Genomic DNA, 57671 nt, shown 5'->3' with positions numbered 1-57671 from the left:
TTCCATGTGGTCGATCACGTGGCAATGGAACATCCACACCCCCGGGTTATCCGCCACCAGCGCCACTTGCGCACGCTCGTTCTTGCCCAGCAGATAAGTGTCGGTGAAGTACGGCGTGATCTTGTGCCGGTTCGACGCAATCACCTTGAAGCTCATGCCGTGCAAGTGGATCGGGTGCTGATACTGGGTCATGTTCTTCAGTTCGAAGATGTAGCTCTGGCCCAGCTTCAGGCTGGCAATCGGCCGATCGGCGCAGGTCTTGTCCGTGATGTCCCAGGCCTTGCCGTTGATCTGCCACAGGCTCGGCGGCTTGCCGTTGTCGACATTCACCGACACCGAACCGACCCATTCGAAATTGAAGTTGAGTTTCTCGGCATTCGCCAGATCCGGTTCGGCCACCGGGTTGGCGGGCAAGGCTTTCGGCCACGCGGTCGGCGCATCGTTATTGGCCACCGAGCGCAAGGTCCCCAGACGCACCGGGCCGTTGCGCAGCGATAATTCTTCACCGGCCGGCGGCGCCTTGATCGCCAGGCAGATACGCATGCCCGGCCCCAGCCAGTATTCCTTGCCCAACGGCCGCGGCTCGATCGGGTTGCCGTCCAGCGCATAAATCTGCGCTTCGACGCCGGGGATGTTGATGCGATACGTCAGGGTGTTGTCGAGGTTGAGCAAACGCACCCGGGTGATCTGCCCTGCCGGCAACTCGATCACCGGCGACGGCACGCCATTGATGGTCGACAAGCGTCCCGCCGTACCACCACGCGCCGCTTCCCGGGGGATGCTGAACTCGACGAAATTGCCTTGCTCGTCGATGTGCCAGTTCTTCAGGCTCAAGGTCTTTTCGTACTTGAAACCGGTCGGCTCGCGCTCTTCGACGATCAACGGCCCGACCAGCCCGCGCCCCAGCTCTTCGCTGCTGCTGACATGCGGGTGATACCAGTAGCTGCCGGCATCCGGCACGCGGAATTTGTAATCGAAGTATTCACCGGGCAGCACCGGCAATTGCGAGACGTACGGCACACCGTCCATCTCCAGCGGCAAACGGATGCCGTGCCAGTGAATGGTGGTCGCCACCGGCAGGTGGTTGATGAAACGCACCCGCAGCCACTCGCCCTGACGCACGCGCAACTCGGTGCCCGGCGCCGACGGGCCGAACGCCCACGCCTCGGTCTTGTGCCCCGGCACCAGCTCAACGTCCAGCGGCGCCGCGATCAGCTGATAGTCATGCCCCGCGTCGGCGTCGGCCATCTTGCCCAACCAGTAACGCGACGCGCCTCCCGCTCCGACACCAACGACAACAAGACCGGCCAGGCCACCGAGGATTTGGCGACGGGTAAAGGACATGAACTCAACTACCTCACAAGTCAACGACAGGCCAGCGGCCTGGAAAAGGCGAATACGATACACCTGCAACTGCGAAACAGTAAGGGCGACGCAGAGACGCACGCCGGATCGCTCATGCATATAACTATGTAGTGCACCTCCCCCGAGCGAACGGCTCATGCTCACTGCCCGTTTCTCAAGGAGTGAGAGTGTATGAATCCGAACCAACACCGCCCGCAGCCCAATGCCGCCGACAAGGCTGCCCTCAAAGCCATCGCCACCCGCCTTATCCAGACGTGCCCCAGCCTGCAAGACACCGCTCATGACGTTGCGTCTGACTTGCTGAAAAAATACGGCATCACCGGCCTTGATCCGGACCAGGTGTATTTCCATCGCTTCGCCGAGGCCCAAAGCAGTTCGAAAGCCTTTACGGGGTGGGAGCATGTCCATGCAACGCCAACGTCCTCCATGACGCTGACCCAGTTGGTCATTCACCGCTTTCGCGTCGCCGATCAGGACAACGCCGATCTGCTCGACGTGTATGCCGGTTTCTATACCGCAGGTCCCAATCCAGGCACGTTCGACGAACGCAACGAAGTGCGCCTGCACGGTAACGAGGTGTTGCGGGACTTCTGGAGCATTGACTTCAGTTCGCTGTACAACGAACGGCTGACGACGTTCTGGGACGATTCCGGCACTGACTTCCGTACCCTGGCCAAGTGCAACTTCCTCATCAGCGCCCTTCGGGCAAGGGACAAGCGCCAGTTGAGCGATGAGGATTTCCAGTTCGTCACCGAAGCGGCCATTGGCCCGCTCACCTGGCCGGTCAGTCTGCAATTGTTGCAAACACAGTCCCCGGGCACTGACTGTGTTCGTACCCTGGATGTCGCCGGCTACGTGGCCACCAACGTCCTTCGTTTTATCGCGCCCAAAGGCCGGCAAATCGTCTATCTGCCCGGCGAAACCGATGCCTTCCAGACGTTGGAAACGGCCACCGACATGCACTTCTGGATGTTGCAGCGGATGAACAAGGACGCAACGCGTCAGGTGTTCATGTCGCATTTCTGCCTGGCTGATCGACAACGTATTGCAGAGGACATTACCGATCTGATGAATCGCCTGGTCAGCACCTGGGGCAAATACGACCATCATTTGATCAACCAGGAAAACCGGATCATTCGCGGCGACGTTTTCAGCTGGCTGCGAGACTCGACCCAAAGCGCGATGTTCGCCGAGGCCGCACTGTCACTGACCTCCAATGGCGATCTACGGAAAAAGCTGTGGATCGGTTACCTCAGCGCCGGTGTGAAAGTACTTGGCCCGATGGCAGTCGTCGGCTGGCCCATTGCACTGCCGGTGATCGGCGCCAGCATCGCCAACCTGGGGTTGAACATTGATCAGGCCGTCAACGCCAGGACTGCCGAAGAGCGCAAGGCGGGCATCCTCGGCGCGGTACTGAGCGGTATCGACATGCTGTTCAACTTGCTCGTCCTCAAAGGCCCTGGTTCGCTCGAAGAAGTCGGCCCCGAAATCGATGCCGCCGAAGCGAAAGAAATGTCTGATCTGAAGGAAACGACACAACCGGCCCAAGCTTCCGGGCCGACACAGAGCGAAGCCAGCGTTGAAGCGCCGGCCAGTCCCGAATCGACGGTGAAGGTGCCGCAAACCTTCAAAATCGATGTGCCACTGAGCGAAGACACACTGATTCGCGAACCGGGAAAATTTCAGGGTACCTACCGGCTTTCTTCCAACCCTTCATCTGCGATCAAGCTCAACGACAGTGCGTACTACGTGCGTTACGAAGCCAATTTAAATGGCCGAGGTCATTGGGCGATCATCGATCCGGCCAATCCCGATGCGTTTTCCGGCTCCATTCCAGTGCGATTGAGCCCTGCGGGCCAATGGGAAATCGCTCCGCGACTTGGGCTGAAGGGCGGCATGATCCTGCCGTCCGCTCCCGGTGCGGCTGCAACCAGTGAGCCCGCCGTCGAAGAATGGGCACGAATACCGGGTATTCATGTGCCCGGCCTCGAAGACCCGCAAATGAGGTCTTGGGCACTCGGCGGCCCCGATGTGCGCAATCTGTACAGGCGCATGTGGACCCTCGGCGACATCGACGTACGCAGTGTCGTCGGTATCGATGAAAATACCGTTGGCAACCGCAGTGTGATGATGTCCCCGACCGACGAGTTCACGGAGTCCTTGAGCGAATTCGAACTGGATCAGGAAGAGCCCCGCAACACGCTAATCAGCGATGCGCGAGCCTACTACGAGCTCAATCCACCGACGCCTCGCCTCGCGGCACCGGCACGGGTGATTAATACGACAACCGACCTGCTCGACATTGCCTTTGCGGAAAAGCCGGGACTGATCGTTGGCGAGCATCGCGGCAGTATCGGCAGCAAACAGTTCCTGATCGAAAACATGCCCGCCCTGGCTCACCGTGGCGTGAAGACCCTGTACTTGCAGGAACTGCTGGCCAACGTCAATCAGCTCGACCTCGACACCTTTGCCAGAACCGGCGAAATGCCCGAAGAGCTGGAAAACTATCTGAGAAAACTCGACATCAAGGCCGGTAACGATCCCGAGGGCAAATTCAATCTGCTGGCCTTGGTCAAATCTGCCAATGCCCAGCGCATCCGCGTTCAAGCCATCGACATGACAACGACCTACAACATCAATGAAGACATCCTTACCCGAAATCCAGACAGCTTGATGATGAGGAAGTTTTTTGCCAGCGAAGTCATCCGGTTCAATGAAGAATCAAAAGGGCCGGCCAAATGGATTGCCTTGGTTGATCAGGAACACATGACAAGTTTCAGAGGCTATCAGGGTATCAGCGAACAGACCGACGCCATGAGCGTACGCATCAATGACGTGACACCCGGTCAGGCACAGCCCATCGGCGCCGATCCCGGATTAGCGGTGGAATACGCAGACTATCCGGACTCGCCTGTCGAGGAAGAAGGGTCGGATATCACTGGCTTCGACCATATCCGAGACAGCATCAAGGGCGACTGGCGTGTACAAATGCAAACCCCATGGGCCTACCGAACGCCACAAGATCTTCGCGCGCTGTTGCCGGAACCGGGAATGTTCACCTTTCAACGGTACCGAAGCAGCATCCTCGTGGTTTATCGCAACGCCAACCATCAAATGGCGGACAGCGTGATCAGAATGACTCCGGGCGGCAGGATGAATCTGGACACTCCGCTCGGGCCAATCCACGATTCCATGACGGTGGATAACCTCGCTGAACTGAAACAGGCATTGATCGAAAAAGGCCTGCAGCCGATGGGCTGGCCTGAAGTCGCTGGCGAAGCACAAGGCGTGACATCGCTGCTGGAGGACCTTGCGCAAGTGCGTCCCGAGATTCAACGACCGACTCCACCCGAGCACTGGCAAGCCAATGAACTGCTGGAAGGGAATACGCCCGGCAGCGAACCCGGAAAGTTTCAGGGTATCTATCGCCTCAATGCCAACCCGTCCGCTGCCATCATGCTCAATGACACCGCGTATTACGTGCGTTACGAAGCCGATATCAACGGCGGTGGGCATTGGTCGATCATCGACCCGGCGAATCCCGAGCGCTTTTCAAATTCGATCCCGGTGCGTCTGAACGCCGAGGGAGAATGGGAAACGATGCCTCGCGGCGGACTCAGGGGCGGTGGCAAGACATCCCTGACTCAGGGGGCGAGCTCGACCGGCATGGCCGAGCGTGGCATGACGCCGCTACCGGTATCGCAATACGATATGCCGCCGCAACTGAAGTCGGCGTTGAAAAAAGGCGCCGCCGGAACTGACACCGACGCACTGCGTGATGCCTACGACAGCCTGAGAGAGTCCGATCCTTACCGGGACTTCAAAGCCGTCAGAAAACGCCTCTATCGAGATGCCTTGCGCTTCTATCGCGAACTCGAGCTTCCCCGACGCCCGCCCGCACCCGCGCTGAATCACGATGCCAGCGCCGGAGAGATCGTCGAAAAGCTTCTCGAACATGCCCGAGGACTGGTTATTGGTGAATCTCACAGTGAGATCGGCGCTAAACAATGGCTGATCGAAAACATGGAGGTGCTGGCCAGCCACAACGTGAAGACGCTCTACATGGAACACTTGTTGACCGACTTCCATCAGGCCGCGCTGGATTCCTACCTGCAAACCGGACTCATGCCAAAGTCGCTGGAAAGCTATCTGAAGGTGCTTGATATCGGACAAATGACCGATCCCCTTGAACGTTATACGTTTCTTGAAGTGGTCAAGGCGGCAGCAAAACAGCGAATCCATGTGCAGGCGATCGATTGCATGGCGAGCTATAGGCTCAACGGCATGACGCCCATCGCGGGCGAAGAACACTTCGTTGACGAAAACGCGCGACAAAAAATGATGAACTACTTTGCCAGGACGATCATTCGTACCGACCAGACCGCGCGAGGTGCACACAAATGGGTGGCACTGATGGGTAATTCTCACTCCAATACCTTCGAAGGCGTGGCCGGGGTGAGCGAGCTGGAGGAAGCCATCGGTATTCGCGTTGAAGATGTCGCCGAAGGCACCTCTGGCGGACTCGAAATCGACCCTGGAAAAATCCTGCTGGCCGGCGATAGCCTGAAGGGCCGTAGCGCACTGGTCCGGGGAGACTTTCGCCTGCAGATGGAAACTCCGTGGTCTGCTCAGACCATGGCAGAGTTCGAAACGCTGTTGCCTCGTTACGGCATGTACTCACTAAAACAACAACCGCGCATGATTTTTCTGGTACATCGCAGCCGCAGCAAAGAACTGGTCCGCACGCTGATCGAGACCGATGGAGACCGTTTTTATATCGAGCGCCCGAACTGGCCCTCGGTGAGCGGGAAACGCTACGGCAGTATCAGAGAACTGTTACAGGGACTGAACAATATGGGGCTGAGGTTAGCGGGTTGGTCTAAACCGCTTTAATCGGCAAACAAAAAAGCCGTGTGAAATGATTTCACACGGCTTTTGAAGTGCCAGCGTTCAAGCCATCAGACTTGGTGCGGGATCACTCCCACTCAATCGTCGCCGGCGGCTTGCTCGACACGTCGTAGGTAACGCGCGAAATGCCTTCGATTTCATTGATGATCCGGCCGGAGACGGTTTCCAGCAGTTCGTAAGGCAGGTGTGCCCAACGAGCGGTCATGAAGTCGATGGTTTCCACGGCACGCAGGGCCACGACCCAGGCGTAACGACGGCCATCGCCGACCACGCCAACCGATTTCACCGGCTGGAACACCACGAAAGCCTGGCTGACCTTGTGGTACCAGTCGGCCTTGCGCAGTTCTTCGATGAAGATGTGGTCGGCACGACGCAGCAGGTCGGCGTATTCCTTTTTCACTTCACCGAGGATGCGTACGCCCAGGCCCGGGCCCGGGAACGGGTGACGGTAGACCATGTCGTACGGCAGGCCCAGTTCCAGACCCAGACGACGGACTTCGTCCTTGAACAGTTCGCGCAGTGGCTCGACCAGTTTCAGGTTCATCTCTTCCGGCAGGCCGCCCACGTTGTGGTGCGACTTGATCACGTGCGCCTTGCCGCTTTTCGCGCCAGCCGACTCGATCACGTCCGGGTAGATGGTGCCCTGCGCCAGGTACTTGATGTTGTCCAGCTTGCAGGATTCGGCATCGAACACGTCGATGAAGGTACGGCCGATGATCTTGCGCTTCTTCTCTGGATCGGCTTCGCCGGCCAGATTGTTGAGGAACTGCTCTTCGGCGTTGGCGCGGATCACCTTGACGCCCATGTTCTCGGCGAACATGGCCATCACTTGCTCGCCTTCGTGCATACGCAGCAGGCCGTTGTCGACGAAGACGCAGGTCAACTGATCGCCGATGGCTTTGTGCAGCAGCGCCGCAACCACCGAGGAGTCAACACCGCCGGACAGGCCCAGCAGCACGTTGTCGGTGCCGACCTGTGCGCGGATGTTGGCGATGGCGTCTTCAGCGATCTTCGACGGCGTCCACAGGGCTTCACAGCCGCAGATGTCCAGTACGAAGCGCGACAGGATACGGCCGCCCTGCTTGGTGTGGGTCACTTCCGGGTGGAACTGCACGCCGTAGTAAGCGCGCTCGTCGTTGAACATGCCGGCGATCGGGCAGCTCGGGGTGCTGGCCAGAATGTGGAAGTCTTCCGGCATCTTGGTGACCTTGTCACCGTGGCTCATCCATACGTCGAGGCCGAACAGGCCGTCGGCGTCGATATGGTCTTCAATGCCGTCGAGCAGGCGGCTCTTGCCGACCACGTCAACGCGGGCGTAACCGAACTCACGCAGTTCGGAACCTTCAACCTTGCCGCCCAGTTGCTCGGCCATGGTCTGCATGCCGTAGCAGATACCGAAGACCGGCACGCCCAGGTCAAACACCGCCTGCGGGCAGCGCGGGCTGTTGGCTTCGTGTACGGACTCGGGGCCGCCGGCGAGGATGACGCCTTTAGGCGCGAATTCGCGGATCGCATCTTCGTCCATGTCGAACGGGTGCAGCTCGCAGTACACGCCGATCTCGCGCACGCGGCGGGCGATCAGTTGGGTGTATTGCGAACCGAAGTCGAGGATCAGGATGCGGTGAGCGTGAATGTCGAGGGCCATGATTCAGTCTCGTCTTAAGTAATTCAGAAACAGTCGTGATTCAGAAACAACTCGGGGCTGAATAAAACAGCCCCGGTTGCTTGATGATTTGCTTGAAGCCTCAACCTACGCGGTAGTTTGGCGCTTCTTTGGTGATCTGCACGTCGTGAACGTGGGATTCGGCCATGCCGGCACCGGTGATCCGCACGAACTCAGGCTTGGTGCGCATTTCTTCGATGTTGGCGCTGCCGGTGTAACCCATCGAGGAACGCAGACCACCCATCAATTGGTGAATGATCGCCGTCAGGGTGCCTTTGTACGGCACACGGCCTTCGATCCCTTCCGGAACGAGCTTCTCGGCGCCTGCCGAGGAGTCCTGGAAGTAACGGTCGGAAGAACCTTGCGCCTGAGACATGGCGCCCAGCGAACCCATGCCGCGATACGCCTTGTACGAGCGGCCCTGGAACAGTTCGATCTCGCCCGGGGCCTCTTCGGTACCGGCAAACATCGAACCCATCATCACGCAGGAAGCACCAGCGACGATGGCCTTGGACAGGTCACCGGAGAACCGGATGCCGCCGTCGGCGATCAACGGCACACCAGTGCCTTCAAGGGCAGCGGCGACATTGGCGATGGCACTGATTTGCGGTACGCCGACACCGGCGACGATACGGGTGGTGCAGATCGAGCCAGGGCCGATACCGACCTTGACCGCATCGGCGCCCGCTTCGGCCAGGGCCTTGGCGGCTGCGCCGGTGGCGATGTTGCCGCCGATCACCTGCACTTCAGGGAAATTCTCTTTGACCCAGCGAACGCGGTCGATCACGCCTTTGGAGTGACCGTGTGCGGTGTCGACCACCACCACGTCCACACCGGCGTTGACCAGCGCGGCAACGCGGTCACCGGTGTCTTTACCGGTACCGACGGCAGCGCCCACGCGCAGACGACCTTGATCGTCCTTGCTGGCCAGCGGGTAGGCCTTGGCTTTTTCGATGTCTTTAACGGTCATCATGCCTTTGAGGGCAAACTTGTCGTCGACGATCAGGACTTTTTCCAGGCGGTGCTTGTGCAGCAGCTCGCGGACTTCGTTCTTGTCGGCGCCTTCACGCACGGTGACCAGACGCTCTTTAGGCGTCATCACTTCGCGGACGGTGGCTTCCAGACGGGTTTCGAAGCGTACGTCACGGGAAGTGACGATGCCGACCAGGTCGCCATCGTGCAGCACCGGAACGCCGGAAATGTTGTGCAGGCGGGTCAGTTCGAACAGGTCACGCACCGTGGCATCAGCCTCGATGGTGATCGGATCTTTCACGACGCCGGCTTCGAACTTCTTGACCTTGCGCACTTCGGCAGCTTGCTGCTCGATGGTCATGTTCTTGTGGATGATACCGATACCACCTTCCTGAGCCATGGCGATTGCCAGGCGGGCTTCAGTGACGGTGTCCATGGCGGCAGAAACCAGAGGAATATTCAGCTCGATGCCACGGGTAAGGCGGGTCTTGAGACTGACTTCGTTAGGAAGCACCTCGGAATAACCGGGCACTAGGAGAATGTCGTCGAATGTCAGAGCTTCTTGGCTGATACGCAGCATCGCGGGGGCTCCCGAGCGGGAAAATGGAAGCGCGCCATTATAGTCAGACACCCCCTGCTGTTCAATGTAAAACTCAGCTTAATTGATGTACGGGGCCTGCTGTTTTCTGTAGGAGCTGCCGCAGGCTGCGATCTTTTGATCTTGGCTATAAAAAACAACGTCAAAAGATCGCAGCCTGCGGCAGCTCCTACACGTTCAAAGTTCGACTTTTACCCAACTGACAGGTTGATCGAGCCAATCGGCGAACTCATCGATAAAGCTCTGCTTGAACCCCGCTTCCAACCAGTTGTTGAAGATAAATCCCAGGTTGGAAAACGCGCATTCCTGCAAGTACAGAAAGCCGTTGATGTCGTCTTCATGCCCGCACTCCGGGCAGGTGAAGTTGTCGGTGCGGCCTGGAAACCAGTCTTCGAGGCTTTCGAACAGCGCTTCGCCGACTTCGCGGCGGCATTCGGCGCACCCGGCCTCCTCGAGAAAGCCTTTGGCCGGCGTGTAGATGCAGCGTTTGACGATGATCTCCAGACCATTGATCGGCTCGCCAAAAGGCAATGCCTCGGGGTGCAGCACCACCGCACGTGCGCCGTCGGCAATCGCGTACGCCATGCGATTGCCGGTGCGACCGCAGGTGCTCAGCTCTTCCTTGACAATATTCTTGCGTACCAGCCAGCGCAGAATCGCCCGGGCCCGGGGTTCGTGAACCGGCAGGGTGGAGATTTTCGGGACGATGATGCTTTGCGAATTCATGGAAAATCCTGCGGTATGGCTTCTGACGCCTTCGCGGGCAAGCCCGCTCCCACAGGGATATGCATTCCAATGTGGGAGCGGGCTTGCCCGCGAAGGGGCCCTAAAGGCCGGCAGCTTAATCCCTGACGAAATCCGGTCAAGTACTGAAATAGCGCCCGATCAACGCAATCCCGCTGGCCAGCACCAGCCAGGTCACCAATCGTACAAACGCTTCACGCGACAACCGCATGGTCAAGCGCCGCCCGATCCACAGGCCCAGCGCCATGGCCGGCAGCAGACAAACCGCCAGCATCAACAAGGGTAGCTCGGCATACACCCCGGCGAGGGCAAACAGGCTCAAACGCACCACGGTGCTGCAACTGATCAGCGCACTTTGCGTGGCCCGCGCCGCGTCTTTCGGCAGGCGACTGTTGAGATAGATCGCATATAAAAAGCCACCACTGCCAAACAACGCCCCAAACAATCCGCCGACCGTGCCCATCGGCAGTGCCCACGCGGCGGACAACTGCGTCGGCCGGGTTTTCACCCACAGGCTGTAAACCGCATAAGTGCTGATGAACAGCCCCATCAACAGCAGCAACAGGTCGGATTTGAGGTTGAGCAGGAAAATCACCCCCAACGTGCACCCCACCGCCATGCACGGCAGCAGCCGCAACAACTCGGGCTTGGCCACATCCCGGCGCGAGGGCAGCAGGTTGCCGAACGCCGCGACGAAATCCAGCAGCACCAGCAGCGGCACGATTTTCGACAACGGCATGAACAGAATCAGAATCGGACCCGCGACCAGTGCGGTACCGAACCCGGCAATCCCGAACACGATATAGGCCAGTGCGATTCCCAGTCCGATCACCACCCAGCCGCCTGCGCCCCATGTCCATTCGCTCAACAACCCAACCACACTCATTGATCCACTTCCTTTATAAGCCTGAGATGACTTTAGCCAGCGCCAAGCCTTGCGACTAATATGATCAAACTCGCTCACCCATCTCGAAAAGGCATACCTGGTGCTTTCAACCCGTCAACTGCGCTACTTCGTGGAAATCGCCGACTGTGGCAGCTTCAGTGCAGCGGCTGAACGCTTGTTCGTCGCGCAATCGGCGCTGAGCCGGCAAATCAAGGACATGGAAAGCCGCCTGCAAACGCCGCTGTTCGAACGCACCGCGCGTCAGCCAAGACTCACGGCGGCCGGCGAGGCTTTTTTGCCGCGGGCCAGAAACCTGCTCAATGAACTGAGCAAAGCCAGCGCGATGGCGACCGAAGTCGGCAACGGGCAAGTGGGCACTGTGCGCCTGAGTCATTCCAGCACCGTGTCGATCAGCGGACATTTATTACGTCGGATCAGCACTTATCTCGATCAGCAGAATGGCGTGTCGCTGGACATCGGCAAGCTGTCCTCCGAGGCGCAGCTTGAGGAACTTGCCGAAGGACGTCTGGACATTGGTTTGTTGCGCTTGCCGGTGTTGCGTCAGCGTGAGGGCATTCACATGGTGCCTTTATTCACCGAACGCCTGCTATTGGCGGTACCGAATGAACATCGATTGGCTGACTCACCCGCTGTCGAACTGGCGCAACTGAAAGACGAGCCGTTTATCTCGATCCCGCATCCGCAACGTGGCGGACTCAGTTATCTATGTGCCGACCTGTGCATGCGTCAGGGCTTTTTTCCCAAAGCGGCGCGGGTGATGTCACGCAAGACGACGCAGTTGCAGTTGATCCAGGCCGGATTCGGCATCGCCCTGCTGCCCGAATCAATGCAGGACATCGCCCCCGGCGGCGTACGATTTCTGCCGCTGAGCGATCCCGATTGCCAAAGCACCGTCGCCCTCGCCCACCGGCAAAACCCCACCCCACTGACTCAACACTTCATCAACACCTTCACAACCCCCTGTAGGAGCTGACGAGTGAAACGAGGCTGCGATCTTTCGATCTTGCCCTCCAAAAAAAGATCAAAAGATCGCAGCCTGCGGCAGCTCCTACAGGGATTCGTGTATTGCGTCGGAAATTAGCTTTAAACTGCGGCCCATGATTAAAGATCCCTTTGCAAGGCTCGGCCTTGACCGAGAAGTCCTGACCGTCAGCCAGCTCAACGGCCGCGCACGGGTGTTGCTCGAAGACGTGTTCAGCAACATTTGGGTCGAAGGCGAAATCTCCAACCTCGCCCGCCCGGCGTCCGGCCACGTGTACTTCACCCTCAAGGACAGCGGTGCACAGGTGCGTTGCGCGCTGTTTCGCAATAACGCAGCGCGGGTGCGTCAGGCGCTGAAGGACGGCCTGGCCGTGAAGGTGCGCGGCAAGGTCTCGCTCTTCGAAGGTCGTGGCGACTATCAACTGATTCTCGACACCGTGGAACCGGCCGGTGACGGTGCGCTGCGCCTGGCCTTCGATGCGCTGAAAGAAAAGCTCAGCGCCGAAGGCCTGTTCAGTGCCGAACGCAAAGTGCCGCTGCCGGCACATCCGCAACGCATCGGCATCGTCAGTTCGCCGACCGGCGCGGTGATTCGCGACATCATCAGCGTGTTCCGCCGCCGGGCGCCGCAGGTGCAACTGACGCTGATCCCCACCGCCGTGCAGGGCCGCGAAGCCACTGCACAAATCGTCCGCGCGCTGAAAATGGCTGATGCCCGGGGTTTCGACGCGCTGATCCTCGCCCGTGGCGGTGGCTCGCTGGAAGACCTCTGGTGTTTCAACGAAGAAGCTGTGGCGCGCGCGGTCGATGCCTGCGTGACGCCGATTGTCAGCGCCGTCGGGCATGAAACCGACGTGTCGATCAGTGACTTCGTGGCCGACGTGCGCGCTCCAACGCCCTCCGCTGCCGCCGAATTGCTCGCCCCGGATTCGAGTCACCTGATCCGTCAGGTGGAAAGCCTGCAGCGGCGTCTGGTGATGCGCATGCGCGACCGTTTGATGCGCGATCGCCTGCGCCTTGAAGGCATGGCCCGTCGCTTGCGTCATCCCGGCGAACGTCTGCGTCAGCAAGCGCAACGTCTGGATGACCTGGACATGCGCATGCGCCGCGCCTTCGAGCGCCAGCTCAATACCCGCCGCGAACGCCTGATCCGTCTGGAAACCCGCCTCGCCGGGCAACACCCGGGACGCCAACTGGCGATGCTGCGCCAGCGCCTCGACAGCCTCGCCGAACGCCTGCCGCGAGCCATGCGCGAAGGCCTGAAAAGCCGTCGCCTGCAACTGCACAGTCAGATGCAGACGCTGCATGTGGTCAGTCCGCTGGCGACTCTGGGCCGTGGCTACAGCATTCTGCTGGATGAACGCGGCCACGCGATTCGCAACGCCGCGCAAACCCACACCGGCCAGCGTCTGAAAGCCAGACTGGGCGAAGGCGAACTGCAAGTGCGCGTCGAGGACAATCACCTGACGCCTGTCACCCTCTCTTTACTGGACTGATCCATGCCGCGCTTTTTCGCTCCGTTATTGCTGCTGTGCCTGACCACCTTCAACGCCCACGCTGACAGCTACATCACCCGCCTGCTGAACAAACCGGTGCCGGGCGGCGTGGCGGTGGTTGATCTGGGCAGCGCCGCGCAGCCACCGAAAGCCACCTATCAAGGCAAACCGGTGCTGGTGGTGAAAGAACAGAACAACTGGCTGGCGATTGTCGGCGTGCCGCTGACGGTCAAACCCGGCAGCCAGCAGATCAGCAGTGGCGGGCGCAATCTGCCGTTCACCGTCGGCAACAAGAAATACCCGGAACAGCACATCACCCTGAAGAACACTCAGCAGGTCAATCCGAATCCGGCCAACCTCAAGCGCATCGAGGGTGAGCTGGCCGAGCAGATCAAGGCTTACCGCAGTTTCAGCCCGAACACCCCGAGCAACCTGTTGCTGGACAAACCGGTCAACGGGCCGCTGTCGAGCAAGTTCGGCGTGCGTCGCTTCTTCAATGGCGAAGAACGCAACCCGCATGCAGGCCTCGACTTCGCGGTGCCGGCAGGCACGCCGATCAAGACCCCGGCGGCGGGTAAAGTGATCCTCACCGGCAACTACTTCTTCAACGGCAACACAGTGTTTGTCGATCACGGGCAGGGCTTTATCAGCATGTTCTGCCACATGTCGAAAATCGATGTGAAGGTCGGCGATCAACTGGCCCGTGGTGCAGTGGTTGGCAAGGTCGGCTCGACCGGGCGGGCGACCGGGCCGCACATGCACTGGAACATCAGCCTGAACGATGCGCGGGTGGATCCGGCGATTTTCATTGGTGCATTCCAGCCCTGAATTATGTATTGAGGCCAATGGCCTCTTCGCGGGCAAGCCCGCTCCCACAGGTTTCTCGGGTGTACATAATATTCGTGTACGACACGGACACTGTGGGAGCGGGCTTGCCCGCGAATGCGATCTATCCAATCCGAAAATACTACTGACACCCGCCCAACATCAATTGCGCCCCAATCTGACCTTACGCAAACATCGACAAGAACCACCGAATTACACGCAATAAAATTCTGCAAAATCCAGTATTTCGAGTATTCCTCTCAATTTTTTTCGACTGCTTGCCATCCTCTCCCCTCGCGGTTAGGGTTGAAGGCATGAAAACCTCTCACACCCTTATTCAGCTTCGCCAGCACCGCAGTCTGTGCCTCGTCAGCGCACGACTGCCGGGCTGAATCGCTGCGCCTCGTCCCAAGCGTTTTCCCGAACATTCGTTCCACCGGCAGGCCGCCTCTTTTCGGCCCAGACAATAAGGAATTTCCCGATGAGCATGCTCAAAGACCCGTCTTCGAAATACCGCGCGTTTCCCGTCATCAACCTGCCGGATCGCACCTGGCCGTCGAAAACCATCGACGCCGCGCCGATCTGGTGCAGCTCCGACCTGCGTGACGGCAACCAGTCGCTGATCGAGCCAATGGACGCGGTGAAAAAGCTGCGCTTCTGGAAAACCCTCGTGCAAGTCGGCGTGAAGGAAATCGAAGCCTCGTTCCCGGCCGCTTCGCAGACCGACTTCGACTTCGTGCGTACCTTGATCGAAGAAGGCCACATCCCGGACGACACCACCATTCAGGTGCTGACCCAGGGCCGTGAAGACTTGATCGAGCGCACCTTCGAATCCCTGCGCGGGGCGAAGAAAGCCATCGTTCACCTGTACAACGCCACCTCGCCGTCTTTCCGTCGCATCGTCTTCAACCAGGACAAGGACGGCATCAAGGCCATCGCAGTGAACGCCGCCAAGCTGTTCGTCAAATACGCGGCGATGCAGCCGGACACCGAGTGGACGTTCGAATACTCGCCGGAAACCTTCAGCGCCACCGAGCTGGAGTTTGCCAAGGAAGTCTGTGACGCGGTGATCGAGGTCTGGAACCCGACTCCTGAGCACAAGATGATCCTCAACCTGCCAGCCACCGTTGAATGCGCGACGCCGAACGTCTATGCCGACCAGATCGAATGGTTCGGCCGCAACATCAACCGTCGTGACAGCGTGATCATCAGCCTGCATACCCACAACGACCGTGGCACCGGCGTCGCCGCCACCGAGCTGGGCCTGATGGCTGGTGCGGATCGCGTCGAAGGCTGCCTGTTCGGCAACGGCGAGCGCACCGGTAACGTCGACCTCGTTACTGTCGCACTGAACATGTACACCCAGGGCGTTGACCCTGAGCTGGACTTCTCCGATATCGACGGCGTGCGCAAAGTCGTCGAAGAGTGCAACCAGATTCAGGTGCACCCGCGTCACCCGTACGTCGGCGACCTGGTCCACACCGCATTCTCCGGCTCGCACCAGGACGCGATCCGCAAGGGCTTCGCCCAGCAGAAACCGGACACCCTGTGGGAAGTGCCGTACCTGCCGATCGACCCGGCCGACATCGGTCGCAGCTACGAAGCGGTGATCCGCGTCAACAGCCAGTCGGGCAAGGGCGGCATCGCCTACTTGCTGGAGCAGGAATACGGCATCAGCCTGCCACGTCGCATGCAGATCGAGTTCAGCCAGGTGGTGCAGCGTGAAACCGACCGCCTCGGCCTGGAGATGACCGCCAAGCAGATCCACTCGCTGTTGATCAGCGAATACCTGCAAGCCAACACGCCTTACGCGCTGGTCAGCCACCGCCTGCAGGAAGAAAACGGCAACAGTGCCGTTGAAGTGGAAGTGGCGAGCAAGGGTCAGGGCGAAACCAACCTGCACTGGCGCGGCAAGGGCAACGGTGCGCTGGAAGCCCTGGTGGCCGGCCTGCCGATCCCGGTGGAGATCATGGACTACAACGAACACGCCATCGGCGCAGGCACCAACGCCAAGGCAGCGGCTTACATCGAGCTGCGCGTGAACGGTGAACGTGCGGTGCACGGTGTGGGCATTGATGAAAACATCACCACCGCCAGCTTCAAGGCGCTGTTCAGTGCCCTGAACCGCTCGCTGAGCCAGCCTGAGGCGAAAGCAGCTTAAGCCTTCGCTGACATGCAAAAGGCCCCGGAGTGTGAACTCTGGGGCCTTTTTGTTTAGATCAAAAGATCGCAGCCTTCGGCAGCTCCTACATCGGGACAGCGTACATCCTGTAGGAGCTGCCGCAGGCTGCGATCTTTGGCTTTTCAGGTGAACTCGAAGGTATCCGCATCCAGATTCGCCGGAAAGCGCTCGCGATACGCCGCCAGTGGTGCCGCTTCCAGCACTGCTTTGAACACGCCGTCGGCCTCCCCCGCCGCCAGCAAGGTCTCGCCCTGGAAATCCAGCACCTGACTGTCGCCGGTATAGGCAAAGCCCTTGCCGTCGGTGCCGATCCGGTTCACCGCCGCCACGTAGCACAGGTTTTCGATCGCCCGCGCCGGCAACAAGCGGTTCCAGTGCAGACGCCGCGCACCCGGCCAGTTGGCGGTGTACAGCAGCAGATCGGTGTCCTGCGCATCGCGACTCCACACCGGGAAACGCAGGTCGTAGCAAATCAGCGGCCGAATCCGCCAACCCTTGAGTTCGAACTGCACCTGACGCTCGCCGGGCGTGTAGTGATTGTGCTCACCCGCCATACGGAACAGGTGGCGCTTGTCGTAATGCCAGACTTCTCCGTCCGGGCGCGCCCACAGCAGGCGATTGCGATGGCTGCCATCCGCCGCCTGAATGATCACGCTGCCAGTGATCACTGCATTGAGCTTCGCGGCCTGCGCCTTCATCCATTTGCGGGTCGGGCCATGCTCGGCTTCGGCGAGGGTCTCCGATTCCATGGAGAAACCGGTGGTGAACATCTCCGGCAGGATGATCAGGTCGGCGCCTCGGGCCTGCTCCAGCAGCACGTCGAAGTGCTCAAGGTTGGCCTGACGGTCATGCCAGGCGAGGCTGGTCTGGATCAGCGCCAGATTGAGATCGGGCAATGCACTCAGATCACGCATAGTTTTGCCGCTGCCTCGCGCAGCGTCTCCTCGCGTTTGGCGAAGCACAGGCGCACCAGGCGCTGGCCTTGCGGTGGATTCTGATAGAACACCGACACCGGAATGCTCGCCACGCCATGTTCGCGGGTCATCCAGATCGCCATGTCGACGTCGTTCAAATCAGGGCGAATCTGCGAGTAGTCGACCAGCTGGAAATACGTGCCGGTGACGCGGGTGAAGGTGAAACGCGACGGTGTCAGCAAATCGCAGAACAGGTCGCGCTTGGCCTGATAGAAACCCGGCAGCTCTTCAACGTGCTCCGGGTGCTCGGCCATGTAATCGGCCAGGGCGTATTGCAGCGGCGTCACGCCGCAGAAACTGACGTACTGGTGCACCTTGCGCAGCTCGGCGGTCAGCGCCGGGGGCGCAACCACGTAGCCGGTTTTCCAGCCGGTGACGTGGTAGGTCTTGCCGAACGAACTGACCACAAACGCACGCTGATACAGCTCTTCGTGGGCCAACACGCTGACATGCGGCACGCCGTCAAACACCAGGTGTTCGTAGACTTCATCGCTGATCAGGTAGATGTCGCGCCCACGGATCAACTCTGCCAGTTGATCCAGTTCGGCACGGCTGATCAGCGCTCCGCTCGGGTTGTGCGGGGTATTGATGACGATCATTTTCGTGCGCGGGCTGAGGGCCGCGGCGAGCTTGTCGAAATCGATGGAGAAATCATCCGGGTTCAGTTGCACATGCACGCAGCGCCCCCCCGCCAACTGCGTCGCCGGTTCATAGCTGTCGTAGCACGGGTCGAACACGATGACTTCGTCGCCGCTGTGGATAACCGCCTGAATCGCACAGAATATCGCTTGGGTCGCACCCGGCGTGACGGTCACTTCGCTGTCGGCATCGACTTTCACGCCATAGCTGCGCGCGATCTTCGCCGCGATCTGCTCGCGCAGCGCCGGCAGGCCGGTCATCGGTGAATACTGGTTGTGGCCGCTGGCGATATGTCGACCGACCGCGTCACGCAGGGATTGCGGGCCGTCGAAGTCAGGAAAACCCTGGGACAAGTTGATCGCTCCGGTCTGCGCCGCGAGCTGAGACATCTGCGTGAAAATAGTGATGCCGACGTTCGGCAACTTACTGGTGATCATCGAGGGGTTCCCTGCTCTACACCCGGCTCTGACGGCGGCGCGGGAGAGCCCGAGAATAGCCCATCCGGCGCCCATAAAAAAAGGGCGCTCAACTGAGCACCCTTCTTATCGCCGAACCCTGTAGGAGCTGCCGCAGGCTGCGATCTTTTGATCTTGCCTTCAAAGCAAAGTCAAAAGATCGCAGGCTTCGCCAGCTCCTACAGAAGCGGTTGAGCATTCCCACACAATTGTGGGAACAATCTACTTGATCACTTCTTGTCGCGACGTTTCTTGCTGGCTTTCTTGTTGTGCGACATCAAGCGACGCTTCTTGTTGACCTGGCGGTCGGTCAGCGTGTTCTTGTTGCCTTCGTACGGGTTCTCGCCGCCCTTGAACTCGATGCGGATCGGCGTACCGACCAGCTTCAGCACACGGCGGTAAGTGTTCTCCAGATAGCGCACATACGACTTCGGCACTTTCTCGATCTGGTTACCGTGGATCACGATGATCGGCGGGTTCGCACCACCCAGGTGAGCGTAACGCAGCTTGATCCGGCGGCTGTTGACCATCGGCGGCTGGTGCTCGCTGACCGCGTCTTCGAGAATCTGCGTCAGGCGGCTGGTCGGCCAGCGGGTCACCGCGGACTTGAACGAGTTCTGCACCGAGGCGTAGAGGTTGCCCACGCCTGTACCGTGCAATGCCGAGATGAAGTGGATGTCGGCAAAGTCGACGAAGAACAGACGACGTTGCAGCTCGACCTTGACGAAGTCGCGCTCGCTCGGGGTCATGCCGTCCCATTTGTTGATCGCGATCACCAGCGCACGGCCGGCTTCGAGGGCAAAGCCCAGCAGGTTGAGGTCGTGATCGACCACACCTTCGCGGGCGTCCATCACGAAGATCACCACGTTGGCGTCTTTGATCGCCTGCAGGGTTTTGACCACGGAGAATTTTTCGACTTCTTCGTGGATCTTGCCGCGCTTGCGCACACCGGCGGTGTCGATCAGCGTGTACTTCTCGTCGTTACGCTCAAACGGAATGTAGATACTGTCGCGGGTGGTGCCGGGCTGGTCGTAGACGATGACGCGGTCTTCACCGAGCATGCGGTTGACCAGAGTCGACTTGCCGACGTTCGGACGGCCAATGATGGCGATCTTGATCCCGTCTTTTTCGCTCGGGCCAGGAATGCGCTTGGCTTCCTCGCCTTCGGCGACGATCTCTTCTTCTTCGCCTTCCTGCGGCTCGTCTTCGTCACGCGGGAAATCGCTCAGTGCCGCTTCCAGCAGTTGAGTGATACCACGGCCGTGAGCACCGGCGATCGGGATCGCGTGGCCCATGCCCAGCGGGGCGAATTCAGCGCGGGCCATTTCCGGGTCGATGTTGTCGACCTTGTTGGCGACCACGTGGGAACGCTTGTTACGCTTGCGCAAGTGTTCGGCGATCATCTGGTCGGCGGCGGTAAAACCGGCCTTGGCATCTACCAGGAACAGCACAACATCCGCTTCTTCAATGGCCAGCAGCGACTGCTCGGCCATTTTTTCGTCCATACCATGTTCGTCACCGGAGATACCGCCGGTGTCGATCAGAATGTAGGAACGCCCTTGCCACTTGGCCTCACCGTACTGGCGATCACGGGTCAGACCGGACAAGTCGCCGACGATGGCGTCGCGAGTCCTGGTCAGGCGGTTGAACAAGGTGGATTTGCCGACGTTCGGTCGGCCCACCAGGGCGATTACGGGAACCATGCGGCTCTCCACTTCGTTATTTCAGAAAATACAAAAGCCGCTGCGAGGCAGCGGCTGGTGCTCGGGGCAACGCCGGTTAGCGCTGCAAGCCCCGGAAATCCGGGGCCGCTTGGGGGTTAACCCCAAGCATAGTTGTTACTTGATGGTCAGGGCTTCCAGTTTGCCGCTGTTGCCATACACATAGATCGTGTTGCCCACCACCAGCGGACGGGCACGCAGGCCGTCACTGTCGATACGCTCACGACCCACAAAACGACCGTCCACCTGGCTCAACAGGTGCAGGTAACCTTCCAGGTCACCGACGGCTACGTAACTGGAGAACACTTCCGGCGCCGACAGCTGGCGGCGAGCCAGCGAGTCGTTGCTCCACAGCGCAGTGGTCGAACGCTCGTCAACGCCTTCAACGGTGCCCGAAGACAGGCTCACGTAAACGTTGCCGAAACCCTGGGCAACACCGGCATAGCTCGATGCATCGCGCTGCCAGAGTTGACGGCCGCTTTGCAGATCGAGTGCCGCGACGCGGCCCTGATAGCTGGCAACGTAAAGGGTTTCACCGGACAGCAACAGACCGCCGTCGATGTCGACCACGCGCTCCAGTTCGGAACGACCGGTTGGAATCGCAACGCGCTGCTCCCAGACCGGCACGCCGTTGGAAATGTCCAGGGCAACCACTTTACCAGTCGACAGGCCAGCCACCGCGAGGCGGTTGGTCACGACGGGGGCGCTGGTGCCGCGCAGGGTCAGGACCGCAGGGGTACTGTCGTAAGTCCAGCGACGGTCGCCAGTGGCAGCGTCCAGACCGATCAGACGATCGTCCTGAGTCTGCACCACGACAACGTCACCGTTGTTGGCCGGCGGCGCGAGGACTTCGCTGGAAACCCGGGCGCGCCACTTCTCTTCGCCGTTGATGGCGTCGAGGGCAACGATTTCACCCTTGAGGGTACCGATCGTGACCAGACCGTAACCCACGCCAACGGCGCCGGAAACAGGCAGTTCAAGATCCTTTTTCCACTTCACGTCGCCATTGCCGCGATCCATGGCCATAACAATGCCGGTCACATCGGCCGCGTAGATGGTGTCACCATCAATCGCCGGAACCAGCATGTTATAGGTTTCGCCCTGACCGTCACCGATCGAACGGCTCCACTGCTTTTGCAGAACCACTTCTTCTTTGAAGTCGGTCAGCTCGGCCGGTGGCAGTTCTTTTTTGCTGTTGCTGCTGCAACCCGCGGCCAGAATGGCCAGAGCCAGCAATGCTGCATGCTTCCAACGGATCACGTCACGCATCCCCTTTGGCCAGGTCGTCGAGCTTGATTTGAAGGCCACCGACTGCCGCTTCATCCGACAGTGCCGCCTTGGCTTTTTGATAAGCGGTGTTCGCCTCGTCGGTACGACCCAACTGAACCAGCAAGTCACCCTTGAGTTCTTCGCGAGTGGCCAGGAACGCCTTATCGGCATCGCCGTCGAGCAGCTTCAAGGCTTCATCAGCCTTGTTCTGCGCACCCAGCACCTGAGCCAGACGCTGACGGGCGATTTCGCCCAGCGCCGGGTTGGCCGGTTTGGCAACGATGGCCTTGAGTTCAGTGGCGGCGTCGTCAAGCTTGCCGCTGTCGACCGCTACCTTGGCCACGAACAAGCTGCCGTACTGCGCGTACGCGGTGCCGCCGAATTCGCTGTTGAGCTTGCCGGCCAGGTCCGCAACGCGTGCAGCGTCAGGCTTGCCATCCGGAGTCAGCGTGGTTTCCAGCAGTTGCTGATAGAGCACCGAGGCGCCTTGCGACTGGTTGCTCTGATACTTGTGAAAAGCCTGCCAGCCGAACACGATGACCAGCGCCAACAGGCCGCCGGTGACCAGAGGTTTGCCGTTGCGTGTCCACCAGTCCTTCAAATCCGCCAACTGTTCGTCTTCGGTACTCGACACCCCAATACTCCTTAATCGCTAAATCGGCTGTTTGGACAGCTTCAACCCTGCACGACGCAGGTGGCCAGGTGAGCGGCAAGCGCATCCCAGGCAATGCTTTGTTGTTCGCCCTGGCCACGCAGGGGTTTGAAACCTACCACTTGCTGGGCCATTTCGTCGTCACCCAGGATCAGTGCATACAGCGCACCGCTCTTGTCGGCTTTCTTGAACTGGCTTTTGAAGCTGCCGGCGCCGGCATTGACTTGCAGACGCAGGTTTGGAAGCTGGTCACGTACACGCTCGGCCAGGGCCAGACCGGCCAGTTCGGCCTGCTCGCCAAAGGCGCAGAGGTAGACGTCGACCTGACGGGAGATTTCTTCCGGGATCTGCTCCAGGGTTTCGAGCATCAACACCAGACGCTCGATGCCCATGGCGAAACCGACGCCAGCGGTCGGCTTGCCGCCCATCTGCTCGACCAGACCGTCGTAACGACCGCCCGCGCAGACAGTGCCCTGGGCGCCGAGCTTGTCGGTGACCCATTCGAATACGGTTTTGCTGTAGTAATCGAGGCCGCGTACCAGTTTCGGGTTGAGCACGTACGGGATGCCAACCGCGTCCAGACGCGCCTTCAGACCTTCGAAGTGCGCACGGGACTCGTCGTCCAGGTAGTCGGCCATTTTCGGCGCATCGACCAGTACGGCTTGAGTGTCGGCATTTTTGGTGTCGAGCACGCGCAGCGGGTTGGTTTTCAGGCGACGCTGGCTGTCTTCGTCGAGCTTGTCGTGGTGCGCCGAGAGGTACTCGACCAGCGCTTCACGATAGCGACCACGGGACTCGCTGGTGCCCAGGCTGTTGAGTTCGAGCTTGACCGCATCACGGATACCCAGCTCGCCCCACAGGCGCCAGGTCATGATGATCAACTCGGCATCGATGTCCGGGCCGTCGAGGTTGAACACTTCCAGACCGATCTGGTGGAACTGGCGATAACGACCTTTCTGCGGACGCTCGTGACGGAACATCGGGCCGATGTACCAAAGCTTCTGCACCTGGCCACCACCGGTGATGCCGTGCTCGAGCACCGCACGCACACACGCTGCGGTGCCTTCCGGACGCAGGGTCAGGGAGTCGCCGTTGCGATCTTCGAAGGTGTACATCTCTTTTTCGACGATGTCGGTCACTTCACCGATCGAGCGCTTGAACAGCTCGGTGAATTCGACAATCGGCATGCGGATCTGCTTGTAACCGTAGTTATCCAGCAGACGCGCGACTGTACCCTCGAAATAACGCCACAGCGGGGTCTGTTCGGGCAGGATGTCGTTCATGCCACGAATGGCTTGCAGAGACTTGCTCACTTTAAATCCTTAAATTCGTTCGGCGCTTCAGTCAGGTCAGCCGCGCGCGATGACCGCTGCGTCAGCTTCGACCTTCTCGGCCGCTTTCTCGCGGATCAGCTTTTCCAGCTCGTCCACCAGATTGTCATTCGTCAGTTTCTGCGACGGCTTGCCGTCGATGTAAATCAGGTTTGGCGTGCCGCCGGTCAAGCCGATATGGGCTTCCTTGGCTTCGCCGGGGCCGTTGACCACGCAACCGATCACCGCGACATCCAGCGGCACCAGCAGGTCTTCAAGGCGCCCTTCCAGCTCGTTCATGGTCTTGACCACATCGAAGTTCTGCCGCGAGCAGCTCGGGCAGGCGATGAAGTTGATGCCACGGGAACGCAGATGCAAAGACTTGAGAATGTCGTAACCGACCTTCACTTCCTCGACCGGATCGGCCGCCAGCGAGATGCGGATAGTATCGCCAATCCCCTCGGCGAGCAGCATACCTAGGCCCACGGCGGATTTCACTGTGCCCGAACGCAAACCACCGGCTTCAGTGATGCCCAGGTGCAGCGGCTGGACGATTTCCTTGGCCAGCAGACGGTAGGCTTCAACGGCCATGAACACGTCGGAGGCTTTCACGCTGACCTTGAAGTCCTGGAAATTCAGGCGTTCGAGGTGCTCGACGTGACGCAGCGCGGACTCGACCAGTGCAGCAGGAGTCGGTTCGCCGTATTTCTTCTGCAGGTCTTTTTCCAGGGAACCGGCGTTGACGCCGATGCGGATTGGAATCCCGCGGTCACGGGCGGCATCGACCACCGCGCGCACCCGGTCTTCACGACCGATGTTGCCCGGGTTGATGCGCAGGCAGTCAACACCCAGTTCGGCGACGCGCAGCGCGATCTTGTAGTCGAAGTGGATGTCGGCAACCAGCGGCACCTTGACCAGTTGCTTGATCTTGCCAAACGCCTCCGCGGCGTCCATGTCCGGCACCGAAACGCGGACGATGTCGACGCCAGCCGCTTCCAGACGATTGATCTGGGCAACGGTGGCCGCCACATCATTAGTGTCGCTGTTGGTCATGCTCTGCACAGCGATGGGCGCATCGCCGCCGACAGGCACATTACCGACCCAGATCTTGCGCGAAACGCGACGTTTGATTGGAGATTCGCCGTGCATGACTTATTGACCCAACTTCAGGCGAGCAGTCTCGCCACTGGTGAACGGAGCGATATCGACCGGTTGGCCGTTGTAGCTGACCTGTGCGGCACGAGCCACACCCAGGCGTACCGCCAGTGGCGGCTTGCCGGAAACCGAGACGCTGTCGCCTTTGTGTTTCAGACCGCTGAACAGCACCTTGCCGCGACCGTCGGTGACCTGTGCCCAGCAATCGGCGGTGAACTGCAATTGTACCTGGCCATCGCCGGCCGCCGGAGCAGCCGCTTCTGCGGTTGGCGCTGGAGTGGCCGCAACCACTGGCGCAGTCACGGTCGGTGCCGGAGCAGCCGGAACGTTCGGTGCAGGTGTAGCCGGAGTGGCAACCACCGGAGCCGGAGTATGAGCCGGGGCGGCTGGCGTTACGGCCGGTGCCGCTGGAGCCGCGGCCGGAGCGGCAGGCTCGGCACCGGTCGACTCAGCGGTGGTTTCCGATTGTGGCAGTGCCAGAGCAGTCGCGCCCTCGGCCTGACCTTCGGCCACGGCCTGATCTTCCGGCTCGTCGATCGGGTGAATCTGCGTGGTGCCGTCGGCGCCTTCGACTTCAACGTGCTCCGGGGCAAGGCTGGTCAAGTCTTTGGTGCGCAGCGAGGTCTGATCCTGCCACCAGACGAAACCGCCGCCGATAACCGCAATCAGCAACAGCAGGCTGACGATCCGCAAAATGGTGTGGGATACCCGCACCGGCTCTTCAATACGACCCAGTGCATGCACATTGCTGCCCTGTGAGTCGGTGCCGGTGGACTGGTCGAACTGCTGGACCAGAACGGTCTGGTCCATGCCGAGCAATTTGGCATAAGCGCGAATGTAGCCACGAGCGAAAGTATGCCCCGGCAGCTTGTCGAAAGCGCCAGCCTCAAGATTGCTCAGGGAAGTCACGGTGAGGTTGAGCTTGAGGGCCACTTCGGCCAGCGACCAGCCATTGCTTTCGCGTGCCTGGCGCAAGGTCTCACCGGGATTAACGCGAGTCGCTGCTACAACTTCGGGATGCGCCGCTTTCATCATTGCTCCGACAGGTATTGCTGATATTCCGGCGTACCGGGATAGAGTCGTTTTAATTGCAGGCCGTAACTGGCGGCCTTGTCGCGATCTTCAAACACTTTTGCCAGCCGAACGCCGAGCAATAGACTACGTGCATTTTGCTCGGTTAGCAGGCTGAAACGGTCGTAATAGTCACGCGCGGGCACATAATGCCTGTCTTCGAAGGACAACTCAGCCATTTCCAGCAAAGCGCGCGGTTGTTGACGGTTCAGCCGCAGGGCTTTTTCCAGTTGCTGCTGCGCCAGATCCCGCTGCCCGAGCTTCGAGGCGGTCATGCCGAGGTTCTCGAACACCCGCGAACGTTCAGGATACAGGGTATCGGCGGCTGCCTGCTCAAAACGCTCGTAGGCTTCCTTGTAACGCTGTTCTTCGTAGAGAAAACTGCCGTAGTTATTGAGGATTCGTGCATCGGCGGGACGCGAGGACAGGGCTTTGCGGAAATGCTCATCGGCCAGTTTCGGCTCCATTTCGGCCTGGAACACCAGCCCGAGGGCAGCATTGGCATCAGGATCGGAGCCGTCCAGCTCCAGCGCCTTCTTCAGCGGCACCTTGGCGCGCTCGGTCATCCCTTGCTGCAAGTATCCCAGTCCCAGCTGCACGTAGGCGGCACGCGCTTCGTCACGGCCCTTGCTGGTCTTCATCGGGTTGTAGTCACCCGACAGGACACAACCAGCACACAGGCTGGCCATCAGCAACAGCAGCGCAAAGCGCAGGGACATAGAGATCCTCTCTTAGTTAGTGTTCGCGGCGTTCTGTGCCATATCGCTGTCGGCGCTCAACTCGCGCACGGCGATGTAACGTTCGCTGCGACGGGTGCGATCCAGCACCTGCCCTACCAATTGACCACATGCGGCGTCGATGTCTTCACCACGGGTGGTGCGGACAGTGACGTTAAAGCCGGCCTGATGCAACTGATCCTGGAACCGACGAATGGCATTGTTGCTCGGCCGCTCGTAACCGGAATGCGGGAACGGGTTGAACGGAATCAGGTTGATCTTGCACGGAATGTCTTTGAGCAACTCGATCATTTCCACCGCGTGCTCAAGCTTGTCGTTGACGTCCTTGAGCAAGGTGTACTCGATGGTCAGCACACGTTTCTCGCCCAGTGCGGACATGTAGCGCTGGCACGACTCGAGCAGCATCTTAAGCGGATATTTCTTGTTGATCGGCACCAATTGGTTACGCAATGCGTCATTCGGTGCGTGCAGGGACAACGCCAGGGAGACGTCGATGTGCTTTGCAAGCTCATCGATCATCGGCACCACGCCCGAAGTGGACAGGGTCACGCGGCGCTTGGAGATCCCGTAGCCCAGGTCATCCATCATCAGATGCATGGCGGCCACGACGTTGTCGAAGTTCAGCAGCGGTTCGCCCATGCCCATCATCACCACGTTGGTGATGGCGCGGTCGATGGTAGCCGGAACACTGCCGAAGGATTTGTTGGCAATCCACACCTGACCGATGACTTCGGCGGCGGTGAGGTTGCTGTTGAAGCCTTGCTTGCCGGTGGAGCAGAAACTGCAGTCCAGGGCACAGCCTGCCTGGGACGAAACGCACAGAGTGCCGCGTTTGCCCTGGGGAATGTACACGGTCTCGACACAGCTGCCGGACGCCACGCGCACCACCCACTTGCGGGTGCCGTCGCTGGAAATGTCCTCGCTGACCACTTCGGGACCACGGACCTCAGCAACAGCCTTGAGCTTTTCGCGCAAGGCCTTGCTGACGTTCGTCATGGCGTCGAAATCATCGACGCCAAAGTGGTGAATCCATTTCATTACCTGACCGGCACGGAAACGCTTCTCCCCGATTGAGTCGAAGAATTTTTCCATTTCCGGCTGGGTCAGACCCAGCAGGTTTGTTTTAACAGTCGATGTCGTCATGGATTCACCTTCACTCTTTAAGCAATGCTTAGCGAGTGGTTACTTCAGTAGCTGCGAAGAAGTACGAGATTTCGCGAGCAGCAGCGGCTTCGGAGTCCGAACCGTGAACGGCGTTGGCGTCGATCGACTCGGCGAAGTCAGCACGGATGGTGCCGGCAGCAGCTTCTTTAGGGTTGGTAGCGCCCATCAGCTCACGGTTGCGAGCGATAGCGTTTTCGCCTTCCAGAACCTGAACAACCACTGGACCGGAGATCATGAAAGCAACCAGGTCACCGAAGAAACCGCGCTCTTTGTGCTCAGCGTAGAAGCCTTCAGCTTCGGCTTTGGACAGCTGCTTCATTTTCGAAGCAACCACTTTCAGACCAGCCTTTTCGAAACGGGTAACGATTTCGCCGGCAGCGCCTTTAGCAACGGCGTCAGGCTTGATGATGGAGAAAGTACGTTGAACAGCCATGGTGTAACTCCAGAAACAGTAATTTGCGAAAAATTAAACCCGCGAATTATACGCGGGTTCTTGGGTATTGCCTAACCTGCGAGGACGATCAGTCCAATTCTTCAGCCCAAAGCGTCTGAACCGCTTCCAACACTTTCTCGCCGACCCGGCCAGAGGTGTTGTCAAAATCCGGCAGCTCTTTGATCCATTGCTGCAGATCGACGAAATTGACAGAAAACGGGTCTACGCCCGGCTTGGCTTCGGCCAATTCTTCTGCAATGCGTTGAACATCATTCCAACCGTAGCTCATGACAGTCTTACCAGTCAGTGCGGCGCTTCGGCCGCATGGTTAAGCGAATATTTCGGGATCTCGACGGTGAGGTCTTCTTCACCAACGATAGCCTGACAGGCCAGGCGCGATTGCGCTTCCAGACCCCAGGCGCGATCGAGGAAGTCTTCTTCCAGTTCGTCGGCCTCTTCCAGCGAGTCGAAACCCTCGCGGATGATGCAGTGGCAAGTGGTGCAGGCGCAGACGCCGCCACAGGCACTTTCCATCTCGATGTGGTGCTCGTGAGCCAGCTCGAGAATCGAAGTGCCAGGCTCAGCCTCGACGACCATCCCTTCAGGGCAGAACTTCTCGTGGGGCAGAAAAATGACCTGCGGCATCAGATATCCTCGATTTCATTCAGATTGCGCCCCGACAGAGCGGCTTTCACCGTCAGATCCATGCGGCGGGCAGCAAAAGCATCGGTCACTTGCGACAGACGCTTGGTCTGTTGCTCGATGGCGTAACCATCGGTGCCTTTCATCAGTTCGGCCAGTTCCTGCATCTGCAACTCGATGACCATGCGCTCTTCGGCGTCGAGCAAACGCTCGCCATCAGCCTCCAGAGCACCCTGCACCGCTTCGATCAGGCGCTGGGCATCGACTTGCTGCTCACGCAGGACGCGGGCGACCTTGTCGTCGTTGGCGTGCTGGAACGAGTCCTTGAGCATCTTGGCGATTTCACCGTCGGTCAGACCGTAGGACGGCTTGACCTGAATGCTCGCCTCAACGCCCGAACCCAGTTCACGGGCAGACACGCTGAGCAGACCGTCGGCATCGACCTGGAAGGTCACGCGAATCTTCGCCGCGCCGGCTACCATCGCCGGAATGCCGCGCAGTTCGAAGCGTGCCAGGGAGCGGCAGTCGCTGATCAGCTCGCGCTCACCCTGCAGCACATGGATCGCCATGGCCGACTGACCGTCTTTATACGTAGTGAAGTCCTGCGCGCGGGCCACCGGAATGGTGGTGTTGCGCGGAATCACCTTCTCCATCAGCCCGCCCATGGTTTCCAGCCCCAGGGACAGTGGAATCACGTCGAGCAGCAGCAGTTCGCCGCCATCACGCTTGTTGCCAGCCAGCGTATCCGCCTGGATCGCGGCCCCGATGGCCACCACTTGATCCGGGTCGATTTCGGTCAATGGCTGACGACCGAAGGCTTCGGCAACGGCCTCGCGAACACGCGGCACACGGGTCGAACCGCCGACCATGACCACGGCATGCACGTCTTCCAGTTCGACACCGGAATCACGCACGGCGCGGCGGCAGGCTTTCAGACTGCGGGCAACCATTGGCTCGATCAGCGCATCGAAGGCTTCGCGGGTCAGCTGCGCTTTCCAGTCACCGTAGGCGACTTCGACGCTGGGCGCATCGGTCAGGGCCTCTTTGGCCGCGCAGGCGGTTTGCAGCAGATTGCGTTGCGCACCCGGGTCGAGATCGGCGGACAAGCCGGCGCTCTCGATGATCCAGCCAGCAATCGCGTGATCGAAGTCGTCGCCGCCCAGCGCGCTGTCGCCGCCGGTGGCCAGCACTTCGAATACACCGCCAGTCAAACGCAGAATCGAAATATCGAACGTACCGCCGCCCAAGTCGTAGATTGCGACCAGACCTTCGGCGTGCTGATCAAGACCATACGCCACGGCGGCAGCGGTCGGCTCGTTGAGCAGGCGCAGCACGTTCAGACCGGCGAGCTTCGCCGCATCCTTGGTGGCCTGACGCTGAGCATCATCGAAATACGCCGGAACAGTAATCACCGCACCGACCAGTTCGCCACCCAGGGTCGCTTCAGCACGCTGACGCAGCACCTTGAGGATGTCGGCGGAGACTTCGACCGGGCTTTTCGGGCCTTGCACAGTGTCGATGAACGGCATGTGCGATTCGCCACCAACAAAGCGGTACGGCAGTTGCTCGCCCAATTGCTTGACGTCGGACAGACCACGGCCCATCAGGCGCTTGACCGACAGTACAGTGTTCAAGGGATCGGAGGACGCGGCCAGCTTGGCCGACTCGCCAACCTCGACGCGGTCGGCGTGATAACGCACGGCGGACGGCAGGATGACCTGCCCGTCAGCGTCGGCCAGTGGTTCGGAAAGACCACTGCGCAACGCAGCGACCAGCGAATTGGTAGTGCCCAAGTCGATCCCCACAGCCAGACGACGCTGGTGTGGTTGAGGACTTTGGCCGGGTTCGGCGATCTGCAGTAGGGCCATCGTGATCAGGACTTATCTGTATATCAGGCGTGCGACCGGAGCGGCACTGGGTTAATCGTCGAGGCGCTCTTCTAACTGGCGCACTTCGTAGGTGAGCTTGTCGAGGAACTGCATGCGCCGCATCAGGCGTTCGGCCTGCTCGCGTTGCGCCGCATCATCCCAACAGGCTGCGAAGCTTTCGTTCAACTGTTCCTGAGCGACTTTCAAGCGACGCTTGAATACCGCGACACCGTCGAGGTCGGCGCTGTCCTGGAGGTCTTCGAGCTCTTCGCGCCACTGCATCTGCTGCAAGAGAAACTCGGGATCATGCACCGTGACTTCCATCGGCACTTCATGCCCGCTGATGGTCAGCAGGTAGCGTGCGCGCTGGGCAGGACTCTTGAGCGTCTGGTAGGCATCGTTGAGCCGCGCAGACTGCTCGAGCGCCGACCGCTGCTCGCGCTCGGAAGCGTCGGCAAAGCGGTCAGGATGAACACCGCGCGCCAACTCACGATAGCGCGTGGCCAACTGCTCGAGATCCAGGCGAAAGCTCGGTTGCAGCTCGAATAAAGCGAAATGACAAGGAATACCCACGACAAGCCTCAGATGTTGAAGCTTTCGCCGCAGCCACATTCACCGCGTACGTTGGGGTTGTTGAACTTGAAGCCTTCGTTCAACCCTTCCTTGACGAAATCGAGCTCGGTGCCGTCCAGGTAGGCCAGGCTTTTCGGGTCGATGATCACTTTCTCGCCGTGACTTTCGAACACCTGATCCTCGGCAACCACCTCGTCGACAAACTCCAGCACGTAGGCAAGGCCGGAACAGCCTGTGGTGCGAACACCCAGACGAATCCCTTCACCTTTGCCGCGCCCGTCGAGGGAGCGTCGCACGTGTCGAGCAGCCGCTTCTGTCATGCTGATAGCCATCGTTGACTCCTTACTCGTCGCGCAATGCTTAGATCAAGCCTTTCTTCTGCTTGTAGTCGCGAACAGCCGCTTTGATAGCGTCTTCAGCGAGTACCGAGCAGTGGATTTTCACTGGCGGCAGGGCCAGTTCTTCGGCCAGCTGAGTGTTCTTGATGGTCTCGGCTTCGTCCAGGGTCTTGCCCTTCATCCACTCGGTGGCCAGGGAGCTGGAAGCGATTGCCGAACCGCAGCCGTAGGTCTTGAACTTGGCGTCTTCGATAACGCCCTGATCGTTGACCTTGATCTGCAGACGCATCACGTCGCCGCACGCTGGAGCGCCAACCATGCCGGTGCCGACATCCGGGTCTTCCGCGTTCATCTTGCCGACGTTGCGCGGGTTTTCGTAGTGGTCGATGACCTTTTCACTGTAAGCCATGGTGCTTAATCCTCACTCATCAGAGAGTCGCTCTTTAAACCCTGCAACCTTGGGTAGCAGGGTCGGTTCGCGGCGACTTGAAATCAGTGTGCCGCCCACTCGATTTTCGAAATGTCGACACCGTCTTTGTACATGTCCCACAGCGGCGACAGCGCGCGCAGCTTGGTAACGGCCTCGCAGACCTTCTGCGCGGCGTAGTCGATTTCTTCTTCGGTGGTGAAACGGCCGAAGGTGAAACGGATCGAGCTGTGTGCCAGTTCGTCGTTGCGGCCCAGGGCGCGCAGAACGTACGAAGGTTCCAGGGAGGCCGAGGTGCAGGCCGAACCGGACGATACCGCCAGATCCTTGAGCGCCATGATCAGCGACTCGCCTTCAACGTAGTTGAAGCTCAGGTTCAGGTTGTGCGGAACGCGGGCGGTCAGGCTGCCGTTGACGTACAGCTCTTCCAGATGCTCGACCTGCTTGTAGAAGCGGTCGCTCAGGGCTTTGATGCGCACGTTTTCGGCAGCCATGTCTTCCTTGGCTACACGGAACGCTTCGCCCATGCCGACGATCTGGTGGGTCGCCAGGGTGCCGGAACGCATGCCACGCTCGTGACCACCGCCGTGCATGGTCGCTTCGATGCGCACACGCGGCTTGCGGCTGACGTACAGCGCGCCGATGCCTTTAGGGCCGTAGGTTTTGTGGGCGGAGAACGACATCATGTCGACTTTCAGCTTCTGCAGGTCGATCTCGACCTTGCCGGTGGACTGAGCCGCGTCGACGTGGAACAGGACGCCCTTCGAACGAAGCAGTTCGCCAATGGCAGCGATGTCGTTGATGGTGCCGATTTCGTTGTTCACGTGCATCACCGACACCAGAATGGTGTCTTCGCGCAGTGCCGCTTCGATCATCGCCGGAGTGATCAGGCCGTCTTCGGTCGGCTCGAGGTAGGTCACTTCGAAACCTTCACGCTCCAGTTGGCGCATGGTGTCGAGGACAGCCTTGTGCTCGATCTTGGAGGTGATCAGGTGCTTGCCTTTGGAAGCGTAGAAATGTGCCGCACCCTTGATAGCCAGGTTGTCGGACTCGGTAGCGCCCGAGGTCCAGACGATTTCACGCGGGTCGGCGTTGACCAGATCGGCCACCTGACGACGGGCATTTTCGACGGACTCTTCAGCTTTCCAGCCGAACACGTGGGAACGGGACGCCGGGTTACCGAAGTTTCCGTCGACCAGCAGGCATTCACTCATCTTTTGCGCAACGCGCGGGTCGACCGGGGTGGTCGCAGAGTAATCAAGGTAAATCGGCAATTTCATGGACTATCTCCTAAATCAGGGCTGGCGTTCCGCTAGCTCTTCGGCTGTCATTCGACGGCGGACGCTTCAATCTTGTCCAGGCGTGGCGCCTTGCTGTTGCAACGGCGCTGGTCCTGACGCTGGGCTACTTCTTGCACCTCACGGCGAGTTACAAGATCAGCCAAGCTGATACCACTTAGAAATTCGTGAATCTGCAGGCTCAGGTCGCACCACAGGTGATGGGTCAGGCAGGTATCGCCGGAATGGCAATCGCCCTGGCCTTGGCACTTGGTAGCATCAACCGATTCGTTGACCGCATCGATCACCTGAGCCACCTGGATACCCTGCATGTCGCGCGACAGCTGATAACCACCGCCAGGACCGCGAACACTGGAAACCAGGTTACTGCGGCGCAGCTTGGCGAAAAGCTGTTCGAGATAGGACAGGGAGATGCCTTGGCGCTCGGAGATATCGGCCAGGGACACCGGCCCGTGCTGCGCGTGCAACGCCAGGTCAAGCATGGCGGTCACGGCGTATCGGCCTTTTGTAGTCAGTCGCATGGACAATTACCACGGAGTTCGGAATGGGCGGGAGTATGCAATTCCCGAGCATTTAAGTCAACTATAAGACCTAGTGCTTTAGTCGGGTTTACCCGCAAAAGAGCGCGCGCATGATAGCAGGGTCTGCGGCTTAATGGCACACCGGTTGCCGCATGCCTGTGTAGGAGCCGCCGAAGGCTGCGATCTTTTGCTTTTGCTGCCAATCAAGATCAAAAGATCGCAGCCTTCGGCAGCTCCTACATAGACGTGTCAGCCGGCTTTGGATTCGTCTTTGCCTTTGACGCAGGCAAAGTCTTCTTCGCGCAGCTCGGGCAGATCTTTCGCACAGTAATTACTGCCCAGATCCTTCAGCGCGCCACACATCCCCTCCAGCCGCCCGTCCACCGCCTGCAGGTGATCGAGCAACTGACCGATGGCACGCGCCACCGGGTCAGGCATGTCTTCGCTGACGCCGTATGCATCAAAACCGATCTTCTCCGCCATCGCTTTGCGCTTGGCGTCCTGTTCTTCATCAGACTTGACGATGATCCGACCCGGAATCCCCACCACCGTGGCACCGGGTGGCACCTCTTTGGTCACGACGGCGTTGGAGCCGACTTTGGCACCCGCCCCCACCGTGAACGGCCCGAGCACTTTGGCGCCGGCGCCCACGACAACGCCGTCACCCAGCGTCGGGTGGCGTTTGCCCTTGTTCCAGCTGGTGCCGCCGAGGGTGACGCCTTGATAAATGGTCACGTCATCGCCGATCTCGGCGGTTTCACCGATGACGATGCCCATGCCGTGATCAATAAAGAAGCGCCGACCGACCTTGGCCCCCGGATGAATCTCGATCCCGGTCAACCAGCGCCCGAAGTTCGACACCAGTCGCGCCAGCCATTTCAGCTCGTGGCGCCACAGCATCCCGGCCAGCCGATGAATCCAGATCGCATGCATGCCGGGGTAGCAAGTCAGGACTTCAAAAGCGTTACGCGCCGCCGGGTCTCGATGGAATACGCTCTGGATATCTTCACGCAAACGCTCAAACATCATTCAGTCCTTCCGCTTAAGAAGCTCACCACGGGCCGCTTTCTGGGTTTCCGTGAGGATGCCACGCAAAATATTCATTTCCGCCCGGCTGACCGAGCTGCGTCCATACAACCGGCGCAGGCGCGCCATCAAGTGCCGTGGCTTTTCCGGATCAAGAAACTCGATAGCGACCAGCGTCTGCTCCAGATGCTCATAAAAGCGCTCCAACTCATCCATGGTCGCGAGCTCGGCACTTTTCACCGAGGCCACTTCTTCTTTCTCAATCTTGGTCGGCTGCCCTTGAGCGGCCAGCCAGGCCATGCGCACTTCGTAGCTCAACACCTGCACCGCCGCCCCGAGGTTCAACGAACTGAACTCAGGATCGGAGGGGATGTGCACATGAAAGTGACATCGCTGCAACTCCTCATTGGTCAGGCCGGAGTCCTCACGACCGAACACCAGCGCGATCTCCGCGCCCTGCCCGGCCTCCTCGACCACTTTGCTCCCGCATTCGCGGGGATCGAGCAGCGGCCAAGGAATGCGCCGGTCACGGGCGCTGGTGCCGAGCACCAGATTGCAGCCGACCAGCGCGTCTTCCAGGGTGGCGACGACCTGTGCATTTTCAAGGATGTCACCGGCACCGGAAGCTCGCGCATCGGCTTCGTGATGCGGAAACAACCGCGGCTCGACCAGCACCAGTCGCGACAGACCCATGTTTTTCATGGCGCGCGCGGCCCCGCCGATGTTGCCGGGGTGGCTGGTATTGACCAGGACGACACGAATGTTCTGCAGCAAGGGAGGCGCTCTCGGACACAGGAAAGGGGTGCAAATCTTACAGAACAGCCTACCGTTAAGCTATGAAAGCGAACAGCGACCTTCACCTGAAGAAAAGTTCTGATAGAATGCGCGGCTTTCTTTAACAACCTTAGGTGACACATCCATGCAGCCCATGCTGAATATCGCGCTGCGCGCCGCCCGCAGCGCCAGTGAACTGATCTTCCGCTCCATCGAGCGCCTGGATACCATCAAGGTCGACGAAAAAGACGCCAAGGATTATGTATCCGAGGTCGATCGCGCCGCCGAACAGAAAATCATCGATGCGCTGCGCAAGGCTTACCCGAATCACTCGATCCAGGGTGAAGAGACCGGCATGCACGTCGGTAACGGCATTGAAGGCGAAGAATACCTGTGGATCATCGATCCGCTGGACGGCACCACCAACTTCCTGCGCGGCATTCCTCACTTTGCGGTCAGCATTGCGTGCAAATACCGTGGTCGCCTGGAACACGCAGTGGTTCTGGATCCGGTTCGCCAGGAAGAATTCACCGCCAGCCGTGGTCGCGGCGCTCAGCTGAATGGTCGCCGCCTGCGCGTGAGCGGTCGCACCAGCCTCGAAGGCGCCCTGCTGGGCACCGGCTTCCCGTTCCGTGACGACCAGATGGACAACCTCGACAACTACCTGGGCATGTTCCGCGCCCTGGTTGGCCAGACTGCCGGCATCCGCCGCGCCGGTTCCGCCAGCCTGGACCTGGCCTATGTGGCCGCCGGTCGTTTCGACGCGTTCTGGGAGTCGGGCCTGTCCGAGTGGGACATGGCGGCTGGCGCCCTGTTGATCCAGGAAGCAGGCGGCTTGGTGAGCGACTTCACCGGCGGTCACGATTTCCTTGAAAAAGGCCACATCGTTGCCGGTAACACCAAATGCTTCAAGGCAGTACTGACGGCGATCCAGCCGCACCTGCCGGCCTCGCTGAAGCGCTAAGCTTCCCGCGAAACGCAAAAAGCACCCTTCGGGGTGCTTTTTTTATGCCTGCGACTTCAGCCTCCACTCGAATCCACTGTGGGAGCGAGCTTGCTCGCGAAGGCGGCGGGTCAGCCAATATCAATTCTGGATGGCAGATCGCATTCGCGAGCAGGCTCGCTCCCACAAGGGGTCATAGCGCGGCCAAAAATTGCGAGCACAAAAAAGCACCCCGCAGGGTGCTTCTTGTTAAACAGTCAGCGCTTACTGACCCGGCTGATTCTGCGACAGAATCAACTTGCCTTCCTTGTCGACCGGAATCTGGTTGCCCGGATCGCGATCCATCCGCACTTTGCCTTCCTTGCCATCCAGCGAATAACGCACGTCGTAACCGACGACCTTGTCGCTGATGTCATTCACGGTGTTACAGCGAGTCTGGGTGGTGGTGTAGGTGTCACGGTTCTGCATGCCTTCCTGCACCTTGTTACCGGCATAACCACCACCGACCGCGCCAGCAACTGTCGCAATCTTCTTGCCGGTACCGCCGCCGATCTGATTACCCAGCAAACCACCCGCTACCGCACCAATCGCGGTACCGAGAATCTGGTGTTGATCCTTGACCGGCGCCTGGCGGGTTACAGCAACATCCTTGCACACTTCACGTGGAGTCTTGATCTGTGTTTTGACCGGTTCTACGGCCAGTACTTGCGCATACTCAGGGCCGCTTTTAACCAGGCTGTAGGTGGCAACAGCACCCCCGGCAGTCACACCGACAGCACCCAATACCGCACCAACCAGCAACGACTTGTTCACATGAACCTCCTGACCATCACATGCGGGACGCGCCCGCGCTTCTCCCAGCCTTGGAGCATAAAAAAAGGCGCGAGTTCAACTCGCGCCTTTTCTGGGCTGACAACCGGTGAAGCGATGGCCGTTATGGACGGTCGTCGACTTCCTTCTCGGTGTTGGCCGGAGGAATCAGATCCTCGGTGCTCAGGTTCAGCCAGATCAGCACCACGTTCGCGATGTAGATCGACGAGTAGGTACCCGCCAGCACACCGATGAACAGGGCGATGGAGAAGCCGAACAGGTTGTCGCCGCCGAAGAACAGCAGCGCGGCGATCGCCAGCAAGGTGGAGATCGACGTTGCCATGGTCCGCAGCAGGGTCTGAGTGGTCGAGATGTTGATGTTCTCGATCAGCGAAGCCTTGCGCAGCACACGGAAGTTCTCGCGAACCCGGTCGAACACCACAATGGTGTCGTTCAGCGAGTAACCGATGATCGCCAGTACTGCCGCCAGCACCGTCAGGTCGAAGGTGATCTGGAAGAACGACAGGATACCGACAGTCACGATCACGTCGTGAATCAGCGAAACGATGGCGCCGACCGCGAATTTCCACTGAAAGCGGAAAGCCAGGTAGATCAGGATGCCGCCGAGCGCCAGGAGCATGCCGAGGCCGCCCTGGTCGCGCAGTTCTTCACCGACCTGCGGGCCGACGAACTCGACGCGCTTGACCGTCGCCGGGTTGTCGCCGCCGACTTTCTGCAACGCGTCTGCTACCTGATGGCCCAGCTGCGGGTCTTCACCCGGCATGCGCACCAGCAGGTCGGTGGTCGCACCGAAGTTCTGCACGATGGCTTCGTGGTAACCGGAAGTCGCCAACTGCTCACGCACTTTGGTGACATCAGCCGGACGCTCGTAGGTCAGCTCGATGAGCGTACCGCCGGTGAAGTCCAGGCCCCAGTTCATGCCCTTGTGGACGACGCTGAAAATAGCCAGCAACGTGAGAAACACTGTGACGCCGAACGCGAAGTTGCGAACGCCCATGAAGTTGATTGTACGTAACATGGCAGCCCCTTAAATCCACAACTTCTTGAAGTCACGTCCGCCAAAGATCAGGTTGACCATTGCGCGGGTCACCATGATGGCCGTGAACATCGAGGTAAAGATCCCGAGGGACATGGTCACCGCGAAACCCTTCACCGGGCCGGTGCCCATGGCGAAGAGGATGCCGCCGACCAGCAGAGTGGTCAGGTTGGCGTCGAGAATCGCAGTGAATGCCCGGCCGAAGCCTTCGTTGATTGCACGCTGCACGGTCATGCCGGCGGCGATCTCTTCACGGATCCGCGAGAAGATCAGCACGTTGGCGTCGACCGCCATACCCATGGTCAAGACGATACCGGCGATACCCGGCAGGGTCAGCGTTGCCCCCAGCAGCGACATCAGCGCCAGCAGCAGCACCATGTTCACCGCCAGCGCAACCGTGGCGATCAGGCCGAAGAAGCGGTAGATGGCGATGATGAACAGCGAGACGAACAGCATGCCCCACAGCGACGCATCAATACCTTTGGTGATGTTGTCAGCACCCAGGCTCGGACCGATTGTGCGCTCTTCAGCGAAGTACATCGGAGCGGCCAGACCACCGGCACGCAGCAGCAGCGCCAGTTCGGACGATTCGCCCTGGCCGTTCAGGCCGGTGATACGGAACTGCGCACCCAGCGGCGACTGAATGGTCGCCAGGCTGATGATCTTCTTCTCTTCCTTGAAGGTCTGCACCGGCACGTCTTTCTCGACGCCGTCGACAACCTGCTTGGTGTAAGTGGTCACCGGACGCTGTTCGATGAAGATCACCGCCATGCTGCGACCGACGTTCGAACGGGTCGCGCGGCTCATCAGCTCGCCACCGTGCCCATCCAGACGAATGTTCACTTCAGGCGTGCCGTGCTCGCCGAAACCGGCCTTGGCGTCAGTCACCTGGTCACCGGTGATGATCAGGCCACGCTCGATCTGCGCAGGAGGACGCTTGCCTTCACGGAACTCGAAAGTTTCGGAAGTGGCTTTCGAAGCACCCGGCTCTGCAGCCAGACGGAACTCAAGGTTGGCCGTCTTGCCGAGAATACGCTTGGCTTCGGCAGTGTCCTGCACGCCCGGCAGCTCAACCACGATGCGGTTGGCGCCCTGACGCTGAACGATTGGTTCGGCAACACCCAGCTCGTTGACGCGGTTACGTACCGTGGTCAAGTTCTGCTTGATGGAGTATTCACGGATTTCCGCCAGCTTGGCCGGGGTCATCGCCAGACGCAGCACCGGTTGACCGTTGAGGTCGGCCGGAACAATGTCGAAATCGTTGAAGTTCTTGCGGATCAGCGCACGGGCCTGTTCGCGGGAGTCAGCATCGCTGAAGCCCAACTGAATGGCGCCGCCCAGTTGCGGCAGGCTGCGATAGCGCAGTTTTTCTTTGCGCAGCAGGCTCTTGACGTCGCCTTCGTAGACTTTCAGGCGGGCGTCGAGGGCTTTGTCCATGTCCACTTCCAGCAGGAAGTGCACACCACCGGACAAGTCCAGACCCAGCTTCATCGGGTGCGCGCCGAGGTTGCGCAGCCATTGCGGGGTGGTCTGTGCCAGGTTCAGTGCGACGACGTAGTCATCACCCAATGCCTTGCGCACAACGTCCTTGGCCGGCAGCTGGTCTTCAGCCTTGGTCAGACGGATCAGGCCGCCCTTGCCGTTGGCCGCCAGCGAGGCTGCCTTGACGTTGATCCCGGATTCACGCAGCGCGGTGCTGACGCGATCCAGATCGGCCTGATTGACCTGCAGAGCCGTGCTGGCGCCGCTGATCTGAATGGCCGGGTCATCGGGGTATAGATTGGGAGCGGAATAAATCAGACCGATCGCCAGCACCGCCAGGATCAGAATGTATTTCCACAGAGGATATTTGTTCAGCATCACGCCGCCCGTTATGAACGCGGGGCGCCTTGCGCGCCCCGTCGATTGAGTAGAAGTTGGAACCTTAGATCGCTTTCAGCGTGCCTTTTGGCAGCGTGGCGGCGATGGCGCCCTTCTGGAACTTCATTTCCACGGTGTCGGAAACTTCCAGAACCACGAAGTCATCGGCCACTTTGGTGATCTTGCCGGCGATGCCGCCGGTGGTGACCACTTCGTCGCCCTTCGCAAGGCTGCTCAGCAGGTTCTTCTGCTCTTTGGCGCGCTTGGCCTGTGGACGCCAGATCATCAGGTAGAAGATGACCAGGAAACCGACCAGGAAAATCCACTCGAAGCCGCCGCCCATAGGCGCAGCAGCCGGTGCAGCCGCGTCAGCCATGGCATTAGAGATAAAAAAGCTCATTTAGCACTCCAGTTGCAAATGTTGAATCTTGGGGTCAGAAAACTCAGTCCAAAGGCGGAACGGGGAGCCCGCGTTTGGCGTAGAAGGCATCGACAAAGGCGGCCAATGTACCCTGTTGAATAGCCTCGCGCAAACCAGCCATCAGCACCTGATAATGGCGCAAGTTATGGATGGTATTGAGCATGCTGCCGAGCATTTCGCCGCACTTGTCCAGGTGATGCAGATAAGCGCGGGAGAAGTTCTGGCAGGTATAGCAATCGCAGGTCGGATCCAGCGGCGAATCATCATGGCGATGGAACGCGTTACGGATCTTCAGCACGCCTGTATCAATGAACAGATGCCCATTGCGGGCATTACGGGTTGGCATCACGCAATCGAACATGTCCACACCGCGGCGCACACCCTCAACCAGATCTTCCGGTTTGCCAACGCCCATAAGGTAACGAGGTTTGTCAGCGGGCATCATGCCCGGCAGATAATCCAGCACCTTGATCATCTCGTGCTTGGGCTCGCCCACCGAAAGACCGCCGATGGCCAGGCCATCGAAGCCGATCTTGTCCAGACCTTCCAGCGAGCGCATGCGCAGATCCTGATGCATGCCGCCCTGAACGATACCGAACAGCGCCGCGGTGTTGTCGCCATGCGCATTTTTCGAGCGCTGCGCCCAACGCAGCGACAGCTCCATCGAAACGCGAGCGACATCTTCGTCAGCCGGGTACGGCGTGCATTCGTCGAAGATCATCACGATGTCGGAACCGAGATCGCGCTGCACTTGCATCGATTCCTCCGGGCCCATGAACACTTTCGAGCCGTCGACCGGGGAAGCGAAGGTCACGCCCTCCTCCTTGATCTTGCGCATCGCGCCCAGGCTGAACACCTGAAAACCGCCGGAGTCGGTGAGGATCGGGCCCTTCCACTGCATGAAATCGTGCAGGTCGCCGTGCTCCTTGATCACCTCGGTGCCCGGGCGCAGCCACAGGTGGAAGGTGTTGCCCAGAATGATTTCCGCGCCGGTGGCGACGATGTCACGCGGCAACATGCCCTTGACCGTGCCGTAGGTGCCCACCGGCATGAAGGCCGGGGTCTCGACGGTGCCACGCGGGAAGGTCAGCCGACCACGACGAGCCTTCCCATCGGTGGCAAGCAGTTCAAAGGACATGCGACATTCGCGACTCATTCTGTTTCCTCTGGGCCTGTGTGTTCAGGGGCAGTCGGGGCGGGATTACGGGTGATGAACATCGCATCACCGTAGCTGAAAAAGCGGTACCCGTTGTCGACGGCGGCTTTATAAGCGGCCATGGTTTCGGGATAACCGGCGAACGCCGAAACCAGCATCAACAGCGTTGATTCCGGCAAATGGAAGTTGGTGACCAAGGCGTCGACCACATGGAACGGCCGGCCCGGGTAGATAAAGATGTCGGTCTCACCGCTGAACGGCTTGAGCACACCATCGCGCGCGGCGCTTTCCAGCGAACGCACGCTGGTGGTGCCCACGGCAATCACCCGCCCGCCACGCGCGCGGCACGCGGCAACGGCGTCGACCACATCCTGGCCGACTTCCAGCCACTCGCTGTGCATGTGGTGATCTTCGATCTTGTCGACGCGTACCGGCTGGAACGTCCCCGCACCGACGTGCAGCGTGACGAACGCGGTCTCGACGCCCTTGGCGGCAATCGCCTCCATCAGCGGCTGATCGAAATGCAGCCCCGCCGTCGGCGCCGCCACCGCACCGAGACGCTGGGCGTAAACGGTCTGATAGCGCTCGCGATCCGAGCCTTCGTCCGGGCGGTCTATATAAGGAGGCAACGGCATGTGCCCGACGCGATCGAGCAACGGCAGCACTTCTTCAGCGAAGCCCAGCTCGAACAGCGCATCGTGACGCGCGAGCATCTCGGCTTCACCACCGCCATCGATGAGGATCTTCGAACCCGGCTTCGGCGACTTGCTGGAGCGCACATGGGCCAGCACGCGGTGCGTATCGAGCACGCGTTCGATGAGAATTTCCAGCTTGCCGCCCGAGGCTTTCTGCCCGAACAGCCGCGCCGGAATCACCCGGGTATTGTTGAAGACCATCAAATCGCCCGGGCGCAAATGCTCAAGCAAATCAGTGAATTGACGGTGTGCAAGGGCGCCGCTCGGCCCATCAAGGGTCAGCAGGCGACTACCGCGACGCTCGGCCAGAGGGTGGCGGGCGATCAGCGAATCAGGAAGCTCGAAGGTAAAGTCAGCAACGCGCATGATGGGGTTCGTCTAGCAGGGCCGGAAAGTCTAGCGGAATTATCAAAAATTGACCATGAAACGTGATTGACCAACGGTAATCACCTCTCTATACTTCGCCGCCATTGAGCCCTGATGGCGGAATTGGTAGACGCGGCGGATTCAAAATCCGTTTTCGAAAGGAGTGGGAGTTCGAGTCTCCCTCGGGGCACCAAAATTGAGAAAGGTCTTGCTTAGCAAGGCCTTTTTTTTCGTCTGCAGGAAAGTGAACGCGTGGCGCTGGCCTCACGCGCCCCGCACCTCCCCGCGATTTGTTTTTGATCAGAAATCCGGTACGTGAATGCTCACAACCTGCGGGCAATTTCCTTCCAGATATAGCCATAGTTGTATTTGAGCCAGACAACCAGCGCTTTATCGAATTGCCTGCGAAACCAACTGCGCTCTCTCTCAGCAAGCCTTTCGTTGATCATGCTATTGAGCGACTCGGGATCGAAACCTGTCCAGACAGAGGGCACGGCAGCCGCAATATTGGTGAAACACACCGGTGCGACTTCTGAATAAAGGATCTCGTACAGCACACCGGGATCGATGTTCTTTACCTGACTGGCTATGTAGTCGTAATCCACAGGGAAATCGTTGAACGGATCAGAGAGTGCGACCCTTACATTTTTCAGTTCCGGCTCACTCAAAAAATGTCCCAATGCGAAAACTCCTCCAGTTCTTCATCCAGTGAGTCAGCGACCACTCCACCTGCGACGCCACCGGCAACCGATCCCACCAAAACAACAGCTATTGCACAAATGGGAGCCCCTGGACCACAGAGTGCGCTAACGCCCATACCCGCAAGAATACCGCCTACGGCACCACTGCCAACGATGATGCCTTGACGTGCTGCCTCTTTCGGTTTGTTTTCGGCATTGAGGATTTGATAAGTCGCGAGGGCCGCAGTCACCAGGACTCCGAGCTTCCCCATGATCAACATTTTCTGAGTGCCCTTCGTGAACTTCACATCGTCCCGACCGGCTGCTTCCAAAATGGTGTAGTGAACCTTTGACTGCTCTGCTGCAGTAAGGCTGTTGTAAGGTTTTTTGAAAAGTCGCTCCGAGTAGCGGTCAAAAAGAGACTGCAAAGTCCTGCCATCGGCTTTCTTCTTTTGAACAATCGCCAGACCTTGTGCAGACGTGAATTTGCGGTGTTCCATCATGATCTTGTTTCTCATTTCATGACTGAACTGCACGCCTTCTTGCGCCGTAATTTTCCCGGACTTTACGTCATCCAAGGTTTGCTGAGACATACGTTTGATGTTTTTCAGATAACTCGCCCGGACTTTTTCATCCGAAATGGCGTCCAGCGAAAACCTCAGCGCAGCGCCTTCCATCAGCTCTAAAGCGCGATCAAGGGGAGAGTCCTTCAAAGCGTGCTCACGCTGAACAACATAGCTACCGGTAACAATGTACGGTTCAGTCATAGGATGTTCCTTATCCCAGAATTTTGCTCAAAAGGCCGTCAGTGACGGAGGGGCTATCTGTAGGGGGCTCATCTTCGAACTTGAGCATCAAGCACTTTTTACCTGAGGGGTTGGTAAATTTGACTGCATTGTCTTTATCGAATATGCCGGGGAGCGAAGAGCCGTCCTCAAAATGCGCAGTGCACGATAAGCCCTCATAGCTTTCCTCGGCGGGAATCTTGAATCCAATCCATCTGGCTTGGCCGATTATCGGCTCTGGTGGAACAAAGGCGCACGGTGTGTGCGTGTCACCAATGATGACTGTGCCCGATCCGCCGATGACGATGCTGCCGTGGGTACCGCCCGTGTCGATAGTGGCGGCGTTTTTGCCATTGATGAATACGGTAGAGGACAAACCAGAGGACAACGCACTGCCGCAGGTGCAGGTATCGCCTTGGCGTGCAGCGGCCAAGCCGTTGAAAAATACGTCAGGTGAACCTGTGGCTATGGGATTAGTGCCGTGCCCTGGTAGCGGACAGCTGGACGGATCGCTCTTGCGTGCAGCTGGTTTAGCCATGATGACCTCCTGTCAAAATTTCTCACGTACAGCAAAACCTATCATAAAGTCATCGCGCCTTCCTTGACTGATCATGATCGGTTGTAGGCGGTCGCAAGCATGAAGCGAACGATGCAAAATAATGAGATTTCAGAGGCAGACCATATTTAGAAAACGTGGTCTGTCCTTTATGGAAGTGGAAAGGCTCGAAGCAGCCATTGCAGAGAGCAACCAGACCTTGAAAGATCTGCGACACCAGCAGCTACGTGCTGCACGGTTCATGTGGGCCGACCGCCTAGACAAGGCAGCTCAAGAGTTCGTCGCCATCGCAGCACACCTGCACGCCACGGAAAAGGCGATGGGACGTTCAAGCTCTCTCATTGACCTATACGTGCCACTGCATGTGCCGTTCGGACCGATGTCCATCAATGAAGATACAGTCACTGCGAAGGCAGGTGCAATTTCCATTGAGCAATTGATCGCCGCTTGATTGCCCGCGTCTCGACTATCAGTCGTGACGTTCCTCCCCCTAAACCGGAGCATCATTCGCGGAACACCAAACGTGTTCCGCGTAACTGGTGTTCCGGTTGTTCGCATTTGGTGTTCGACCTCTGAAAGCCTTTAATTACTTGGCCTCTAGCGTTTCTGTAACACATGGAACACATGGAACACCGTGTTATCGCTACCTATGGATTAGCGTTCCCCTCGCCCTTTTTCACGGCGTGAACCTTCAGCGCGAGCGGACGCGACGGATTGCTCTAGATCCGTCGATCTGCTGTGTCCGATTCCTCCCAGGCGAAGGAGTCGGAGCGTCAGATTTTACGTGTCCTCCCTAAGGGGGGCCCCTACACGGGTTATCAGACTCGCAGCTTTCCTCTAGCTGACAAAACTACAGAGATGTCCGTCTTTTTTTGCACAGCGCAGAGACCTAATGGTAAGGAGGATCGACCAGTGAAAAACTGTTCACTCGAGGCTCAGTAAAGATTTATCAATCGTTTCGGACGCTTGTCTGACCCGAATTCTCCGACTGAATGCTCAGATCCTGCTCGTGCGTCACTCAAGCACTGCTGTATATTTGTGCTAAGGATCGTGATCCCATCAGGACTGCTGAGTGACGTTCAAATGCTTTCTCATCTTGAAGGCGACCTGAAGGGATAGCTTGTAAATAACAACACTATAAACCTTACAATTTTTAATCATTTAATTTTCAAAACTAATTAATTATAGAAACACAGCAGATTCATGATGGGGAACAAATGGAAGGCTTTGCGGAATACAATACAAAACTTGAGCAAGTCTTCCACCTATGGAAAAAAGACTCTAATTCCGAATTTTCCAATCACAGTAACGTCACAGCGGCCAAAGTAAGAGAACTGATAGACATAACAACCCTACGCGAATCCGGAGTTTTTTTTACCAGCGACGCTTTGGCGGAGAAAGCGATAAACTCTTTTAACGCGCCTATAGATGATCGCGCTCTCGTCGTAGACCCCACATGTGGATCAGGAAGTCTTCTGGTTGCCGCCTCAAGAAAACTTTCTGTAATGCCTTTAGCCAGCGAAACTTTAAAAAAGTGGGGCAAACAGCTATGCGGAATTGACTTATTCCCAGAGTTTGTTTACTGCACCAAGCTGAGACTAGTATTAGAAAGTTTAGTAAGAGGAGCGAAAGCAGATAAAAGTTTATCTGAACTTTTAGATCTGCTAACCAACATTCACACTGGCGACTGCCTAGACAACATAGCCATTATCGCTAAGGCCACGCACCTCGCACTAAATCCTCCTTACAATAACTCGAAGACACCAGCGAGATATAGCTGGGCCAACGGAAAAATAAACAACGCAGCAATTTACTATTACGAGCTGTCACTTGCTCTAAAGGGCGGGTGTTCGATTTCGGCTATTCTGCCCGATGTTCTTAGAAGCGGAAGTAGGTTTGAAGCATGGCGTAACGCTGTCGAGCCCGCACTCACCCTTTCCAACGTATCAGTCGAAGGCAGATTCGACAAACAAACCGATATTGATATTTTCATCCTCAATGGACTGGTTGACCGAAAAGGCTCTAACAAAGTTGAATGGCAGACTGCGGAAACATTAGGTATCGATGGCTCTCCTAAAATTCGAGATTTCTTTGAAGTTGCAGTTGGAGCAGTCGTGCCTTACAGAGACCCTCATGAAGGAAAACTGTATGCTTACATCCATCCAAAAACTCTTCCCCGGTGGGGAGAAATAAGTAAGATCCCAGAAAGCCGGAAATTTTTAGGGAGAGCTTTCCAACCACCCTTCGTTGCTATTCGAAGAACATCTGGACCTAGAGACAGACATCGAGCCGTACCGACTCTAGTGCTAGGAAAAAGATTAGTCGCAGTCGAAAACCACCTAATCGTACTAACTCCAAGAAATGGAAGTTTAGATAAATGCCGCGAACTTTCAGAACTACTCAAAGAAAACCATGTTAATGAGTTTCTGAACAATAGAATTCGATGCCGTCACTTAACAGTATCGGCAATATCAGAAATACCATGGAGGTTTGAATGAAAGAATTGCTAGATGAGCTGCCTTTTGAGATCGCTGCTCGCTTACCTATTCAGCTCGGACGGCAAAGCATATCGAGCTCTATGGTTGCTATTTCCGAACTCATTAAAAACTCCTACGATGCCGATTCTAAAAACGTACGGCTTACATTCACTAAATCTAAAGAAGGCCTTCCATCTCTAATAATTGAAGATGATGGGGAAGGTATGTCTTACGAGGACGTTAAAGAAAATTGGCTAATTATTGGAACAAGTCATAAGACGCATCAGGATATCTCGGGAAAAGACAGAATTTACACCGGTGCCAAAGGGCTTGGCCGACTTGGCGCAGATAGACTCTGCAGAACGTTAGTTCTGCAGACCAAGCGAGAAAGTGACCAAATTGCACTGGAGCTTCAAATACAATGGGAGGCATATGAAAATGCAGAAAAGCCTCTTTCACAGATAAAGCACAAGCTATACAAACACACCAGTCAAATCCAGGACGAACATGGAAAGTTTCCCGACAATGAAAAAAATTCTGGCACGCGAATTATACTGCAGGGATTAAAAGACGATTGGAACTTAAGCCTTTTAACTGACCTTAAAAAAGAGCTATCACTTTTAATCTCTCCATTCGACGACGCTAATGACTTCTCAATTTCAATTAAATCGGATTTTCCTGAAATAGATGGAAACGTCTCAAGCTCGTCTGCCGTTGAATATGCACGCTGGGTAGTTGATGCAGAGCTTGATGGCGAGATTATTAATGCCAACTTTAAATACTCTGATGGCCGAGAGTTCAAAATCGATTCAGAAGAGTGGAAAAACTGGATTAAGGATCGCCCACCGGTACCAAGCTCTGGTCCTCTAAAGCTCAAAATGTACTTTATTCCATGGGATGCACCTGGCCTAAAGAACGTGGACTTTAGTAAGCGTAATTGGCGGGAGTTCATGAATGCGAACCAAGGGATACGTATCTATAGAGATAGATTCAGAGTACGCCCTTATGGCGAGCCCACAGGTAAAGGTGATTGGCTAGATCTTGGTATCCGTCGCGCACGTAGTCCTGGCGGGGTCAAACAAGGTGGTTGGAAAGTCGGACCGCATCAAGTTATTGGGGCAGTATTTATAGGTAGACAGACCAATCCTCTCTTGGAAGATCAAACAAATCGTGAGGGTATCGTTGAGTCAGAAGCATTTTATGACATGCGTGCTTTCTGCGTAAAAATCATTGATCGATTTGAATTATATGCTCATCAAATAGCCCGAGAAGAAGATGATGAGTCTGATACAGAAGAAAAAAAACTGCTCGCTAAAAAAGCTATCGCCGACACCACGAAAGTAGTTGAGGAACTTAAAGAATCAATCTCTAAAAATGTACAAAAAAACGTTGATGCTGGTGAGCAGAAAAATATCAGCGTTAATGAGCCTGAAACTCTAATGGTTAGAATTGCCGAGGTGGAGTCCAGGCTGGCAGAGGCCGCAGCCCGATCAAGCGAGCTGGAAATCCATTTAGAGAAAAAGGCTGAGGAGTTAGAGCATGAGAAGGATACGTTAGCTAACCTAGCATCCTTGGGAATTCTTACTGTCTGTTTTGGACATGAAGCAAAAGAATTTACGAACCTTTCATTAGTTAACGCAAAAAACCTAAAGGATAGTTTCGAAAGAGGCATCTTCATGTTAACACCTCCTTATGACGAGGAGTTCTCAAACTGCCTAAAAACGATAATCTCAAGCACAGGCTTTGTAAGAAACTTTGCATCTTTTGCCTTAGGAAACATCAAACCAGATAAAAGAAAGCGCAAAGCTGTTGATATTGGCGACGTGGCATCAGGGGTATTTAAAGCCTTAAGCGCATCATTAGAAAGGCAAAACATTGAGACAAGCGTTACGTGCGAAACCAAAAGAAAAATTGTGGCCTTTGAAATAGATCTAGAGAGCATTTTTGTCAACCTCATATCTAACTCTATATGGGCACTCAAAAAAACTGCAGTAGGCGAACGTTTTATATCCATTAACATTCACGAAAAAAACGATCACATAACTATTAGTTTTGCTGATAGCGGCTTTGGGTTAGAGTCAGGAACAGAAGAGCAAATCTTCCAACCGATGTATAGCACTCGACTCGACAGAAAAGGCTCGGTTGAGGGCACAGGTATGGGGCTTTCCATTGTCAAAAGTTTTGTAGACAACCATACAGGTGGGAATATTTCCGCAACACCAAAAGGAAGACTTGGCGGAGCAGAATTTACAATCAACATACCATTGACCACAAACAACAAGGCCTGACTTCATGGAAAAGAATGTTGTGCTATATATTGATGAGGAGCAAAACGCTCTAGACTCTTACGGCCGGGAACTAAGAAAAAATTTGCCTCCAGAACTAGAGATCATTTGCGCATTACCTCAGCCCACGCTTCCTTTAATGCTCAAATTTATCTGCAGCATGCGCCCTCGAATTGCTTCCATCGTTGTCGATGAGCACCTCGAGGTCGCGGGAACTGCTGACTATATAGGAAGCCAATTAGCAGATGCCTATAGACAGCTTGACAGCAAAATCCCTATATACATTCTCAGCAATCATCCAGACGAAATAGATGACAACTTAGAAAGTGTTGAGTACATATTAAGTAAGGATGATTTTGCTGATGGAGGCGCAGCGCTGGAAAGTGCCATCAAACGTATGGTCCGCCACATCAATGCTTACGAACAAATTGTAGATGAGCGCGAACAGCGCTTTGTACTTTTATTAAAGAAGTATGTTTTATCTGAAATTTCAACAGAAGAAGCAAAAGAGCTAAACGAGTTAAAATTCTGGCGAGAAGCTCCCGCAGCCATTGAAGAATCGACCATGACCATGGAGCTCAAAAGAAAACTAGACGAACAGGAAGACACATTAAACAACATAGAAAAACTACTTTCGGGTAAAAAATAAAATGTTCTACCCCATACTCACTCGTCGACCTAATTACTCAAGAAAAACTGACGGCAGCTATTACGCAGATTACCACCATTACTTCACAGAAATAAAAGAAGACTGCCAAGAACGCTGTGTTTATTGTGACGCACTGCTTTCAGAGCACGGGAATGAAGGTTTTCACATCGACCACTTCAGGCCATATGTGCACTTTGCAGATTTAAAGAGCGACCCAAATAATTTAGTTTTAGCCTGTTCCAAATGCAACATATGGAAATCAAAAAACTGGCCGCAAAACATGTACTTCCATGTGCATGCATCCCACGACGGTACTATTGGCTTTATTGACCCATTCCTAGAACCATTATCCAATTACTTCAGAGTAGAACAATCAGGAAAGCTTTTAACAACAGGAGCAGTCGCGAAATACATGCTTGAAATTTTACACCTTAACAGAGAATCAAGAATTCAGTTAAGACGGAAGAGAACTATTCTTCATAAAGCTATGCAGCTCAATAAAGTTGTCGACCAAAAATTAAAAGAATTAGTTGAATACATGCAGACCGATGACTTTGACAGAGATATCGCACGAAACATGGCCACCTCACTACGCGAAGTGAAAGACTTATTAACCGATGCTCTAAATATGCTTCACAAAAGAGTTTCGTAGGGTTTTCGCACGAAAAGCGTAGGTTGCCTCAGGTCTCATAAGCCTCTTGCTGCACTACTCTATCTGCAGGAAACGCATCGCCTCCGGCCTAGTCATCAACTGCTACCTGGTATTTCATGAATGGAATCGTCATCCCAGAAACGCGCCTTTCGTACCCCTGAAAGTATTCAAGCAGAGAAGAACACGCGGGGGATGCTCAAGCCTTTCTTGGAAAGCAGAGGATTCACTGACGTTACTGACGTTCGTATAGGACAGTCTCAGTTGCTTTCCGCTAGAAGCCCTGAGGGCAGATTCTTTAAGGCACGAGTTCGATTGTGCTGGCGCTGGGAGGATCATCAAGAAAAATATTCTGCGGCGCAGCTACGCGCCCGTTTAAGCCATGGAGACTGGGATAAAACAATTGCCGAAATCGTTGATCGCGAAGCCCCGCGAGGTATTACCCACGCACTTCTGGTGCAACGCTTTGGCAGTGATATTGTATTTGCCGCGTTGATTCCCGTGTCCGCCATGACAGGGATTATCAACGAGCAGAAAAAGGTCAGCGCTGAACTCATAGCGGCAGGAAGGTTAGGGCGTCTCAAGAAAAATCATGCTGTCAATGGAGGCAGTCCCACGATGTGGCTGATGGATAGCCGATTTGAGGAGGCGCACAAAGTCGCCGATGTCCTGTGGAAGTGGGAGGGGGTGGAGGATCTCGCCAAACGACCGCTTTTCAAAGATCTCATTGGAGGCATTGACGACACAGTCAACGACCTGCCGGGACTTGATTTATCGCTCTTAGGCCGTGATGAAGCGTCACGTTTTCAAGCGACGGTGTCTAGGGTAGCTAGAGATCCGAATGTCCGAAAAGCTGTGATCGAGCGTTGCAATGGACGCTGCGAACGCCCAGGATGCGGAGCGAGTCGTCCTTATGCTGGCTTTCTCGATGTACACCACATTTTTGGTGTTGAGGTTAGTGATCGAGTTTTTAATTGCGTTGCTCTTTGCCCAAATTGCCATAGAGATGCACACTTCTCGGTGGATCGGGAAAAGTTGAATAATTCATTGTTGTTGATAGCTCAGCATTACCTTCAGAAGCTATCTGATGCACCATAGGATAGCCAGTAGGGCTAGCGTTGTATCCCCACTTGTATCCCTTTACCGATAAATGCTCTGAAGACCACAGATTATATGGTGCAGTCGAGTCTCCCTCGGGCACCAAAATCAAGAAAGGTCTTGCTTAGCAAGGCCTTTTTTTTCGTCTGTCGGAAAGTGGCTGCTGTTGCAGGAGCTGCCGAAGGCTGCGATCTTTTGATCTTCCTCTGTTTCACCAACAGGACATCTCAAAGGATTCATTTGCATGGAAACGTCACTGGAAACCGTCGCCCTGTTCTCCCTCAAACTCGCTTACGAGGAGGAGGGCCTGAGCCCGATTCTGCGGGATGACATGGTCATGGGTGACTATCAGAAAGACGTGTTCGAACTGCTGGTGCGCCGCGGAGATGTCGAGACCATCCAGTTCAAGATGAACGAGTGCCTGGGCTTGGCGATGGATGCGTTGGGCGGGGTCGAGAAACCGTTGGGGCGGGAGCTGCACAAGCTGTCAGCCGATTTCCGTCAGGCGCAGTCGCTGGAGCAGCTTGATCAGCCGCTCCTCGCGCTCAAGGGTTATTTGAAGGACATTCTGTAATCAGACGCGCAATCTGTAGAAACAGCCCTGGGATTACTGCCGCACTTTTACTACTCGAATGTCGACGGGAAACCCACCTGGCCCTTCCAGCTTCTTCCATCCCACGTATTGAAAAATCGCTTCCTGATCGATGGTCTCGCCCCTCTCCACCATCTCTCCGCCAAGCACCGCGACCTCTTTATAGACGGCGCAGTTGCCCTCATCGGGATGGGCGGTGTAGATCACATAGGGTTTGACGTATCTCACGGCGCGGAAATGTCGGCCGCAGCCCCAATCGACCGTGATCATCAACGTCTTCAGATACGCTTCGCCATCCGTTTCCGAATCCTCGGCGAGTTCCTTGAGCTTGCCAAGTCCGCCGACGTCGCTAAAGCCTAGATCGAGGGCGCGCTTGTATTCCGGGGACTTCTCGTGCTCGGCCTGAGCCTTGAAGTATTGCTGTTGAAGCTCCGCGACCAGTACCTCCTCTTCCTTGTTCCGGATCACGAACGCTTGAGCAATGACGTTTTCACAACGGGCATATTCAGGAGAGGTAAGGCTTTCCTGGGAGAGGTGATTGCGATGGACATAAACAGTGCGATTCAAACTGTCGACGCGGTCCATCGCTTGCCTGGTAGTCATGACCCCTTTTTGAACGTTGTTCACTACTTGCTGAAAACGCTCGCAATCGGCGAGGTACTCCTTCCAGGCGACCTCTGGGGTTTCATCCCAGTCGGCAAGCGCCGGGGTCATTACGATGGCGAGAAGGAACGCGCCGAGCAGGCGCGGTGTAAAAGAAACATTCGGCATGCGTAGTCCGTTACGTGTTTGAAGAAAGTGGCGCGAAGCTACTATTTTGCTATCTTGCCGTCCACTGTCGGCAAGCTGCCGAGCGTTTGTACCGCGACTGGCTTCGAAGGATGGATACGATGGATGTAGCGTTTTTCTTTATCGCCTGGATAGGCATGTGGGTCTGGGTCGTCAGGCAGCGTGGTGCGTGGAATCTGCTGCTCGCCAATGTGTTGGGCGCGGCCAGCGGCATGATTGTCGGCCTGGTGGTTTCGCAGCTTTGCGTCGGTCTGTTCGGCTCCAGCCGGCCACCGGTCCCGGGGGTCATGGGATCGCTTCTGGAAATGCTCGCAACCGCTGCGGCGCTGAGTGGCGTATGGATGCTGGTGGCCCGTCGCTCGCAAGTCGAACATCCCGTTGCGCGTCAGCTGCTGGCCGGCCTTTGCGGCGTTGTGGCCGGCATCACGGCGATCATGTTTTTTGTTCAGATCAATCCGCCCAATCTCGGCATGTGAATGTCTTCGTGGCGTCAGACCTCTATTTTGATATCTTGCCGTCCATCTTCAGCACTCACCGCCAGTGAGTGCTGTTTGGCAGGCTATTGAAGGGTTAAGGAAAGGATCGAATGGAGTTTCTGAGTTTTCTGGCATTTGTTGCGGCCTGGGGTTTGATGTGGCGCTGGGTGGTGAAAAACCGCGGCAGCTGGAATCTGTTTTACGGCAACATCGTTGGCGCGGCGGGTGGTTTTATCGTCGGCATGGTGGTGCTGTCGATCTTCCTGTCGTTGTTCCCGTCGGCGCATAAGCCCAAACGGGCGCCCACCGAAGAGGTGATCACCCAGAACGAAGTGACCACCAGTCTGCTGCCGGAAGCCGAGTCGGATTCGACGCCCGTGGCATTGGAAAATGCTCCGGGGTTCGCCGCTATCGAGCCAGACAATCAGCCTTCGCCGCCCGACTCCGCACTGCTGCCGAACTACGCCAACCGGGCACCGAAATCGATGGCGGAAAAAACCGTTCTGGATCAGAGCGACGCGCAGGGCCGCAAAGCGTTCAGCGCGCTGCGCGACAAACTTGCTCAGAATGCCGACAGCGACAAATCGATGCTCGCGTATGTCATGTGCAGCCCTTACGTGACCGGTACCTTGCGCTTCCCGGCGTCGGCGCGCTTCGCTGACAGCACCGCCGTGGTCACCCAACGCTTCAAGGGCCAGGTCTACACCCTCAGCAACAAGGTCACCGCGCGCAACATGAATGGCGATGACGTCACTTATCGCTTCGAGTGCTCGGTGCAGGAGCAACCTGCTACCAGCGAATGGCGACTGCTGGCGCTGAAGCTGCAGAAGGCTGACGCTTAAGCCTCGTTTAAGGGTTCAAGGCGCCGGCTGCGCTATCATCGCCAGCCTGTGCGCCTTGAGTTTTGCCTGCGAATGTCCTCGATACCTGCTGACCTGAATCCGTTGCCTCCTGTCTTGGCCGGCCCCCTGCTGCGCCGGTTGGAACCGACGCGAATCGTTCTGTGGCTGGTCGGCACCCGCGCACTGGCGCTGACCCTGCGCCTGCAAGGTGTAGGAGACATCCCTCTCGATGCCGGGAAATGCACGATCATCCCCGTCGGCCGTTACGCGTTTGTCCATCTGATCGACGTTGTACTCGACAGCGCCCTGCCCTGCGACACGCGCATCGACTACGACCTGTTGATCGACGGCCACTCGCCCATCGCCGAATGGGCGTCGCACCTGCTGTACGCTAACGCTCGTTGTCCGAACCTTGTCGTGCGTTCGCGGATCGATCAGTTGCTGCACGGCTCCTGCCGCAAGCCGCATCATCCGGCGGCAGACGGTCTGCTGTGCGTTGACCAACTGCTGTCCAGCGAAACCGATCCGCAGCAACGCCCGACCCTGCTGATGATGAGCGGCGACCAGGTTTACGCCGACGATGTGGCCGGCCCGATGCTGCGGGCGATTCATGCGTTGATCGAGCGCCTCGGCCTGTTCGACGAACACCTCGAAGGTGCCGTGGTCAGCGACAGCGCCAAGCTCTACCAACACCCGACCAGTTACTACCACCGTGCGGATTTGTTACCGGCGCTGGAGAGCAACGAGACCTTGCGCGAGCGATTTTTCGGCGGTGCGCGTAAGCCGATTTTCACCAGCAACAGCGCCGACAACCACCTGGTGACCTTCGCCGAAGTGATGGCGATGTACTTGCTGGTATGGTCACCCGTTGCGTGGACGCTGATCAATCCCGCGACTCCATCGCTGACGCCTGAACGCTTGCAGCGCTACACCCTGGAGCAAACCCGCATCGATGGCTTCAAGGCCGGTTTGGGCAACGTCGCCCGAGCCTTGGCGCATCTGCCGAGCCTGATGATTTTCGACGATCATGACATCACCGATGACTGGAATCTTTCCGCGCAATGGGAGGAAACCGCCTACGGCCATCCGTTCTCCAAACGCATCATCGGCAATGCGTTGATCGCCTACATGCTGTGTCAGGGCTGGGGCAACAATCCCGATGCGTTCAAGGATGTGCTGGGGAAAACCCTGGGGCTGAGCGCCAGCGGTGATGACCAGTATCTCGACAGCCCGGTGCAGGACGCGCTGATCGATGATTTGCTGCGCTTTCAGCATTGGCATTTCGTGTTGCCGAGCAGCCCGGCGCTGGTGGTGCTCGACACCCGTACCCGGCGCTGGCGCAGCGAGATGGCACTCAAGCAACCCTCGGGGCTACTGGATTGGGAGGCGCTGTGCGAGCTGCAGCAGGAACTGCTGGATCATCCGTCGGCGATCATCGTGTCCCCCGCACCGATCTTCGGCGTGAAGCTGATCGAAACCGTGCAGAAGGTTTTCAGCTGGTTTGGTTATCCGCTGCTGGTCGACGCGGAAAACTGGATGGCCCACCGTGGCGCCGCGCAGGTGATCCTGAACATTTTCCGACACACCCGCACACCCGGAAACTACGTGGTGCTGTCCGGTGACGTGCATTACTCCTTCGTCTACGAAGTGCTTATCCGACACCGCAAAGCCGGGCCACGGATCTGGCAGATCACCAGCAGCGGGATCAAGAACGAGTTTCCGAAAACCCTGCTGGAATGGTTCGACCGCCTCAACCGCTGGCTCTATTCGCCGCGCTCACCGTTGAACTGGTTTACCAAACGCCGACGCATGCGCATCGTGCCCTATACGCCGGAACATGCCGAAGCGGGGGAGCGGCTGTGGAATTCAGCGGGGATCGGCCAGGTGTTTTTCAATGCGCAGGGACAGCCGAGCGAGATCATTCAGCACAATTCGAACGGGGCGGCGAAGACGCGGATGCTGGCGCCGGAGTTGGGGGATTATCCGGACTAACCAAAAGTGTTTTTCCTACATTGGGAGCACCAGATGACCACGACGCGGCGGTTTCTCACTGCCAGCGACAGTGGATGAGGATTACAACCATCTCAGAAACGTCCCCAGAGTTCTTTAGCCATACTGAATGTGCTCGCAGTAACCCCTTCTGCGAAACAACCACTGGTAGGTATCGCCTTGTCATCATGTACTCATTTCTGTACGTTCTTTGCATCCAGCGAGGACTACGACATGCAAACCATCAACTACACCACCGCCCGTGCGCATTTGGCCGAAACGATGGATCGCGTTAACGAAGACCGGGCTCCCCTTCTGGTCACACGCCAAAAAGGCGAGCCCGTCGTGATGATGTCTCTGGCTGAATACAACGCACTTGAAGAAACGGCCTACTTGCTCCGCTCTCCAGCCAACGCCGAACGGTTGATCAAATCGATTGGCGAAATGCGTGCCGGAAAAGCCAAAGTCAGGCAATTGATCGAAGAATGAAAATCGAGTTCACGCCATCAGGCTGGGAAGACTACTTGTGGTTTCAGCAGAACGATAAGGCCGGACTCAAACGTATCAATCTGTTGATAAAGGCAATCCAGCGCGAACCGTTTGAAGGGATCGGCAAGCCCGAGCCGCTCAAACACAACATGAGCGGCTTTTGGTCCAGACGAATAACGGGTGAGCATCGTTTGGTCTACAGCATCGAAGGCGGTGAGATTTGCGTCATTAGTTGCAAATACCACTACTGAATGATGTGCCCCACACCTCTGACAATCATCCCCACCTCCCGCTCATCAATCGTCAGCGGCGGCAGCAG

General features: G+C 57.4%; 55 protein-coding genes and 1 tRNA gene (2 of these 56 cut by a window edge). 19 read left to right on the top strand and 37 right to left on the bottom strand.

Annotated elements, in window-relative coordinates; all coding sequences use genetic code 11:
* Positions 1-1344, bottom strand: partial view of a multicopper oxidase family protein gene (locus AB1J88_RS26505; RefSeq protein WP_430292306.1) — the 5' portion only. It extends 33 nt beyond the left edge of the window; the window shows 1344 of its 1377 coding nt (coding positions 1-1344); the start codon lies at positions 1342-1344; the stop codon falls past the left edge of the window.
* Positions 1345-1536: 192 nt separating this feature from the next.
* Here AB1J88_RS26505 and AB1J88_RS26500 point away from each other — a divergent pair, with 192 nt between their 5' ends.
* Positions 1537-6258, top strand: a complete 4722-nt coding sequence (locus AB1J88_RS26500) for a membrane-targeted effector domain-containing toxin (RefSeq protein ID WP_430292304.1) — start codon at positions 1537-1539, stop codon at positions 6256-6258.
* A gap of 82 nt (positions 6259-6340) precedes the next feature.
* Here AB1J88_RS26500 and guaA read toward each other — a convergent pair whose 3' ends face one another.
* The 4 genes from guaA to AB1J88_RS26480 form a co-directional block, all read right to left on the bottom strand.
* On the bottom strand, positions 6341-7918 hold the full coding sequence (gene guaA / locus AB1J88_RS26495) for a glutamine-hydrolyzing GMP synthase (RefSeq protein ID WP_430292303.1): 1578 nt from the start codon (positions 7916-7918) through the stop codon (positions 6341-6343).
* A 100-nt stretch (positions 7919-8018) separates the two neighbouring features.
* Complete coding sequence (gene guaB, locus AB1J88_RS26490) at positions 8019-9488, bottom strand: IMP dehydrogenase (protein WP_041071849.1); 1470 nt, start codon at positions 9486-9488, stop codon at positions 8019-8021.
* A 195-nt stretch (positions 9489-9683) separates the two neighbouring features.
* Positions 9684-10232 carry a hypothetical protein gene (locus tag AB1J88_RS26485; protein ID WP_041071848.1) on the bottom strand — a complete coding sequence of 183 codons (549 nt, stop codon included), beginning with the start codon at positions 10230-10232 and terminating at the stop codon, positions 9684-9686.
* Between the two features lie 136 nt (positions 10233-10368).
* Positions 10369-11136 (bottom strand): sulfite exporter TauE/SafE family protein, encoded by a 768-nt coding sequence (locus AB1J88_RS26480; RefSeq protein WP_222018470.1) that lies wholly within the window; start codon positions 11134-11136, stop codon positions 10369-10371.
* Between the two features lie 100 nt (positions 11137-11236).
* Here AB1J88_RS26480 and AB1J88_RS26475 point away from each other — a divergent pair, with 100 nt between their 5' ends.
* From AB1J88_RS26475 to leuA, 4 genes are all read left to right on the top strand, one after another.
* Complete coding sequence (locus tag AB1J88_RS26475; RefSeq protein ID WP_430292302.1) at positions 11237-12130, top strand: LysR family transcriptional regulator; 894 nt, start codon at positions 11237-11239, stop codon at positions 12128-12130.
* Between the two features lie 124 nt (positions 12131-12254).
* Positions 12255-13634 (top strand): exodeoxyribonuclease VII large subunit, encoded by a 1380-nt coding sequence (gene xseA / locus AB1J88_RS26470; protein WP_430292300.1) that lies wholly within the window; start codon positions 12255-12257, stop codon positions 13632-13634.
* Between the two features lie 3 nt (positions 13635-13637).
* A complete protein-coding gene (locus tag AB1J88_RS26465) occupies positions 13638-14462 on the top strand; it encodes a peptidoglycan DD-metalloendopeptidase family protein (RefSeq protein WP_430292299.1) in 825 nt (274 codons plus the stop codon).
* 478 nt (positions 14463-14940) lie between these two features.
* Positions 14941-16620: a 2-isopropylmalate synthase gene (leuA, locus tag AB1J88_RS26460; RefSeq protein ID WP_027612129.1), complete on the top strand. Its 1680-nt coding sequence runs from the start codon at positions 14941-14943 to the stop codon at positions 16618-16620.
* 143 nt (positions 16621-16763) lie between these two features.
* Here leuA and AB1J88_RS26455 read toward each other — a convergent pair whose 3' ends face one another.
* The 21 genes from AB1J88_RS26455 to trmJ all read right to left on the bottom strand — a co-directional run bounded on the left by AB1J88_RS26455 (position 16764) and on the right by trmJ (position 35688).
* The gene (locus AB1J88_RS26455; RefSeq protein WP_041071873.1) at positions 16764-17555 is read right to left on the bottom strand and encodes an amidohydrolase; all 792 of its coding nucleotides are present in this window, start codon (positions 17553-17555) and stop codon (positions 16764-16766) included.
* Positions 17543-18691 carry a pyridoxal phosphate-dependent aminotransferase gene (locus tag AB1J88_RS26450; RefSeq protein WP_108183716.1) on the bottom strand — a complete coding sequence of 383 codons (1149 nt, stop codon included), beginning with the start codon at positions 18689-18691 and terminating at the stop codon, positions 17543-17545. The genes AB1J88_RS26455 and AB1J88_RS26450 overlap by 13 nt, the downstream gene beginning before the upstream one ends.
* A gap of 248 nt (positions 18692-18939) precedes the next feature.
* The gene (gene der, locus AB1J88_RS26445) at positions 18940-20412 is read right to left on the bottom strand and encodes a ribosome biogenesis GTPase Der (RefSeq protein ID WP_041071834.1); all 1473 of its coding nucleotides are present in this window, start codon (positions 20410-20412) and stop codon (positions 18940-18942) included.
* Positions 20413-20547: 135 nt separating this feature from the next.
* A complete protein-coding gene (gene bamB / locus AB1J88_RS26440) occupies positions 20548-21699 on the bottom strand; it encodes an outer membrane protein assembly factor BamB (RefSeq protein ID WP_047296334.1) in 1152 nt (383 codons plus the stop codon).
* Entirely contained in the window at positions 21692-22333 is a 642-nt protein-coding gene (locus AB1J88_RS26435; RefSeq protein WP_007964436.1) for a tetratricopeptide repeat protein, read from the bottom strand. The genes bamB and AB1J88_RS26435 overlap by 8 nt, the downstream gene beginning before the upstream one ends.
* 41 nt (positions 22334-22374) lie before the next feature.
* Positions 22375-23664 carry a histidine--tRNA ligase gene (gene hisS, locus AB1J88_RS26430; protein WP_003227887.1) on the bottom strand — a complete coding sequence of 430 codons (1290 nt, stop codon included), beginning with the start codon at positions 23662-23664 and terminating at the stop codon, positions 22375-22377.
* Between the two features lie 36 nt (positions 23665-23700).
* Positions 23701-24810, bottom strand: coding sequence for a flavodoxin-dependent (E)-4-hydroxy-3-methylbut-2-enyl-diphosphate synthase (gene ispG, locus AB1J88_RS26425; protein ID WP_025109215.1), 1110 nt, complete (start codon positions 24808-24810; stop codon positions 23701-23703).
* Positions 24811-24813: 3 nt separating this feature from the next.
* Entirely contained in the window at positions 24814-25848 is a 1035-nt protein-coding gene (locus AB1J88_RS26420) for a RodZ domain-containing protein (protein WP_430292297.1), read from the bottom strand.
* Positions 25848-26606, bottom strand: coding sequence for a type IV pilus biogenesis/stability protein PilW (pilW, locus tag AB1J88_RS26415; RefSeq protein WP_086791709.1), 759 nt, complete (start codon positions 26604-26606; stop codon positions 25848-25850). The genes AB1J88_RS26420 and pilW overlap by 1 nt, the downstream gene beginning before the upstream one ends.
* 12 nt (positions 26607-26618) lie before the next feature.
* Positions 26619-27767 (bottom strand): 23S rRNA (adenine(2503)-C(2))-methyltransferase RlmN, encoded by a 1149-nt coding sequence (rlmN, locus tag AB1J88_RS26410; RefSeq protein ID WP_086791708.1) that lies wholly within the window; start codon positions 27765-27767, stop codon positions 26619-26621.
* A 28-nt stretch (positions 27768-27795) separates the two neighbouring features.
* Complete coding sequence (ndk, locus tag AB1J88_RS26405) at positions 27796-28221, bottom strand: nucleoside-diphosphate kinase (protein ID WP_003227894.1); 426 nt, start codon at positions 28219-28221, stop codon at positions 27796-27798.
* 88 nt (positions 28222-28309) lie between these two features.
* Positions 28310-28510, bottom strand: coding sequence for a Fe-S cluster assembly protein IscX (gene iscX / locus AB1J88_RS26400; RefSeq protein WP_008084655.1), 201 nt, complete (start codon positions 28508-28510; stop codon positions 28310-28312).
* A gap of 14 nt (positions 28511-28524) precedes the next feature.
* Positions 28525-28866, bottom strand: a complete 342-nt coding sequence (gene fdx / locus AB1J88_RS26395; protein ID WP_041071821.1) for an ISC system 2Fe-2S type ferredoxin — start codon at positions 28864-28866, stop codon at positions 28525-28527.
* A complete protein-coding gene (gene hscA, locus AB1J88_RS26390) occupies positions 28866-30731 on the bottom strand; it encodes a Fe-S protein assembly chaperone HscA (RefSeq protein ID WP_047296341.1) in 1866 nt (621 codons plus the stop codon). Before hscA ends, fdx begins: the two co-directional genes overlap by 1 nt.
* 51 nt (positions 30732-30782) lie before the next feature.
* The gene (gene hscB, locus AB1J88_RS26385; RefSeq protein ID WP_003227901.1) at positions 30783-31304 is read right to left on the bottom strand and encodes a co-chaperone HscB; all 522 of its coding nucleotides are present in this window, start codon (positions 31302-31304) and stop codon (positions 30783-30785) included.
* Positions 31305-31312: 8 nt separating this feature from the next.
* On the bottom strand, positions 31313-31636 hold the full coding sequence (gene iscA / locus AB1J88_RS26380; protein WP_003227904.1) for an iron-sulfur cluster assembly protein IscA: 324 nt from the start codon (positions 31634-31636) through the stop codon (positions 31313-31315).
* 28 nt (positions 31637-31664) lie between these two features.
* Complete coding sequence (gene iscU / locus AB1J88_RS26375; protein WP_003227907.1) at positions 31665-32051, bottom strand: Fe-S cluster assembly scaffold IscU; 387 nt, start codon at positions 32049-32051, stop codon at positions 31665-31667.
* 83 nt (positions 32052-32134) lie between these two features.
* Positions 32135-33349, bottom strand: a complete 1215-nt coding sequence (locus AB1J88_RS26370; protein ID WP_041071812.1) for an IscS subfamily cysteine desulfurase — start codon at positions 33347-33349, stop codon at positions 32135-32137.
* Between the two features lie 47 nt (positions 33350-33396).
* Positions 33397-33888, bottom strand: a complete 492-nt coding sequence (gene iscR / locus AB1J88_RS26365; protein WP_003227911.1) for a Fe-S cluster assembly transcriptional regulator IscR — start codon at positions 33886-33888, stop codon at positions 33397-33399.
* Positions 33889-34137: 249 nt separating this feature from the next.
* Entirely contained in the window at positions 34138-34914 is a 777-nt protein-coding gene (gene cysE, locus AB1J88_RS26360; RefSeq protein ID WP_041071871.1) for a serine O-acetyltransferase, read from the bottom strand.
* Between the two features lie 3 nt (positions 34915-34917).
* Positions 34918-35688 (bottom strand): tRNA (cytosine(32)/uridine(32)-2'-O)-methyltransferase TrmJ, encoded by a 771-nt coding sequence (trmJ, locus tag AB1J88_RS26355; RefSeq protein WP_041071810.1) that lies wholly within the window; start codon positions 35686-35688, stop codon positions 34918-34920.
* 145 nt (positions 35689-35833) lie between these two features.
* Between trmJ and suhB the strand changes: the two genes are divergently transcribed.
* On the top strand, positions 35834-36652 hold the full coding sequence (suhB, locus tag AB1J88_RS26350) for a type III secretion system regulator SuhB (RefSeq protein ID WP_007964419.1): 819 nt from the start codon (positions 35834-35836) through the stop codon (positions 36650-36652).
* A 243-nt stretch (positions 36653-36895) separates the two neighbouring features.
* Here the strand turns inward: suhB and AB1J88_RS26345 are convergent, their stop codons facing one another.
* From AB1J88_RS26345 to queA, 6 genes are all read right to left on the bottom strand, one after another.
* Positions 36896-37444: a glycine zipper 2TM domain-containing protein gene (locus tag AB1J88_RS26345; protein WP_041071808.1), complete on the bottom strand. Its 549-nt coding sequence runs from the start codon at positions 37442-37444 to the stop codon at positions 36896-36898.
* Positions 37445-37565: 121 nt separating this feature from the next.
* Positions 37566-38480: a protein translocase subunit SecF gene (secF, locus tag AB1J88_RS26340; RefSeq protein ID WP_108183718.1), complete on the bottom strand. Its 915-nt coding sequence runs from the start codon at positions 38478-38480 to the stop codon at positions 37566-37568.
* A gap of 9 nt (positions 38481-38489) precedes the next feature.
* The gene (gene secD / locus AB1J88_RS26335) at positions 38490-40358 is read right to left on the bottom strand and encodes a protein translocase subunit SecD (protein WP_041071804.1); all 1869 of its coding nucleotides are present in this window, start codon (positions 40356-40358) and stop codon (positions 38490-38492) included.
* 64 nt (positions 40359-40422) lie between these two features.
* Positions 40423-40758: a preprotein translocase subunit YajC gene (yajC, locus tag AB1J88_RS26330; RefSeq protein ID WP_041071802.1), complete on the bottom strand. Its 336-nt coding sequence runs from the start codon at positions 40756-40758 to the stop codon at positions 40423-40425.
* A 43-nt stretch (positions 40759-40801) separates the two neighbouring features.
* Positions 40802-41917 (bottom strand): tRNA guanosine(34) transglycosylase Tgt, encoded by a 1116-nt coding sequence (tgt, locus tag AB1J88_RS26325; protein WP_161794909.1) that lies wholly within the window; start codon positions 41915-41917, stop codon positions 40802-40804.
* 14 nt (positions 41918-41931) lie between these two features.
* On the bottom strand, positions 41932-42996 hold the full coding sequence (queA, locus tag AB1J88_RS26320; protein ID WP_086791702.1) for a tRNA preQ1(34) S-adenosylmethionine ribosyltransferase-isomerase QueA: 1065 nt from the start codon (positions 42994-42996) through the stop codon (positions 41932-41934).
* A 108-nt stretch (positions 42997-43104) separates the two neighbouring features.
* On the opposite strand from queA, the gene AB1J88_RS26315 reads away from it, so the two are divergent.
* A tRNA-Leu gene (locus AB1J88_RS26315) sits at positions 43105-43189 on the top strand.
* A gap of 130 nt (positions 43190-43319) precedes the next feature.
* Here AB1J88_RS26315 and AB1J88_RS26310 read toward each other — a convergent pair.
* Genes AB1J88_RS26310 through AB1J88_RS26300 form a run of 3 tightly spaced genes read right to left on the bottom strand, consistent with a single transcriptional unit; the run spans position 43320 to position 44999 of the window.
* Positions 43320-43676, bottom strand: coding sequence for a DUF7079 family protein (locus tag AB1J88_RS26310; RefSeq protein ID WP_430292291.1), 357 nt, complete (start codon positions 43674-43676; stop codon positions 43320-43322).
* Positions 43661-44443, bottom strand: a complete 783-nt coding sequence (locus AB1J88_RS26305; RefSeq protein ID WP_430292290.1) for a hypothetical protein — start codon at positions 44441-44443, stop codon at positions 43661-43663. Before AB1J88_RS26305 ends, AB1J88_RS26310 begins: the two co-directional genes overlap by 16 nt.
* Before the next feature lie 10 nt (positions 44444-44453).
* The gene (locus AB1J88_RS26300) at positions 44454-44999 is read right to left on the bottom strand and encodes a PAAR domain-containing protein (RefSeq protein WP_430292289.1); all 546 of its coding nucleotides are present in this window, start codon (positions 44997-44999) and stop codon (positions 44454-44456) included.
* Between the two features lie 121 nt (positions 45000-45120).
* Between AB1J88_RS26300 and AB1J88_RS26295 the strand changes: the two genes are divergently transcribed.
* The 7 genes from AB1J88_RS26295 (at position 45121) to AB1J88_RS26265 (ending at position 52749) form a co-directional block, all read left to right on the top strand.
* Positions 45121-45468, top strand: a complete 348-nt coding sequence (locus tag AB1J88_RS26295) for a hypothetical protein (RefSeq protein ID WP_430292287.1) — start codon at positions 45121-45123, stop codon at positions 45466-45468.
* Positions 45469-46234: 766 nt separating this feature from the next.
* A complete protein-coding gene (locus tag AB1J88_RS26290) occupies positions 46235-47515 on the top strand; it encodes an N-6 DNA methylase (RefSeq protein WP_430292286.1) in 1281 nt (426 codons plus the stop codon).
* On the top strand, positions 47512-49782 hold the full coding sequence (locus AB1J88_RS26285) for a sensor histidine kinase (protein ID WP_430292285.1): 2271 nt from the start codon (positions 47512-47514) through the stop codon (positions 49780-49782). Before AB1J88_RS26290 ends, AB1J88_RS26285 begins: the two co-directional genes overlap by 4 nt.
* Positions 49783-49786: 4 nt before the next feature.
* On the top strand, positions 49787-50428 hold the full coding sequence (locus AB1J88_RS26280; protein WP_430292283.1) for a hypothetical protein: 642 nt from the start codon (positions 49787-49789) through the stop codon (positions 50426-50428).
* A 1-nt stretch (position 50429) separates the two neighbouring features.
* On the top strand, positions 50430-51080 hold the full coding sequence (locus tag AB1J88_RS26275; RefSeq protein ID WP_430292282.1) for an HNH endonuclease: 651 nt from the start codon (positions 50430-50432) through the stop codon (positions 51078-51080).
* Between the two features lie 120 nt (positions 51081-51200).
* Entirely contained in the window at positions 51201-52175 is a 975-nt protein-coding gene (locus AB1J88_RS26270; protein WP_430292281.1) for an HNH endonuclease, read from the top strand.
* Positions 52176-52419: 244 nt separating this feature from the next.
* Positions 52420-52749 (top strand): hypothetical protein, encoded by a 330-nt coding sequence (locus tag AB1J88_RS26265; protein ID WP_103369541.1) that lies wholly within the window; start codon positions 52420-52422, stop codon positions 52747-52749.
* Between the two features lie 33 nt (positions 52750-52782).
* On the opposite strand, the gene AB1J88_RS26260 is transcribed toward AB1J88_RS26265, so the two are convergent.
* Positions 52783-53538, bottom strand: coding sequence for a hypothetical protein (locus AB1J88_RS26260; RefSeq protein WP_430292279.1), 756 nt, complete (start codon positions 53536-53538; stop codon positions 52783-52785).
* Positions 53539-53552: 14 nt separating this feature from the next.
* Between AB1J88_RS26260 and AB1J88_RS26255 the strand changes: the two genes are divergently transcribed.
* The 5 genes from AB1J88_RS26255 (at position 53553) to AB1J88_RS26235 (ending at position 57603) form a co-directional block, all read left to right on the top strand.
* Positions 53553-54032 carry a hypothetical protein gene (locus tag AB1J88_RS26255; RefSeq protein ID WP_430292278.1) on the top strand — a complete coding sequence of 160 codons (480 nt, stop codon included), beginning with the start codon at positions 53553-53555 and terminating at the stop codon, positions 54030-54032.
* 110 nt (positions 54033-54142) lie between these two features.
* Entirely contained in the window at positions 54143-54874 is a 732-nt protein-coding gene (locus tag AB1J88_RS26250; RefSeq protein ID WP_430292276.1) for a hypothetical protein, read from the top strand.
* Between the two features lie 72 nt (positions 54875-54946).
* On the top strand, positions 54947-56866 hold the full coding sequence (locus AB1J88_RS26245; protein WP_430292274.1) for an alkaline phosphatase D family protein: 1920 nt from the start codon (positions 54947-54949) through the stop codon (positions 56864-56866).
* A 231-nt stretch (positions 56867-57097) separates the two neighbouring features.
* Positions 57098-57352, top strand: a complete 255-nt coding sequence (locus AB1J88_RS26240; RefSeq protein WP_086791676.1) for a type II toxin-antitoxin system prevent-host-death family antitoxin — start codon at positions 57098-57100, stop codon at positions 57350-57352.
* Positions 57349-57603 (top strand): Txe/YoeB family addiction module toxin, encoded by a 255-nt coding sequence (locus AB1J88_RS26235; protein WP_086791674.1) that lies wholly within the window; start codon positions 57349-57351, stop codon positions 57601-57603. The genes AB1J88_RS26240 and AB1J88_RS26235 overlap by 4 nt, the downstream gene beginning before the upstream one ends.
* Here AB1J88_RS26235 and AB1J88_RS26230 read toward each other — a convergent pair.
* Positions 57597-57671, bottom strand: the 3' end of a protein-coding gene (locus AB1J88_RS26230) for an aspartate aminotransferase family protein (RefSeq protein ID WP_430292273.1). The gene runs 1092 nt beyond the window's last position; the window shows 75 of its 1167 coding nt (coding positions 1093-1167); its start codon lies off the right edge, out of view — the gene reads right to left on this strand; the stop codon is at positions 57597-57599. The genes AB1J88_RS26235 and AB1J88_RS26230 overlap by 7 nt on opposite strands.

The sequence above is a fragment of the Pseudomonas sp. S8 genome (assembly GCF_050473925.1).
GTDB classification, from domain to species: domain Bacteria; phylum Pseudomonadota; class Gammaproteobacteria; order Pseudomonadales; family Pseudomonadaceae; genus Aquipseudomonas; species Aquipseudomonas parakoreensis.
This window is presented reverse-complemented; position numbering and strand designations above follow the sequence as displayed.

Coding starts and splice junctions, on each gene's coding strand:
- AB1J88_RS26500 (WP_430292304.1), top strand. CDS start 1,537: ATGAATCCGAACCAACACCGCCCGCAGCCCAATGCCGCCGACAAGGCT.
- guaA (WP_430292303.1), bottom strand. CDS start 7,918: ATGGCCCTCGACATTCACGCTCACCGCATCCTGATCCTCGACTTCGGT.
- guaB (WP_041071849.1), bottom strand. CDS start 9,488: ATGCTGCGTATCAGCCAAGAAGCTCTGACATTCGACGACATTCTCCTA.
- AB1J88_RS26485 (WP_041071848.1), bottom strand. CDS start 10,232: ATGAATTCGCAAAGCATCATCGTCCCGAAAATCTCCACCCTGCCGGTT.
- AB1J88_RS26480 (WP_222018470.1), bottom strand. CDS start 11,136: ATGAGTGTGGTTGGGTTGTTGAGCGAATGGACATGGGGCGCAGGCGGC.
- xseA (WP_430292300.1), top strand. CDS start 12,255: ATGATTAAAGATCCCTTTGCAAGGCTCGGCCTTGACCGAGAAGTCCTG.
- AB1J88_RS26465 (WP_430292299.1), top strand. CDS start 13,638: ATGCCGCGCTTTTTCGCTCCGTTATTGCTGCTGTGCCTGACCACCTTC.
- leuA (WP_027612129.1), top strand. CDS start 14,941: ATGAGCATGCTCAAAGACCCGTCTTCGAAATACCGCGCGTTTCCCGTC.
- AB1J88_RS26455 (WP_041071873.1), bottom strand. CDS start 17,555: ATGCGTGATCTGAGTGCATTGCCCGATCTCAATCTGGCGCTGATCCAG.
- AB1J88_RS26450 (WP_108183716.1), bottom strand. CDS start 18,691: ATGATCACCAGTAAGTTGCCGAACGTCGGCATCACTATTTTCACGCAG.
- der (WP_041071834.1), bottom strand. CDS start 20,412: ATGGTTCCCGTAATCGCCCTGGTGGGCCGACCGAACGTCGGCAAATCC.
- bamB (WP_047296334.1), bottom strand. CDS start 21,699: ATGCGTGACGTGATCCGTTGGAAGCATGCAGCATTGCTGGCTCTGGCC.
- ispG (WP_025109215.1), bottom strand. CDS start 24,810: ATGCACGGCGAATCTCCAATCAAACGTCGCGTTTCGCGCAAGATCTGG.
- AB1J88_RS26420 (WP_430292297.1), bottom strand. CDS start 25,848: ATGAAAGCGGCGCATCCCGAAGTTGTAGCAGCGACTCGCGTTAATCCC.
- pilW (WP_086791709.1), bottom strand. CDS start 26,606: ATGTCCCTGCGCTTTGCGCTGCTGTTGCTGATGGCCAGCCTGTGTGCT.
- rlmN (WP_086791708.1), bottom strand. CDS start 27,767: ATGACGACATCGACTGTTAAAACAAACCTGCTGGGTCTGACCCAGCCG.
- ndk (WP_003227894.1), bottom strand. CDS start 28,221: ATGGCTGTTCAACGTACTTTCTCCATCATCAAGCCTGACGCCGTTGCT.
- iscX (WP_008084655.1), bottom strand. CDS start 28,510: ATGAGCTACGGTTGGAATGATGTTCAACGCATTGCAGAAGAATTGGCC.
- fdx (WP_041071821.1), bottom strand. CDS start 28,866: ATGCCGCAGGTCATTTTTCTGCCCCACGAGAAGTTCTGCCCTGAAGGG.
- hscA (WP_047296341.1), bottom strand. CDS start 30,731: ATGGCCCTACTGCAGATCGCCGAACCCGGCCAAAGTCCTCAACCACAC.
- iscA (WP_003227904.1), bottom strand. CDS start 31,636: ATGGCTATCAGCATGACAGAAGCGGCTGCTCGACACGTGCGACGCTCC.
- iscU (WP_003227907.1), bottom strand. CDS start 32,051: ATGGCTTACAGTGAAAAGGTCATCGACCACTACGAAAACCCGCGCAAC.
- AB1J88_RS26370 (WP_041071812.1), bottom strand. CDS start 33,349: ATGAAATTGCCGATTTACCTTGATTACTCTGCGACCACCCCGGTCGAC.
- iscR (WP_003227911.1), bottom strand. CDS start 33,888: ATGCGACTGACTACAAAAGGCCGATACGCCGTGACCGCCATGCTTGAC.
- cysE (WP_041071871.1), bottom strand. CDS start 34,914: ATGTTTGAGCGTTTGCGTGAAGATATCCAGAGCGTATTCCATCGAGAC.
- suhB (WP_007964419.1), top strand. CDS start 35,834: ATGCAGCCCATGCTGAATATCGCGCTGCGCGCCGCCCGCAGCGCCAGT.
- secF (WP_108183718.1), bottom strand. CDS start 38,480: ATGTTACGTACAATCAACTTCATGGGCGTTCGCAACTTCGCGTTCGGC.
- secD (WP_041071804.1), bottom strand. CDS start 40,358: ATGCTGAACAAATATCCTCTGTGGAAATACATTCTGATCCTGGCGGTG.
- yajC (WP_041071802.1), bottom strand. CDS start 40,758: ATGAGCTTTTTTATCTCTAATGCCATGGCTGACGCGGCTGCACCGGCT.
- tgt (WP_161794909.1), bottom strand. CDS start 41,917: ATGTCCTTTGAACTGCTTGCCACCGATGGGAAGGCTCGTCGTGGTCGG.
- queA (WP_086791702.1), bottom strand. CDS start 42,996: ATGCGCGTTGCTGACTTTACCTTCGAGCTTCCTGATTCGCTGATCGCC.
- AB1J88_RS26305 (WP_430292290.1), bottom strand. CDS start 44,443: ATGACTGAACCGTACATTGTTACCGGTAGCTATGTTGTTCAGCGTGAG.
- AB1J88_RS26300 (WP_430292289.1), bottom strand. CDS start 44,999: ATGGCTAAACCAGCTGCACGCAAGAGCGATCCGTCCAGCTGTCCGCTA.
- AB1J88_RS26295 (WP_430292287.1), top strand. CDS start 45,121: ATGAGATTTCAGAGGCAGACCATATTTAGAAAACGTGGTCTGTCCTTT.
- AB1J88_RS26290 (WP_430292286.1), top strand. CDS start 46,235: ATGGAAGGCTTTGCGGAATACAATACAAAACTTGAGCAAGTCTTCCAC.
- AB1J88_RS26285 (WP_430292285.1), top strand. CDS start 47,512: ATGAAAGAATTGCTAGATGAGCTGCCTTTTGAGATCGCTGCTCGCTTA.
- AB1J88_RS26280 (WP_430292283.1), top strand. CDS start 49,787: ATGGAAAAGAATGTTGTGCTATATATTGATGAGGAGCAAAACGCTCTA.
- AB1J88_RS26275 (WP_430292282.1), top strand. CDS start 50,430: ATGTTCTACCCCATACTCACTCGTCGACCTAATTACTCAAGAAAAACT.
- AB1J88_RS26270 (WP_430292281.1), top strand. CDS start 51,201: ATGGAATCGTCATCCCAGAAACGCGCCTTTCGTACCCCTGAAAGTATT.
- AB1J88_RS26265 (WP_103369541.1), top strand. CDS start 52,420: ATGGAAACGTCACTGGAAACCGTCGCCCTGTTCTCCCTCAAACTCGCT.
- AB1J88_RS26260 (WP_430292279.1), bottom strand. CDS start 53,538: ATGCCGAATGTTTCTTTTACACCGCGCCTGCTCGGCGCGTTCCTTCTC.
- AB1J88_RS26250 (WP_430292276.1), top strand. CDS start 54,143: ATGGAGTTTCTGAGTTTTCTGGCATTTGTTGCGGCCTGGGGTTTGATG.
- AB1J88_RS26245 (WP_430292274.1), top strand. CDS start 54,947: ATGTCCTCGATACCTGCTGACCTGAATCCGTTGCCTCCTGTCTTGGCC.
- AB1J88_RS26240 (WP_086791676.1), top strand. CDS start 57,098: ATGCAAACCATCAACTACACCACCGCCCGTGCGCATTTGGCCGAAACG.
- AB1J88_RS26235 (WP_086791674.1), top strand. CDS start 57,349: ATGAAAATCGAGTTCACGCCATCAGGCTGGGAAGACTACTTGTGGTTT.